Source organism: Rhodococcus sp. OS5, from assembly GCF_056837585.1.
Genome location: NZ_CM166368.1, coordinates 2100099 through 2156266 on the forward strand (window position 1 = coordinate 2100099; position 56168 = coordinate 2156266).

The following is a 56168-nucleotide window of genomic DNA, read 5'->3' on the forward strand; positions in this document are numbered from 1 at the left end:
CGCGCTCGAGCAGTTCCGCCGGCCGGATCCGCAGTGGTGGGATCGGTTGCCGCTCATCGAGGCTGACATGTTGTTCCTGCGTGGAGGTCTGGGCGGGATGGTGGATCCTGTTCGCCTCGACGCTGTTGCAGCCACCGTCGCACGCTGCGAATTGGTCTCTTTCCGTACCGGCCACAGTGTCCACCGCGACGGTCATCGCCAATTCGAATCCGTTGTGTTGCCGTTCATTTCCTGAAAGCGCAATACTTGATCGGTGATGCCACGAACCCATCCGAAACGTGTGTGGCACCGAATGTACTTCCATGCATACCAACGGCAACGACTGGTCCGCACACGAATACGTCGACGCGGTAGCACGATCCGTTCACGGTGAGACAGTTCGATGGCCGCAGGGTCCGAGCACGGATGCGGTGATCGTTCTCCCCGTTCATGCCCGAAACCATCCGGGGAAGAACGCAGTTCTGCTCTGGAATCACGACTTCGGTTGGTCGTGGGGCGTCGAGGAGGCTGATGTGCGAAGGACGATTTCGATAGTCGACACTCTCGGCATCGGCCGGACACCGGATCCGCTGCGCTGTGCGGATCGGGTAATCGAGCTGATCAGTCAGGCGGTTTGCTCGAGCATGTGTAGCGAAGAGTGATTCGGTCAACTCTGGGGCGACAACGCCTCCGAGAGGACGACGCACGTGAACCCAGAGAACGTTCCAGCCTCGCATTGTCATTCATTGCCGCGCCGGACGTTCCTCGGTGGCGTCGGTGCTCTTGTCCTCGCCGGAGTGGCAGACGTCGCAACCGGCGCGGTGAGCGCGGCGTCGGTACAAGCAGCACCCGCCGATCGGTTTCCGCAGAAACCCAACATCGTTGTCATCGTCACCGATCAGGAACGCCGGCCGATGTACTGGCCCCAAGGCTGGGCTGAACAGAATCTGCCCAACCGCAAGAGGATTGCCGATCACGGGCTGAGTTTCGACCAGGCAGTGTGCAACACCGCGATGTGCTCGCCCAGTCGCAGTACGTTCTTCACCGGCCTCTACCCCGCGCAGCACGGGGTCACCAGAACGCTCACCGAAGGTGGCACTGTCTCACCCACCGAGCCACAGTTGCAGGTCTCCGAACAGAACATGGCAAAGCTGCTGGCGTCGGCCGGCTACAACGTCCAGTACCGGGGGAAATGGCATCTGAGCAAAGGCGTCGAGGGTGGTGATCCGACAAGCGAGGACGTGGCAGGATTCGGCTTCGAGGGGTGGATTCCGCCGGACGCGGGCCAGGACACCAATCCGGATCACTTCGGTGGCGGGTGCGCAGACCATGATCGCCGTGTCGCCGAGGAAGCTGTCGAGTTTCTCTCCGGACCCGCAGTCGCATCCGGACAGCCTTGGGCGCTGATCGTCTCGTTCGTGAACCCGCACGATGTCCTCGCGTACCCCCAGACGTGGAACGCGATGAACGGCACGTGCGACAACTACGGATCGGACGCGCCGGGCGCCTTCGAGCAGGGTATCGACTTGCCGCCCACCTTCGACGAGATCCTGGCGCTCAATCACAAACCGACAGCCCAGGTTCAGTCGGAACTGCTGTTGGCAGCCGGTCTCGGGCCGCTGCTCGGACCCGATCAGGCGCGCAACTACATCAACTTCTACGCCTATATGCACAAAGTGGTCGACGAACACATCGGCAGCGTGCTCGACGCGATCGAAGCCACTCCACAGATGCTCGACGACACGGTGATCGTTCGGATGTCCGATCACGGGGAGATGGGGATGAGCCACGGAGGTTTGCGGCAGAAAGTGTTCAACGCCTACGAGGAAACGCTGCGCGTTCCACTGGTCATCAGCAACCCCTTGCTGTTTCCCGAACCCGTTCGCACCGACGCCCTGGCGTCGTTGATCGACGTGATGCCCACTCTCGCCACGCTCGCCCAAGCGCCTGCGCGTCAATCGTGGAACTTCTTGGGTACCGATCTGACACCGGTCATCGTCGACGCCGCCGCTTATCCGCAAAGTCCCAGCGCGCAGGTTCAGGACACGATTCTGTTCACCTACGACGATCAGAACTGTGCGACGCCCGACGGTCAGAACATCGTCACGCAGCCCAACCACATTCGGTGCATACGCGAGAGCCGCTGGAAGTACACGATGTACTTCGATCCTGCGGGAGTTGCTGCGCCGCAATACGAACTGTACGACTTACAAGCCGACCCCTTGGAACTGAACAATCTCGCCAATCCGCTCAACATCGGTTCGTATCGGCCGGATCTGGCAGCTCAGATGAACGCCAAGCTCTTCGCAGTGATGGAGACCAAGGGTGTTTCCCTGAAGGAATAGATCGAATTTCGTCAAAACTGATTCACGTTTCAGTTCTGCGGGCATGCTGGTGGGGCATCTGTCTTCGGTTCGGGAAGAAGGAATGTCATGACTGTCACCTCGCCGGGGCGAGAAGGTTTCAGTTCTCTTCGGTCGGGAGGGTTGAACTGGGATTCGTTCCCACTCCGATTGTTCACCAAGGGAAACGCCAAATTCTGGAACCCAACCGACCTCGATTTTTCGCAGGATGCCCGTGACTGGCAGGAGCTGACCAGCGAACAACAGCGCAGCGCCACCTTCCTGTGTGCGCAGTTCATCGCCGGTGAAGAAGCCGTCACCGAAGACATTCAACCGTTCATGAAAGCAATGTCGACCGAGGGACGATTCGGCGACGAGATGTACTTGACGCAGTTCTGTTTCGAGGAAGCCAAGCACACCCAGGTGTTTCGGCTGTGGATGGACGAAGTGGGATTGACCAGTGACCTGCATTCCTACGTCGCTGACAATCCGTACTACCGGCAACTGTTCTACGAGGAGCTGCCGTCGTCGCTACGCATTCTCGAGACAGACCCCAGCCCGGTCAACCAGGTGCGTGCCAGCGTCACGTACAACCACGTCATCGAGGGCAGTCTGGCGCTGACGGGTTACTACGCCTGGCAGAAAGTTTGTGCGACGCGCGGAATCCTCCCTGGCATGCAGCAATTGGTGCGAAAGATCGGTGACGACGAACGACGGCACATGGCTTGGGGGACGTTCACCTGCCGAAGGCACGTCGCCGCCGACGATCACAACTGGGACGTCGTCCAGCAGCGGATGGGTGAACTCATGCCCATGGCCCTCGGAATGATCAACTGGGTCAACGATCAATTCGAGGTGCAGCCGTTCGGTTTGGACAATCAGGAGTTCCTCGAGTATGCCGCAGACCGTGCACAGCGCCGACTTTCGGCGATCGAGTCTGCACGCGGGCGCGACGTCGCCGAGATCGACCTCGACTATTCGCCGGAGACCCTCGAGGAAAAGTTCGGGGCAGAAGATGCCGCTGCGATGAGTGAGGCGGCCAAATGACTGCGAATTCTATTGGGGCCAAGCCGAGTTCTGGATGACCTCGACAAAATCGATGTGCCGAAATCCCGGCACGAAATGTTCGAGTACGTCAGCGTTCACCGTCCCGAACGTGCTTTCGGGACGGTGCTTGAAGCCGTCGGTGAAGGCCTTCAAGATCTGATTCTTGAAATCCGGACGGGGGTGGGCCGCGGTGACGGCGTCGATGTCGGCCTGGTCGAGTTCGCTGTATCCGATTCCGAGTACATCGGTCTCCACACCCGCTGTCACCAAGGCGATTTCGGGCTCCAGCCGCGAGGGGACCTCGGGCGTCGTATGTAGAGCGATGCCTTCCCACACTTTGCGGATGTCGGTTTCGTCGACTTCGTAGCCGGTGAGGAATCGCCGCGCTTCGTCCGCGCTGTCCAATTCGAATCGCGCCGTACTGTCCCGGAATTTCTCGGTGAGCCCCAGGTCGTGAAACATGGCGCCGACGTAGAGCAATTCGGGGTCGGCGTGCAGTCCCAAACGCGCGCCTTGCAGCGATCCGAAGAGGAAGACGCGTCGCGAGTGGTGAAACAGTAACTCGGACGCCGTATCTCGGACGAGTTCGGTGGCGTCGGCAGCCATCTTCGAATCGGGGATTTTCACACCGGCAATGATCGTGTTCATCGGTACCTGCTCTGCTCGTCGCTGCTGCGAATTTCTCGGTCTGTCCCAGTGTCGGTCGAGCACGCACGCGAGCGCACCCTGATCTCGGCCATACTGTCCACAGATCAGGACGAAGGGGAGCGATCGTGACCGCAGTGCATCGAGTTGCCGTCCTGGTGTTCGACGGCGTCAAACTGCTCGACGTCGCAGGTCCGAGTGAGGTGTTCGCAGAGGCCAATCGCGGCGGAGCGAACTACGAGTTGGTGATCTGCTCGGTAGGTGGACACGATGTCGACTCGTCGACCGGCATGCGCATTCCGGTCGACTGTGACGTCGCAGATTCCGGTTCCTTCGACACGTTGCTGGTCATGGGTGGCGACGTGTTCCCGTCGATGCCGGTGAGTCCGGAATTGCGTGAGGCAGCGAGCGATCTGGCGAGACGTTCAGGTCGGGTTGCCTCGATCTGTACCGGGACATTCATCCTGGCGGCGAGTGGACTGCTCGATGGACGCCGCGCAACGACGCATTGGCAACACACGGCAACGCTGGCGCGCGCCTATCCGCAGATCACGGTAGTTCCCGACGCCATTTTCATCCAGGACGGCACGGTGTTCTCGTCTGCGGGTGTGACCGCCGGGATCGACCTCGCGCTCGCATTGCTCGAGCGAGATCATGGTGCAGAAATGGCCCGACGTGTCGCACAGCTTCTGGTGGTATTTCTCCAACGTCCAGGTGGGCAGTCACAGTTCTCGCCGTCGTTGAGCGGGCCGCGGCCCCGGGTGCCCGCGCTTCGCGCAGTGGTCGAGGCGGTGGCCGCCGATCCGGCGGGGGAGTACTCGGTCGACGAACTGGCTGCCCTGGCGCACCTGAGCCCACGGCATCTGACGAGGCTCTTTCGGGAAGAACTCGGTACGACGCCGGCCAAATACGTCGAGTTGATCCGTTTCGACTCCGCGAAAGCGCTCCTCGATGCCGGCCACTCGGTGACCGAAGCCGCGCAATTGGCGGGATTCGGCAGTTCGGAATCCCTACGACGAGCATTTTCCACGCATCTCGGAATCTCGCCGCAGGTGTACCGCCGTCGTTTTCAAGCTTTCGGCTGAGACTGACTTTCGTGCTTGCCTTGCGGCGGGCTCATGCCCTGCTTGTCGAGCCAGGCAAGGCTGTAGTCCGCGATCTCACGCCAGCCGTGGTCGATGGTCAGCGAGTGACCTCGATCGCCGAAGACCTTGTATTCGTTGATCGTCGGGGCCTTGGCGTACTTCTTGAACGAGCTGTCCGAACTGGCTTTCGGGACTGTGCGATCCTTGCCGCCGCCGATCATCAGGAGTGGCCCGCGGCGGGCGTTGAAATCTACTGCAGCGGGGCTGTGGGGCGCGAAGTTGGCGAGTGCTGCCTCGAACAACGGCCGACCAGGGGCGGGAATCGCATACTGCTCGAACAATGCGTCGGACTCGTCCTTGGACACGGCGCTGGCAAAGGATTTGTGGAACGACTCTCTGTTGTGTGAGTACGCCTTCCGGTAGTTCCCGGGGTTGGACAGGACCGGGAAAACACTGCCCAGTTGAACGAGGGGAAGTTTCAACACCCCTTTGGGCTGAGCCGGGTCGATGGCAATTGCCGCGGTCGCCAGCTTCTGGCCCAGAAGTTTCTGCGCGATCAAACCTCCGAACGAATGCCCCACCACGATCGGTGGTTCGTCGAGATCGGCTATCACCTTGGCGTAGTGATCCGTCACGTCCTCGATGCCGTGTCCCGCGATGTCTTCCGGGTGTTCACGCGTCTCACCCACGGTCGACGCGTCCCCTGGCCATCCCGGCGCCATTGTGGAGTACCCCTGCGCGCTGAAAACCTGCGCCCAGGGGTCCCAGGTGGTCGGGTGCATCCAAAGTCCGTGGATGAACAGAACAGTCGGGTTGGACTTGGGCGACATGCGCGCTCCCCGCTATCGGACCGATGATCGATACGGGATGCCCGCTTTTTACAACCTCATTCACATTTTCGGCGAGCTCTTCCGTCGGGCCGTTCCGTTCTGTTGTGCGAAGATGGCACGATCGTGGCATGGCACCAACTGGATCTGCGAAGGCGATGGCACTGTGGACCACCGCTTTTGTTGTCTCACAAGCGAATATTGCTCGCCTACTCGGGCCGGTGGCTCCCAAAGTATTGGAAGTGCAGACGGCGTTCTCCGCTCGCCGGTACGTCGAGATCTTGGACTCCATGGACGACGAGGCCACGGCACGATTTCGTAGTCACTACTACCCCGACTTCGTACATCCCGCGATCTACGCGATGGCTTTGCGGTCAGCGGGCACGAGGCTCGGGGAGCGGGTTCCCCTTTCCCCGGCAACTCGGCGCGCCCTTGCCGTAGTGCCGGTACTGTCGGCGGCCGGCGACTACGTCGAGAACGTGGTCGGACTCCATTTCCTCGATCATCGCGACAGGATCACCGACTCGAGGGTTCGCGCCGCTTCGACCGTCAGTATTGCCAAATGGGTGCTCGCACTCGGAACTCTCGGATATTTGTCGCAGGGTTTTGTCAGAGTATGGGTATCGCGAAAATGAGGAGCACTGATGGCAGTCGAACTCGGCACCGAATACTTCGCTGACGGAGAAGAGTTCCGTCGATGGCTGTCCGAGAACCACGAGTTGGTCCCCGGCCTTTGGCTGAAAATGGCCAAGAAGACCTCGTCGCACAGTTCGATCGACTACGACCAAGCGTTGGACGTTGCCCTGTGCTTCGGCTGGATCGACAGCCTCGCACGGCGAATCGACGACGATTTCTTCGTACAGAAGTTTTCGCGACGCACCGCGCGGAGTCCGTGGTCCAAACGCAACGTCGAGATAGTCGCCCGCCTCGACGCTGCGGGACTTCTCGAGCCTTCCGGCATCGCCGAGATCGAGAAGGCCAAGGCCGACGGTCGATGGGATCGCGCGTACGAGGGATCAGCCAAGGCCGAGGTACCGAAAGACTTTCTCGATGCGCTCGCGGAAAACCCGAAGGCTCGTGAGTTCTACGCGACGCTCAATTCCACCAACCGATTCACCATCGCGTACCGACTGCAGGAGGCAAAGCGTCCGGAGACGCGAGCCAGGCGGATCGAGAAGTTCGTGAACCAGCTTGCGGAGGGCAAGAAGTTCTATTGAGCTGCCGCGTCACTGGGCCACAGGGACTTGCGAATCGACACCCAGCGAGGCTGACACAATGGGCCTCGTGATCGAAGCCGAAACCTGTTCCGCACTGTCTGCTGTCGATGAGCCGCTGGCAGGCAGCGCTGCCGTCGTGCAGGGCTGGGTATGCCTCGAATTCAATGCCGCGTGGGGTCGTGACGTGTTGGACGGTACGGCCTTGGGGGAGGAGCTTGCCGCCGAGCTGAGCCGCCGAGCCGATGCAGCGAACGTACGAATCATGTTCGTTCGGCGACCCGGGCGCACCGATCCGATGACTGATGGACACACCGTCCTGCTTGTGCGCTCCGATCCGAGCGACTCATGGTGTGAAAGGTTGCACATCGATTCGCCGATGGAATTACTCGACGTCGATTTCTTCTTGTTGGATGGGCCGCCACCAGGACTGGGCGAGCAAGTGACCGAGCCAGTCGTATTGGTTTGCGCACACGGCAAGCGCGACCAGTGCTGCGCTGTATTCGGCAGGCCGATCGCCGCAGCGCTGATGTCGTCCTTCGGACCCCAGGTGTGGGAGTGTTCGCATACCGGCGGGCACCGATTCGCGCCGTCGATGATCCTGTTGCCGAGCGGCAATACGTACGGCCGTCTGTCGGCAAGTGAGAGTGTCACGGCCGTGGAGGTGGCTTCCCGAGATCAGGTCCATTTGCCAGGCCTGCGTGGACGGAGTTGTTGGTCTCCTGCGGGGCAGGCTTCGGAAATTGCTGTGCGACAGCAAATAACCTGCGGAATCGACGACTTGGCTGTCATCGAGCAGGCGAGTGACGGGACATGCGTCGTCGCACATGTGGACGGCCGGCAATGGGCCGTGGAGACTGCAGTCTCCGAACTCGCGCCGCGTCCACCGAGTTGCGGCGCGGCGCCCAAGCCGGTCAGGCCGGTTGTCGTCACGTCGATTCGAGACCTGTGATTTCATCGTCGGTTTTCTACGATCAGTCTCGATGAACTCGGGTGTGGGTCATCGCTACTGCAACAGGAGCGCAATGACTGCGGGCGGTAATTGACGTTGTCCGAGGAGGTTTACGCGTTGGCATCCGTCGAGTTCGACTGCCATCCGCGTGCCGCCCGATCCGTCGGGACGAAGTACGTCGATCGAAGCGATGTGATGGGCGACGAGATCGCATGGGCCTGCAGGTGGCGCGGTGGATGCAACCTCCATCAGATCAGTACTCTGCTGGCGTGACAAGCGGATTCGGGACTCGGGCAGCGGCGGTTCGGTGGAATAGCGGCACACCAGTAGTCTGCCGACGTCGGAAATCGGTGTAGCCAAAGCTGTTTCCGTCAGTGGGCGCGCGTGAGTGTCTTCGTGTTCTGCCATGCGACTCATGTCAGCTTCAGTGGTCGTCGCGAACGGTTGTCCGATCGACTCCGCGCAGGTTCCGGCGTCATCGGAGGAGATGCCGTCGACCGGATGCTGCGCGCGGCTGATCTCATGTAGTTGGCTCAGGGCTGCGTGTGGTTTCTCTTGCAGTCCGCAGGGCGCGGTCGGCCAGGTAGGGCGTATGGCTGCTCCTGCTTCGTCTACCAGCCACAAACCGGCTGGCGGGACGAGACGGTACGCGCAGTCGGCCCGGACGTTGGCAGGAAATCGACGAGACTGTTCGCGGAATGCATCGTCCACCGCGTGGATGTCCCCCTCGAGGCGTATGGAGTCGATGGTCAACCCACCGTCGGACGTTTCTCCGCGTTCGCATCGAACAACGGCAACGGGGCTGAAATCAGGAGGCGGGTAACCACTTCCCTCGGGGCGAAGTGCGATGCTGCTGTCGCGTGCCTCGGGGGCTACGAGCGCGGCGGTGATATCAGGGGCGAGGCAGTCTGCCCGATCGACCGCCGTCGCGACCGGCGGAGTGAAAGATTCATAGTCTCGAACGCCGGTCCAAACCAACGCAACGGCGACGACACTGACGACGACGATAAAGACCCCAGCTGTGAATCGTCCACTCATACATCGACACTATGTGCTTTTGCGATGGATTGAGGCGAAGTCTCGACCATTGCGGGTGCGACGTAGCATCGCTGCTATGACAGTCGATTTGGTTGCGCCTGACGAGGCCTTGTGGGTGTCCTGGTTGGAGTCGCGTGACGAGTGGGGCGGACCGCAGGCGGATCAGCCCGGCTCGGCCTTGGGAGTTGCGCAACGTCTGGATCTCGACCTTGCCTCCCGCGATGGGTTCGGGCACTGGGTGCAGGAGTTGTTGGCGCAGCCCGAGGCGTTGCCGGGGCCCGACATTGTCCCGGCAACCAACTGGTGGATCGTTCGAGACGGCAGGTATCTCGGTGCTATCCAGTTGCGGCACAGCTTGAATGAGTTCTTGGCTGATCTTGGTGGTCATATCGGCTACGGGATTCGGCCGTCGGAACGGCGGAAAGGGATAGCGTCGGCTGCTCTGCGGGAAGTGCTCACGTATGCCGGCGACCCGGTGGGGCTCAGTCGCGTCCTGATTACCTGCGACGAAACGAACGCGGGTTCGCGTAATGTTATCGAAGGGTGTGGGGGACTTCTCGATAGCGTGCGCCCAGCTGATCAGTTGTCGCGCAACCTCGGCCATTCGGGAGACACGCTTCGCTACTGGGCGGCCACGGGCCGGTCAAGCGCCAGTTGACCGTTTTTGACCGTCAACGGGAAGTCGCGGTCGCAGGGTAGGCGACACGGGACGCGATGCTTTCGCTGAGGTCGTGGATTTCTGCGGCGAGGACGTCTCGGCTCTTCGTGTCCGACTCGTGAACGAAGGTTGTCGATCCCAGTGTGGCACCGCAATATTCGATGATTCCGCGTTCGATCTGTGTCCGGAAGGCCTCGTACACGCCGTGTCGGTCGAAACTCTCGGCGTCGTCACCTGCGACTGGAATCAGGTGGACGGTGAGTCGGTCCAGTTTCTTCACGAATTCGCTTCCCGGGGTGAATTCGTACGCCCATCCGCTGACGAAGACTCGATCGATCCAACCTTTGAGTAGTGCGGGCATCGACCACCAGTACATCGGAAACACGAGAATCAGATCGTCTGCACGATCGATTCGGTCCTGCTCGGCTACAACGTCGGCCGGGGGAGTCCCTTTGCCGCGGAACAGGTTCACATCGGCTTCGGCGAATCGGGGATCGAAATTCTCGGCATGTAGGTCCGCGAAGTCGACGTCGCCGCCCAGGTCGCGGATCGCGTCGGCGGTAGAACGGGCGACATGCTGGGTAAGTGACTGGGGATCGGGGTGGGAGACTACGACGAGTGTGGTCATGAGCGTCCTTCGGTAGATGGTGCGCTTATGTACTAAGAGTAGGTTACTATTGGTATATAGCGCAAGGAGGTGTCCGATGGCACGTACGAGACTGTCGCGAGCCGGCAGGTACGAACAACTCGTGGAGGTGTCGTGGGCGTTGGTGCGAGAGGAGGGTGCGGACGCGCTGACCCTTGGTCGGTTGGCTGAACGTGCCGGCGTTGCAAAGCCAGTTGTATACAGCCATTTCGCCTCTCGCGCCGCGTTGTTGGCAGCCCTCTTCAAGGAATTCGACGATCGTCAGACGGTGATGCTCGAGGAGTATCTCGATGCCGCGGATGAGTCTCTGAACGGACGCGCGAATGCCATCGCCGACTCCTACGTCGGATGTTCGCTGGCGCAGGGGCGTGAACTGACGGGTGTGCTTGCAGCGCTAGAGGGTTCGCCCGAGCTGGAGCGGGTCAAGCGTGAATCGGAACACGCCTATTCCGAACGATGTCGGGAGGTGCTGACTCCCTTTGGTGCGGGCGGAGGACTTGCGCAACCTTCGATGACCGCAATATTCGGTGCTGCAGAGGCACTCTCGCATGCGGCGGTAGCGGGAGCGCTCTCGCCCGACGATGCTCGAAGCGAACTTGCCGCACTGATAGTCGCGGTGGTCGGCCGGACCTGAGGTCACCGGTTATCTTGGTGCCCATCCAATTCGACGCGCTCACGCATGGATTCGGATATCGCTGTCAGAGTTCTGACGAACGCGTCGATCGCGGGAGCAAATGGAGGTTTGCCGTAGGTTGCGACGGAGACAGTGCGTCGCTCGCCGGGAATGCGGTGTGCGCGGATACTCGGGTTCTGATGTGCCTGGAGGGCGAGGGCCGGAAGGGTGCTTACCCCGCTTCCGGAGGCGACCAGGGCTTGGACGGCGACGTAGTCGTCGGTCTCGAACTCGATCCGCGGAATGAATCCAGCTCGATTGCAAGCGGTGAGGAGGTGGGCTCGGCAGCTCGGGCAACCGGCAATCCAGGTCTCACCGGCGTAGTCCGTGATCTCGTTGGCGGCATCTGCATTCCGCGCAGAGGTGATCAGGTACAACGGATCTTCCAGTAAAGCCGTCTGCGCGACATGCTTGAGCCCGACTTCAGGGGTGTCCTCGTGCGCGAAGACAACAGCTACGTCGACATCGTTGTTACGGAGCAGTGCAAGTGCTTTGGGTGGTTCTGCATCAACGAGGCTGATGGACACATCGGGGTACTGGGACGTGAACGCTGCCATCGCCTGCGGAATCAAACTCGCCAGGGCTGACGGGAATGCGGCCAGTCGTACCCGCCCGGCCCTCAGTCCTGCGTACGTCTGGACTTCGGCTACCGCTGCGTCGACGTGGCCGAGGATCTCGGTGGCTCGCCGAACCAGCACTGCGCCGGCGTCCGTCAGGCGCAGTCCACGACCCGCTCGCTGGAACAGTGGAACCCCGACTTCCGATTCGAGCTGTCGAAGGTGGTGACTGATGGAGGGCTGCGCGTAACCGAGAGAATCGGCGGCGGCTGTCACCGACCCTTCCTGTGCAACAGCGACCAGGACCCTCAGTCGAATTGGATCGAGCATGCCAAAATCATAGAAGATTTCGATGCTTTGGACGAAAACACGTATTGGATCTATGAATCGGTGTTTGGCAGGGTGAATCACATGGCACCGGCATCTGATCTCACGGCATCAAACCAGCTACATCCACCCGTATGGGCAGACATCGAGCGTGCCAGTCAGGTCGTCCGTCGGCATCTACCGGTCACGCCCCTGATATCGCACCCGACCTTGGGTGCGGGCTCGTGCAGCCAATTGTTCGTCAAACACGAGAACGTGCACCCCACGGGTGCGTTCAAGGTTCGCGGCGGACTGAACCTGGTGGCAGGACTGGATGAGGCGACGCGGGCGCGGGGGATTGTCGGCTACTCGACCGGAAACCATGCTCAATCCTTGGCGTATGCCGCGGCGGGTGCGGGCGTGCGGTGTGTGATCGTCATGCCGGTTGGGGCGAATCCAGTCAAGGCTCACGCTGTCCGCATGCTCGGAGCCGAGCTCATCGAGCACGGTGTGAACTTCGACGAGGCACGTGCTCATGCCGATTTCATCAGCGAACGTGACGGCCTGCGTCTCGTGAGCGCCGCCAATGAGCCGGCAATCCTCGCCGGTGTTGCAACGGCCTACGTCGAACTCCTCGAACAACAACCTGATCTGGACGCGGTGGTGGTCCCAGTCGGTGGCGGCAGCGGTGCGGCGGCGGCGTGTCTCGTCGCCAGTGCGCTTGCACCGCACCTCGAGGTGTTCGCAGTGCAGTCTGAGGCCGCACGAGCCGCACATGACTCGTGGAGTTCCGGCACGTGCGTCGAGCGCCCGAACACCACCCGTGTCGAAGGGCTTGCGACCGGTGCGGGGTTCGCACTCACTCAACGTGTCTTGCGTGAACGCCTCGGGGGATTCCTGCTCGTCACGGACGATGACATCACCCTCGCGCAGCGGGCGTTGCTCTACGACGCTCACACTTTGAGCGAAGGCGCCGGTGCGGCCGCACTTGCTGCGGTCTATGCGCATCCGAACACCTTCGCTGGCAAGCGCGTTGCTGTTGTCTGCACGGGCGCCAATGCCTCCGAGAATGAGATCCGCAGGGTCGTCGGCTGACCGATGGCATGATCGGAACCATGGGCCAGTTTGGTAGGGCGGCACCAATTTTGCATCGCGTATGTGTGTCTGGAACAAGATTTCGCTTCCACGATTCAGCAAAGTGAACAGGGTCGCATCTCGCGACAGCAAGGCCACCGTGGAGGAGACGTGATGCTGCCGACAATCGTCGTTCGGGACGGGACTGTGCTCGATGGTAGAGGGAGCCCGCCCAGGAAAGCGGATGTTGCGATCTCCGGTGACACGATCGTGGAAGTCGGAACGATCGGTGCTGTGCCGGGGGCGATCGACATCGATGCTCGCGGTTGCATGGTGGCTCCCGGTTTTGTGAATGTGCTCAGCCATAGTTACCTCACGCTGCAGCAAGACCCACGAGGATTGTCGGACTTGTATCAGGGGGTCACAACCCAGGTCTTCGGTGAAGGCGTGTCTCTCGGACCGGTCACGGGTTCGATGACTCCGGCGATGCTCGGATTGGGCGCGATTCCAACTGGGGTGCAATCACATTGGCCGAGGTTGCATGATTTTCTCGAATCCTTGGAGACGAACGGCGTCGGTTTCAACGTGGCGAGCTTCGTCGGCGCGGCGAATCTGCGCATGGTGGTTGCGGGTGTGGACAATCGCCTGTTGAGTGAACAAGAGCTGGCCGAAGCGTGTGCCCTGCTCGACGAGGAGCTTGAAAATGGAGCTCTCGGAGTGGGTTCGGCTCTGATCTATCCACCCGGAAGCTATGCGGATTCCGGCGAGTTGCGAGCATTTTCGCAGGTGCTCGCCAGACACGATGCCGTCCATATCTGCCATCTCCGAAGCGAAGGGCAGAGGTTTCTCGAAAGCATCGAGGAACTGGTCGATATCGCTCGAACGACAGGAGCGCGCGGGGAGATCTACCACCTCAAGGTTGCTGGTAAGTCGCACTGGCACAAAATGTCCGAGGCCTTGCAATTGGTTGAGTCGGCTCGCGAGGACGGTGTGCGAATCACCGCGGACGTATATCCGTACGAGGCGGGGAACACGCTGCTCAGTGCCGCGTTGCCACCGGAGTTTCGGTGTCGTGACACGACGGCCGGGCGCACGCACCTGAACTCGACCGGTGTCCGAGAGCAGATCCGCGAGAGGATCCATCGTGAGGACGAGGACTGGGAGAATCTCTACGCTGCGTCCGGAGGCGCCGATGGGGTGACGATCTTGTCCGAGGTACCGGCACTCGGGATCCGAGCGGGGGAAGCTCTGGGATCTATTGCTCGGAGGATGGGGCATCACGACCCGGTAGACACCATACTGGCTGTTCTCGACGCTCTCCCCACAGCCGAGGCTGCCTATTTCATTGCGTCGGAGGACAACACGCGAACTGCCTTCGAGCGTCCCTGGGTTTCGGTTGGTTCCGATGCCGATGCTCAAAGCACGGAGACCCTTTTCGCGGGGCAACCCGTCCACCCCCGTTCATTCGGAACTTTCGCCCGTATTCTGAGCCGCTACACCCGCGGCATTGGCGGGCAATCAGTCGAGGAATGCGTTCGCCGAATGACCAGCCTTCCTGCTGAAAACTTCGGTTTGGCGAAGCGGGGCTACATTGCGCCAGGGGGATACGCCGATCTGGCGATCTTTGACCCCTCGCAGGTAGAGGATCTCGCGACATACGACAACCCAAGAGTGTATGCGACCGGAATGCGGCACGTTGTGGTCAATGGGCAACCGGCACTGTCGGACGGGGTGCCGACGGGGATGCTTGCAGGGCGCGCACTTCGGCGCTCGCGCAACGGGTTCGATGCAGTGAGGTGACGAGCTGGCACCGGGGTCAGCTCCGGATCGGCGAAGCGGCCACTGCCGGGAACGACCCTTCAGCGGCCACTTCGCCGGACCACGTGAGAGCCCTCAGAATTTCGCCGGGGTTTGCGGAACGATCATGGCCACCAGAGCCGCCGCAGCCGTCGCGCCGACCAGGACTCCGAACGCGGCCATGTACGAGAACTGGTCCACCATCCATCCCATCACGAGGGGGGTGATGAAACCGGCGAGCTGTCCACAACCGTTGATCAAACCCATTCCGGAACCGAGGAATTCGGCAGGCAATGCCCGCAACGGGAGGGCGAAGATCGACATCGAGCACAGTCCGCTGACGCCCATCGCGAGGGTTTGATAGAACGTGAACATCGCGACGGTATCGGTGGTAGTCATCAAGAACAGCAGAATGGCGGAGGTGGCCATGCACGGAACGAGCAGAATGCGCGCGCTGTCGTGAAAGTACTTGTCCACCAGACGTCCACCGACGACGATGGCCAATGCCGTGACGATGAACGGGATCGCCGCGAAGATTCCCGTATCGATCAGCGAGAGCCCCTTTTCGTTGAGGAGGTAGCTCGGCACCCAGGTCAACAGCCCATATCCGGCCATGTTAGCCAGGCAGAACAGAAGTGCGAACTTCCAGACCGAAACGGACTTGAATACCGCGGCGCGTGAGTGTTCACTGGCGAGCGGTTGCAGTGCGGCCTCCGGATCTTCCGTGATCTCTGTGTCCAACGGCGCCGGGAGCACCAACCAGACGACTGTGCCGATCACGGCGCCGACTATGGCCACCAGCCAAAATGCGTCCCGCCAACCGACGGCCATGAGAACTGGGGCGATGATCAATGGTGCGATGCCGGGGCCCAGGTTGTTTGCACCGATCATGAAGCCCATGGCCGTGGCGCGAGTTTTCGGACGGGTTCGCTCAGCCAGAGCTTTGAACGACGCTGCTGGGAAGAGACCCTGGCTGAGCCCGAACATCGCACGCATGACCATCAGCGAGACGAGTCCCCAGGCGAATCCTGTCAGTGCGGTGAACACCGACCACAGGATCAACGCAACGATCAACAGTGGCCGGGGTCCGAATCGGTCGGCCAGCATGCCGCCGGGGACCTGCCCGAGCATGTAAAAGATGGCGAAGATCGACACGACTCCGCCCAATTGCGTATTACTGAGGGAGAATTCGTCTCCGATCATCGGCAGTGCAAGCCCGATCATCACGCGATCTATCATGTCGATCATCCAGATCGTACTGAGCAGCCCAACAGTCATAGTCGTTGTTCGACGAATTGACTTGTTGTCCAATATGTTTTGTATCGACTTGCCGCCGCTATGCGAGGGTTCCTCAACTGTGGCGCGTTCCGACTTCATCATGCCTCCTGAATTGCGTTGTGCCGCATGGACTGATGAAGTGTGGCAGCGGACACGTAGGCCGCATTGGTCCGTTCGGCCAATAACCGACCGAATGTTTCGTCGGGCGGTACAGCGTCACTCGGGTGAGATTCCGGGTGACGATGTCACCAGAGCTTTAACTGCACAAAGCTCTGTCCACGGTGTCTACGACGTGTTGCGTGGCGGACGCAGTCGTGGGAAGAGCAGTCACCGCAAGGTTTACGGCGCGCCCGTTGTCGGTGATGCCGCCGCGGGTCTCGTAACCGACTATGTCGCCGCCATGGCCCCAGTAGACCCCGCCGCACGAGAGAGTCCTGCTGGTGAGGCCGAGGCCGTACTCGAGTCCGGTGGGCCCGCCGACGTGGACGGTGGTACGCATCTGGTCGAGTTCGGCTGCGGGGAGCAGTCGTCCGTCGAGTAGCGCGTAGAGGAACTGGTTGAGGTCCGAGGTGGTGGAGATCAGCTGCCCTGCGGCCCATCCCCACGATGGGTCCATCTCTGTGACGTCACTCAGTGGGCTGTCTGGTGCGGTGCGGTGGTATCCCTTGGGATGGGGACCCCGGATGGTCATGTCTCCCGGGGATGGGAAGTAGGTGTCGCGCAGGCCGATCGGCGCGAAGATACGTCGATTCATCTCCTCGGCGAGGGGGCGGCCGGTAACCTTCTGTACGAGTAGGCCGGCCAGAATGTAGTTGGTGTTGCTGTACCCCCAACTCGTTCCGGGCGGTGCGTCGGCGGGGTGTTGGAACGCGACGTCGAGCAAATCGTGGGGGTCGGCGTAGCGGTATCTGATCTCTTCGTCATTGACGTGTATTCCGTAATCGGGGAGTCCGCTGGTGTGTTGGAGGAGTTGGCGGATGGTGATGTTGTGGCCGTCGATCCCGTCTCCGCGGACGAGTCCGGGTAGGTAGGTCTCGATGGGGGTGTCGAGTTCGATCTTTCCTTCGGCGACCAGTTGCAGGACCACTACTGCGGTGAAGGTTTTGGTGTTGCTGCCGATTCGTATCTGGCCGTTGGGGGGTACCTCTGATCCGGTGGTCAGGTCACCGACTCCTGCGGTGTAGTTGTGGGAGTTGCCGTTTCGGTCTTGGATGCTTGCGAGGGCGGCGGGTAGTCCGTCCTCGCTCACCAGTGCGTCGAGGGAGCGTTGAACCGCGTCGGACTCGGTGGAGGAAGAACCGACGGTATCGGGACTGAGGGCGGATGACGGCGAGCAGGACGCCAGCGTCATGGCACCGAGGGCCGCCGCGGCAACGACCGAAAAGGTCCGGTGCCGTTTGCGGTCCTGCCGGCGATCTGAGGAAGGGAAGCCCTTTCGAATATTGTTACGCATCAGTAGAACTCCTGAGGATTGGTAGGTTCGGGACATCGTTCGCTCGGGAAGAATTGTTGTTCGATGTTGCGTGCGAAGTCGTGCACGAACATGTTTCCTTCACTTCTCGCACATCGCTGCGTCGACAACTCGCTGTGCTGCTACGAAGGCGTCCTCGCTCATCGGGATGTGATTGAGGGTGAGAGTCACAGCGCGTCCTGTGGTATCGACTCCGCCCGAGGTGCCGAAGCCGGGAATTCCGCCGCCGTGACCCCAGATCTCCTTCCCGCAGGAGCTGTTCACGCGGACTAGTCCGAGTCCGTAGCTGTCCTGCGGGCTCCTGTCGAACGGCACGGTGTGTTTCATCTCGGCGAGCCTGTCATTCGAGACGAGATCGCCGCGTAGCAAAGCCGTGAAGAAAGTGTTGAGGTCGGCGCCCGTTGCGACCATCGCACCTGCGGTGTCGGCCCACGACACGTCGCCATCGGTGACATCGACCTGAATGCCGTCAATCGGGTGATAGCCCTGTGCATGAGAACCGCGGATCTGTGTCTCGCGGGAGGCGGGAAAATAGGTGTCCATCAGTCCGAGCGGATCGATTATGCGGGTGGTGATCTCCTGCGCGGCAGGGCGTCCTGTGACCTTCTCGATGAGCATCCCGAGCAGAATGTAGTTCGTGTTCGAATAGACAGCCTTGTCTTTGGCTGCCGGGCCGGGTGGAAGAGACATCGCGATATCGACCAGTTCAGTGGGGGAGAGTGCTCCGGTGGTTGTGCGCTTGTCCCCACCAGCAGCTGGCCGGGCTTGATGTCTTCCGGCCGTGCTCCGCCGGCGGCGAGGTAGTCCGTCAGTCCACTGGTGTGCTGCAAGAGATCTCGAATGGTGACTCGGTTGCCGTCGTTCCCGTTGCCTACGACCGTTCCGGGCAGGTAGTGCTCGATGCTCATATCGAGGTCGAGCAGTCCGTCGTCGACGAGTTGCATGACGACGGTCGAGACGAAGGCCTTTGTGTTGCTGCCGATTCGGACCCGCGCATCATCGGGGATAGGCTCGCCGGTGGCGGTGTTTCCCATTCCTGCACGAATGATGCGAGTGCCCCGCGACGGGTCGGAGATCACGAGTTGTGCGCCGGGGATCCCCTGCTCGATGACGCCGTCGAGCGCCTGTTGCACGGCAGCGTCGCTTTGCCGAGTGGAATCAGTGGAGTCAGTGGTGTCACCACATCCGCTCACGCCCAATATGAGGGCTGCAGCGGTGACTGCCGGAAGCACGGTGAGCAGGGGGCGACGTCGAAGGGTGGTCATTGGTTGTGGTCTCCTGTTCGTCGAATCTCGTGGTGAGTTCCACATGCAGAGAACAGTATTGACGTGCGTACGCGTCCTCCATGGTGCGAAGTGCAGTCTCTCGGTGGTGCGTGCCGGAGCGTACGGGGTGTAGCCGGCTGCACCTCGGAGTCCGGCGTCTCGCGGCCGATACTGTCGGTTTCACGAGCTATTTCGGAGTAGGCGGCCTTTGGTGATTGACAGGAGGCCTCAGCGACAAAGGGCGATATCCACCGCGTGTTCGAGTTTTCTCCGGGTGGCGTCGTCGACTACTTGCATGCTGACCGCGATGTTCGCTTCGCGTCCGTCGTCGGTAGCGCCCCCGCGTGTCTCGTATCCAGGGAAACTGCCGCCGTGGCTCCAGGACAGGCCGCCACACGGTAGCGGGCGGCTGACCAATCCAAGTCCGTAGCGGGCATCGGGTCCGAAGGTTTCCTCCGCGGGGACGGTAGTGCGCATCTGGTCGAGTTGGGCTGCGGGGAGCAGTCGTCCGTCGAGGAGTGCGTGGAGAAACTGGTTGAGGTCCGAGGTGGTGGAGATCAATTGCCCTGCGGCCCATCCCCACGAGGGGTCTATCTCTGTGATGTCGACGGGAGGCGCGTCCGATGACTCCCGGTAGTAGCCGCGGGGGTGAAGTTCCGAGATCTTCTCGTCGTATGGTTCAGGAAAGTATGTGTGCTGCAGATCGATCGGCGCGAAGATTCGCCGGTTCATCTCCTCGGCGAGGGGTTTTTCAGTGATCTTCTGTACGAGTAGGCCAGCGAGGACGTAGTTGGTGTTGCTGTACTTCCAACTCGTTCCGGGGGCGAAGTCGGCAGGATGTTCGAGCGCGATGTCGAGAAGTTCGCGTGGGTCGTAGTATCGGACTTCGTCTTCCAGGTAGTTGCTGTAGTTGGGGAGTCCGCTGGTGTGTTGGAGGAGTTGGCGGATGGTGATGTTGTGGCCGTCGATCCCGTCTCCGCGGACGAGTCCGGGTAGGTAGGTCTCGATGGGGGTGTCGAGTTCGATCTTTCCTTCGGCGACCAGTTGCAGGACCACTACTGCGGTGAAGGTTTTGGTGTTGCTGCCGATTCGTATCTGGCCGTTGGGGGGTACCTCTGATCCGGTGGTCAGGTCACCGACTCCTGCGGTGTAGTTGTGGGAGTTGCCGTTTCGGTCTTGGATGCTTGCGAGGGCGGCGGGTAGTCCGTCCTCGCTCACCAGTGCGTCGAGTGAGTGTTGAACCGCATCGTGCCGCGCAGCGACGGTATCGGCGGACGACGAGCACGCACCGAGGGTGACCACGCTGAGAGTCATTGCGACGGAACAGAGGGCGCGGTGCCGTTTCCGGCTTTGTCTTTGGGGTGAGGGAGGTTGGCCCTGTCGACTGTGGCGGCGCATCAGTAGAACTCCTTGGAGAGATTGATCGGTCTGGACACGATCCTGTCTGCTGGAGGATTGGTCGCGCATCGCTCCGACGCGGGAAAACCATCTCCCTCGATCGGGGGAGGCCATCGCCGAGCGGCCCAGTCATACTTGTCGAATCATGATCACCGGACTACGACCGCTGATGCGGGGCTCTACATACTCAGCTGTACTTTTCGCCTTTTGTGGTGTGTTGGCAAGCCTGCCACTTCTGGTGGTTGCGATGTTGCCTGCTCTCGCGTGGCAATCCGCACCCGAGTTCGTCCGGGTGCTTTCGGTCCTGCTCATATGGGTGACTTTGGTAGGAGCACTCGGCCTGGTGCATCCTGTGCGACGCGCGCTCATCGTTACTGCCCGCCGACTGCTGCAGGTGTCGCTGCCGAGTCCAGCGCTCGGACACCGTACTCCTAACCTCTCGGAGATTGATCGCTGGCGGGCCCCGCTCTGGATTGTCCTGCATGTCATGGTGGGTTGGCTGGCGGCGCTCGCGACCAGCGTCCTTTTCATCATGGGGATTTCGCTCCCGGGGAACTGGCTCGGCGGCACGGCGCGAATCAGTCTGTTCGATACGTCGGTTGACGTGACGGGTGGATGGACCTGGATCGTGGCGGCCGGCTGCCTCCTGCTTGCGGTAGGAATTTGTGTCCTGGTGGCAACACTGCTGAGATGGCTGGCGCCACGACTGTTGGGGCCGTCCACGGCTGAACGGCTCGCGCTGGCGGAAGAACGTGAACTGCAACTGGCCGAACGTAATCGGGTCGCTCACGAGTTGCACGACTCGATCGGACACACGCTCACCGCCGCCACGATCCAGGCGGCGGTGGCCGGCGAGGTGCTTGCCTCCGATCCTGCCGCAGCGAGGGCCGCCATGCGTAGCATCGAGGAGTCGACACGGGCAGCGCTCGAGGACCTGGACTACGTACTGGGTGTACTTCGCGAGGAGAGGCCTGGGGCTGTACCTTCTCGGACGCTGTCGGACTTGCCCGCGTTAATTGATCGGTTGCGGCATGCGGGGGCGGTTGTGGAGGTGAACCTGTCGGGTGACCTTTCACAGATCCAGGGGACACTCTCTCGCGCGGCGTACCGGATCCTGCAAGAGGGGACGACCAATGCTCTGCGGCACGGGGACAGCGGGCCGATCGAAATCACGGTGGCAGTCGGCTCGGAGAGCGTCGAGCTCAGAGTGGTCAACAGCATCGGGGCAGTGACCGGGGGAAAGGCAGACGTAGTTCGAAGATCAGGGCGCGGCCTGGCAGGTTTGGCCGAGCGCGTGCGACTCTTGAACGGTGAGTTCAAGGCTGGACCGGACGGAGCCCAGGGCTGGCGATTGAGTGTTCAGTTGCCGGTACGGGTGGCACGATGACCGAAGCCAATTGGAGTGAGGACGCCGCCGAACCTGCAAGCATGCCAGTCACCCTGCTGATTGCGGATGACGACGACGTTACCCGCAGCGGCCTGCGTATGCTGCTCGCAGCTCAGCCCGGGATTGTGGTCGTCGGCGAGGCTTCCGACGGTATCGAAGCAGTGGAGCTTTCGCGGCAACTTCGTCCGGATGTGGTGCTGATGGACGTGCGGATGCCGCTGCGCAACGGAATAGAGGCAACTCGGCACCTCCAGGCCGAGTGCACCGAACCGCCGAAAGTCTTGGTAATCACCACTTTCGAAAACGATGGCTACGTCACGGCCGCACTCAGTGCGGGCGCGAGTGGCTTCGTGCTGAAGCGGCTCCCAGTCCCGCAGATCGCAGCGGCAGTACGTGTGGTGGCGGCGGGCGAAGTGATCCTGTTCCCTGCCGCGCTACGCCGGATGGTTACGCCCCGCCCGTTGGTCTCCGCTGAGGCGTTCCCGAATGCAGCGCTGACAGCAAAGGAGGAAGAGGTATTGCGGTTGATGGCCACCGGGCTGTGCAACTCGGATATTGCTCAGGTTCTGGTTGTGAGCCTGGAGACAGTGAAAACGCATGTCGGGAACGTGCTGGCAAAGCTCGGTGCTCAGAATCGGACGCACGCTGTCGTCATCGCCTACGAGTCTGGTCTGGTGGTCCCGGGGTCAGGCACCGATACGGAACCCTGTGCAACTGGCGGTTGATTGCTTTTGTCAGCGTGACCCGGTGAGGATTCGCCGACTGAACCTACAGATCCGTTCCTCTTGCCGAAACGCTCCGAGGCGAAGTCACACCACCGGTCACCAGTGCGTACCGGGCACGAGTCGGGCGGCACGACGGCCGAGTTTGCGGATGCGCGAGCGCGAGTGGTGCTGTCGCGTCGGTGTTGCCGGAGCGTCTGCCGGAGTTTCCTTGTCTACCTGACCCTTTGCCGCCGGAGAATCGGGGAAGGCCTGGTACATCTGGTTGAGAATTCGGTCCTTGGTGTGCGGTGCGAACAGGGTTCCCAGATCACCCAGGGTTCCGAGTGGTACGTCGATGCGTTTGGGGCGGTCGATCAGCGCGCGGATTACCATTGCCGCAGCCTTTTCCGGGCTGGTGATCGGGCCGTTGTTGTATTCGCCGGTCGGAGCGATCATCGGTGTTTCGACCAGGGGCATGTGGATGGTCGTGAAAGTGATTCCGTCCGCCAGGGTTTCAGAGGCGGCTACGTCCGAGAAACCGTCGAGGGCGGCCTTGCTCGCCACGTAGGCCGAGAATCTAGGCGTTGCCGCCTGGACTCCCGCGCTGCTGATGTTCACGATGTGGCCGAAGCGGCGAGAACGCATGGTCGGTAACAAGGCGAGCACCAATCGCACAGCGCCGAAGTAGTTCACGGCCATCGTTCGTTCGTAGTCGTGGAAACGATCAGTGGAGTGGTAAATGCCGCGCCGGATGGATCGGCCGGCGTTGTTTACCAACATGTCTACGTGATCGTGTTCTGTCAGAATGCTTTTGATCGTGTGCTGGACCGACTCGTCGTCGGTGATGTCGCAGGGGTAACCGAACGCCTTGCCTCCGGCTGATCGAATCTCCTGTACTGCGGCATCGAGTTCGTCGGTGCGGCGTGCGATCAGGAGAACGGTGGCGCCCTTCTGAGCAGCGGCAATGGCCGATGCCTTGCCGATTCCGGAAGAGCCTCCGGTGATCAGAACGATCCGACCGACGAGTGGTCCTTCGGGACTGTTACGTCGTGCGCGATTGGGATCGAGGTTTGCGCGCCAGTACTTCCACAACACAGTGGAGTACGACCCGAACTCGGGGACCGCCAGTCCTGATCCGGCCAGGGCGGCAACGGTTCTCGCGGAGGTGAATTTCGGCGCCATCGTCATGTTGTCGAGTAATGCTGCAGGCATGCCGATGCGATCGAGGAAGGCCTTCCGCGCCGATTCTGCCGAATCCATCGGCAATGGCGAGACAAAGGGTTTGGCGATCACGCCCGGCAGGCTGAGTGCGGGCCGGGGCGCTCCGGCGGCCTTGGCGAGTCCGGCATAGATTTCGCGTACCGGTTGAGGTTTCGGATTCACGAGATGGAATGCTTCGCCGTCGTGGCCGGGCGCGTGCATCAATTCGACGAGGGCGGCGGCTACGTAATCGACGGGCACCACATTGGTTGCGCCGAGGTTGGGGATCGGGACGGGGAGTGCTGCAGGTAGTTTCGCGAGTAGCGCCAGTCCTGGAAACAAGTAGTACGGACCGTCGATCTTGTCCATCTCCCCGGTGACGGAGTTGCCGACCACGGCAGACGGCCGATAAACACGCCAGGTGAGGCCTTCTCGTTCTCGAACGAGCTTCTCGGCCTCGAACTTGGTTCGGTGGTAGGGCGTCGGAAAGCCTTGGCCGCAATCGAAATCGGTCTCGCTGAACGTGCCCGGATAGTCGCCTGCGACTGCGACCGATGACACGTGATGAAGGGTGGCTCCCAGTTTCGCAGCAAGTTCGACCACGGAGCGTGTGCCGTCGACATTCGTCGAAGCCTGCTCGTCTCCGGCCGTGATGTCGTAGATCGCGCCGAGGTGAAGGACGTGGTCGGCAGGTGGGGGAGAATCGATGCCCAGCCCAGGCTCGGTCAGATCTCCAATGAGCGGATGCACGCGATCGCCGCCGGGAATTGCCGACACCTGTTCTTCGAGTTTGGCGACAGAACCGGCTCTGACCAGCACATGGATCTGAGCAGTTTGATCACGCTCGAGCAGGAGTGGCAGTGCAGCTCGTCCGAGAAATCCGGTACCGCCAGTGACGATGTATGTGGCCATAGTCGGTAACTTACTCCAAAGTAAGATCAGCGGCTAGAGGGAAACGAACATCAATGCGTCATGACCCCGTCCTCGGCGTCGAAGTCGATGCCCGCGGAGATGATTCCGGAGAACAAGAACGCGACGGCAAGCGCAAGAGCGGGGATTGCAAGGATCCATTCGAAAATTGTCATGCTCCAAGTCTGACGAAATCAGCTTCGGAGAACATCGCCCTGCGGAGCGATTTAGACGATCGGGCAGTCATCCTCGAGGACGACTGCCCGATCAGGGAAATCCACTAGGTCTGTTGCTGAAGAGTTTCGGGCGCAGTGGGGTGCGCGCTCGTCCTTGCGTCGCGTGACCTGATTTCGGATGAGATGTGGGCGGCCGTTGTTCCGAGGGTGTGAAGGCCATGCGCCGTCCGCCAGTAGACCGGCGCACCATCGTCGAGGCGATGGAGTGGCCAGGCCGGCAAACCCTAGGCCGGTTCAGCGCCCGACAAGTCCTCGACCGCATACGGGGTCGTTCCTTCGAACAGAACACCGATCCCGAAAGGATCGGCCATCTCGAGCCTTGACTCAGCGAACCGCAGCAGCCAGGTTCCGTCAGCCCAGATCACCGCCTCAGGTTCGCCGAACAGTGACTCCGTGGCGTCCAACTCCACGAGTTCGGAGTGGCGGAGGCCGAACTGTGGCCCACGCAGCTGTTGACGCAGGTAATCGGCGGCGACTTCGGCAAACTCACCGAACCGGGCCATCACGGTCGCAGCGAGCGCACACACCGCAGACTCCGGCACGGTGGCCGGCTCGATAACCAGACTCACCGGCCTGGAGTCACCGACCCCCTGGACATCGATGATCGATGTCCAGCACGCCAACGAATCGTCCGAGTCGACACGCGAAAACACTGCTGAGCCGACCACAACACTCTCAGGTAAGTCATCCACGACCCCTAGTCAAACACGGCTCTCCGCAGGATCCCAGGCACTCTTCAGCGACATGATCCAGTCGCGATCAGTGGCCGATGCCGACCTTCGCGTGAACCTTTTTCATCCACACAGGAGCCCACCAGTTCGCTTCGCCCATCAACTTCACGAGCGAGGGCACGAGCAACATGCGGATGATGGTCGCGTCGACGATCAGCGCGACGATCATGCCGACGCCCAGGAACTTCATCACTGACAGCCCTGACATTGCGAAGGCCCCCGTCACCACTATCAGGAGTAAGGCGGCAGCCGTCACGATGCGGCCGGTGCGCTCGGTTCCGAACTTGACCGCTTCCTCTGTCGTCGCTCCCGCGTTCTTGGCCTCGACCATCCGTGACATCAGGAAAACCTCGTAGTCCGTGGACAATCCGAAGACCACCGCCAGGATGAGCACGACAAACGTCGCCTCCAGCGGAGTTTGACTGACCCCGAGGAGTTCGACGCCGTGTCCGTCCTGGAAGACGAAGGTGAGGACACCGAAGGTGGTCGCGAGGCTCAGGGCTGCCATCAGCACCGCCTTGATCGGCAGCACCACCGAACCGAACGCGAGGAACAACAGGATCAGGGTGGATCCGACCATGATGAGGATCATCACCGGTAGCCAGTGCAGGACGGCGTTGTTGCCGTCGTCGACCATGGCTTGACCGCCGCCGACAAGCAGCACCGTTCCGTCGGGAGCGGAGATCGCACGCAGATCTGTCACTGCGGCGCTCTGTGATTGGGGTGTAGAGCCCTCGCTGTAGAGAGCCTGAACCGCGACGAGTTGATTGGTGCTCGCGACGACGATCGCCTGACCGATGCCCTCGACTTGACCGGCGGACTCGGCGATCGCTGCACCTTCGGCCGGGGTGAGAGTGTTCCCGTCCTCGGCCTGAAGGATCATCGTTGCGCCATTTCCGGTTTGCGGGAAGTCGTTGACCAACGTGTCCATTGCGACGCGAGCGGGGTCGTTGTCCGGTAGTGCGGTGTACGAGAGTTCTCCCAGCCGGGCGCCGAGCAGCGGCGAGGCCATCACGAGCAGCACAGCCACGATCGTCACCGAGACTGCGACCGGACGCTTCATCACCCACGTGACGACGCGGCCCCAGAACTTGCGCGAGCGTTCCTCGCCGCGTTGCGCCGCATCCTTGCGCCACGTCAGGGCGTTGATGCGATGCCCCAGAATGGCAAGCAGCGCAGGCACAGCGGTCAGCGACAGGACGGCCGCGCTCAATACTGCGGCGATCGCGCCGAAGCCCAGAGACCGGATGACGGCCTGGGGGAATACGAGCATGCCGCTGAACGCACAGATCAGCAGTAGACCTGAGAACATGACGGTGCGACCCGCCGTCAGAACTGTCCGCTGAGCAGCCGCTCCCGGGTCCGAGCCCGAATTCAGTTCTTCACGGAACCGACCGACCACGAACAGTCCGTAGTCGATGGCAAGTCCCAACCCGAGAAGAGAAGCGACGTTGATCGAGAACGAGGACACATCGGTGATCAGCGTGAGGATTCGCAGAACGGCCAAAGCGCTCAGGACACTGAGTACACCCACGAACACGGGCACGGCAGCGGCGACGATGCCGCCGAAGATAAAGACCAACAGCACCAGAGTGATCGGAATGGCGATGGCTTCGGCGACCACCAGGTCCTTCTCGAGCTTGGTGTTGAATGCGACGCCGACGACGGTGTTACCCGCGAATTGTGCCTCGGCACCTTCGACTTCGAGCTTCGGCAGGAGATCGGCGAAAGTGGCGGGCGTGACGCCCGAGTCCGGTGCCAACGTGATCGCAACGGCCGCCATGGATCCGTCGTTCGAGAGCAGGCTGGCCTTCGCTGCGGCGTCTGTTCCCCAATACGATTTCACCGAAGCGGTCGGCACTTCGGTTTTGAATTGGTCGACGGCGGCTGTCACTGCCGGCCCGATGTCGTCCAGAGTCTTGCCGTCCGTGGGCGAGTAGATCGCGATGATGTCCGGGGTCTGCGGTCCGAGATTGTCTTCGATGATGTCGGCGACCTTCGCGGAGTCGCTGCCCGGATCGATGAAGCCGCCCTGGCTGAGCTTGCCGAACACTCCGAGTCCCCACACCCCACTGATGAGAACTATCAGAACCGCGAGGCTCAGTACCCACCATTTCCGGGCGACGACGGTTTGGGCCCAGCGTGTCATGTATCAACTCCGGTGTGTGGGGGCGTCTGGCCAGATCGACTGTAGTGGGCGTTTGGTCTTGAATCGGAAACGTCATGCATACTGCTCGAAGCACTTGCAAGCCACGCGTGTGGGGGAAGCCGGTCCGAATCCGGCGCTGACCCGCAACGGTAGGTCGATTCTCGGTAGTCACCGAGTGTCGGCAAGCCCGATTACCCGCCGCGCGGTGTGCGACATCCATTCGTCGTGGTCTACGAAAAGGAAGTCCAGCAGGAGCTCTGGCCGAGGATCAGCGTGCGGGCGGAGTTGTCTGTCGGATTCTCATTCGTGGCTCAGAGCCCTTACGAGGTCCCCGTGTCACTTCAGTTCTCCCCGTCCCGCGCCGCCGCTGTTCTCATCGCGGTCGCCTTGGTTTCGGCAGGTTGTTCCAAAGGTCAGGAATCAGAGTCGGCGTCTGCTGCGGAATCCTTCGCACAGCCGGTGTCCGTGACCAACTGCGATCGCGAGATGACCTTCGATTCGCCGCCGCAGCGCATCGTGTCTTTGAACGGACACGTCACCGAAGCCCTCATCGAGATCGGCGCGGGTGATCGGATTGTCGGGCGGGCGTACAGCGACAACCCGCCAACTGCCGAGACCGCCGATGTATTCAACAAGATTCCCAGCCTTTCCGATACGTTCCCCAGCATGGAGCAGGTCCTCGACGTCGATCCGGACTTCGTGGTCGGAGGAATGACCAGTGCCTTCAACGAGAAGCAAGGCCGTTCCCGAGACGCTTTCGGCGAGCGCGGAATCAACACCTTCCTCTTCTCGGAATACTGTGGCACCGGTTTCCCCGACATCGGATTGCTCGAGAACGACTACACGCAACTCGGTCGAGTCCTGGGCGTCGAAGATTCCGCCCGCGAGGTCGCAGAGGAGATCAGCGATGGTCTCGATTCCGTCCGCGCTTCGGTCGGAGACGCGGCGCCGGTACCGACCTTCTTCTACGACAGCGGTGACCAGGTTCCGACGACCATCGGCGGAGTCGGCGTCGGTCAATTGGTCGCGGAATACTCCGGCGTCTCGAACATCTTCGCCGAAGGGACAAAGCCCTACATCGACGCATCGTGGGAAGCTGTTGCCGAGCGTGCACCCCAGGCAATCGTGGTCATCGACTACGGCGACAAGACCGCCGAGCAGAAGATCGACTTCCTCCGTGCCCAGCCGTTGATGGCGACCACCCCTGCTGTGCAGCAGAACCGGTTCGTCGTGGTTCCTCTCGCTGACCTGTTCGAGAGTTCACGGTTGGTGCGTTCGGCACAGACCATCGCAACAGCCTTCCATCCAGGCGCTGACGCGGCGAAGTGACCCGCACGCGTTACGGGTACGGCGCCCTGCTTGTCGGCTTGGCGGTCGCCTTGGCGATCGTCCTGGGGTTGGCCGTCTCCTTGGGATCGGTTCGCATTCCCGTCGGTGACGTCTGGGCGATAGTCGGAGCCCGTTTGGCGCCAGGGACTTTCGAGACGTGGTGGACCGCGGCGCGGGAGTCGATCGTGATCGACTCCCGCCTGCCACGTGCACTCACTGCCGCGGTAGTGGGTGCTTCGTTGGCCATGGCAGGTGCAGTTGCTCAAGCTGTCACCCGTAATCCGCTTGCCGATCCGTATCTGCTCGGAGTCTCGTCGGGCGCGGGATTCATGGTGGTGCTCGTGTCGGTGCTGGGTTTCGGCGCAGGCCTCCTCGGGGTTTTCACGATTCCGGTCGCAGCATTCGTCGGGGCGATGATCCCGTTGTTTCTCGCACTGCTGATCGGCGGCCGGTATCCGCAGCCGACCGCGATCATTTTGGTGGGTGTCGCGCTCGCCCAGATATTCTCGGCGCTCATCACCTTTTGCATCCTGGTATTGGCCGATGATCGGCACGTGACGTCGGTGATGCACTGGATTGCCGGCGGATTCGGTGATGCACGATGGTCGACGCTGATCTTCCCGACGATCACACTGGCCGTCGTCGGCACAGCCCTTCTGTTCAGTTCGCGATGGATGGACGTTTTGCAGACCGGTGACGACGGGGCTGCTGCACTCGGTATGAACGTCCGACGGTTCCGTGTGTTGTCCTTGCTCGCGGTCTCCGTACTGGCGGGCGCAGCAGTCAGCGTTGCCGGTGGAATCGGTTTCATCGGTCTGCTGATCCCGCATCTGGCCGGCTTCATCGTCGGCACCAGAGCAATTCGACTGCTCCCTGCTGCAGCCCTGCTGGGCGCCGTCGCGATGGTTGCCGCGGATACCGCTGCGCGCTCGGTGGCACAATCCACTGAAGTTCCGGTCGGAGTGATCACGGCCCTCGTGGGTGCACCGATCTTCGTTTGGATGCTCTACCGGCAGTATCGGAGGCTCGAACAGTGACACAGGCCAGAACAGTGACACAGGCCAGAACAGTGACACAGGCCAGAACAGTGACACTCCCGAAAGACTCCGAAACTGCGCCCCTGCTCGAACTCGTCGAGGCCCGGGCGCGGCTCGGAAATCGCGAAGTGTTGCGCGGCATCACTTTCGCAGTCAAGTCCGGTGAAATATTGGGCTTGGTCGGGCCGAACGGCAGTGGCAAGACGACGGCGCTGCGCTGCTGCTACAACGCTTTGACGCCGACAGGTGGCGCAGTTCTGATCGATCAAGTCGACTCGACGACGCTCTCGCGTAAGGACATCGCCCGAACTGTCTCGGCAAGTGTTCAGGAACCCACTGTCTCGGCAGGACTGTCGGTTCGTGAATCGATCGCGCTCGGACGAACTCCGCACCGCAGCTGGTTGGACCGAAGCACGGAGCGCGATACCGCCATCGTGGACCGGTGCATCGAGCAGGTCGGTTTGGTCGAGCTTGCCGGACGAGACGTATCGACCCTGTCGGGTGGTGAGCGGCAACGTGTCTCGATAGCTCGCGCATTGGCTCAGGAGCCCAAGGTTCTGTTGTTGGACGAGCCGACCAATCATCTCGATCTTCGTCACCAGTTGATCGTGATGGAACTGCTTACCGAACTTGCGTCGGCGGGGCTCGCAGTTGTGGTCACGATGCACGATCTACGGTTGGCAGTCGAGTACTGCGACAACCTTGCCGTGCTCACCGAAGGTGAACTCCGCGCGTGTGGGTCTACGGTCGAGGTGTTGGACGAGCCGTTGTTGGCCGAGGTTTTCGGCATCAGGGCGCGAGTCGAACGCGGAGTACGTCCGCGGATGGAGATATTGGGGCTGGCATGACGGAATCGGTGGCCGGGATCTACGCCCGTATGGCAGTAGCTGTGCCGTTCTTCGACAACCTGAGCGCGTATCCGGATACGGTGCCCGCGGTGTTGATGACCGACCCCCAGTGGTTGGCAGGACGTGTCGCCGATACGGCAGAGCGATGGGGGAGTGCGGACAGTCGAGTGAACGGCACGTTGTGGTGGTACTCGGCCAGCTCGACGCTGACCGGCATTCCGATCGGAACCGGGATGGTCACCGGGTTCGCGGCCGATCCATCGTTGGACGGTGGGCGGATCTTCTTGCGTGACAACGGCTATCTGGGCGGTTTTGCTGCCGGATCGGTCATTCCGATCTCGCGGAGTGTGGCGGAGTTGGGCCACGCGATGTTCCGCTCGCTCAATCCCGTGATCGAGGTACTCGCCGAGGTGTCCGGCGTTCGGCAGCAGGCGCTGTGGGCGATCACGACGGACTCCATCGCCAATCGCAGCCTCGATGCCGCCGGTAATGCGCTGGAGCGCGGAAGTGCATTTGCGACCGGTCTGATCGAAGTTCTCCGCGGTGAGAACCCGGGCATTCCGGTCCCGCGTTTCGTGGACGTGGATCGCAGAGAATCTGCTGTGCGCGTAGGTAATCCATTGACGCCGGTGGCATTCGGGCGACGCAGATTCACGCAGCGGGCGTCGTGCTGCCTGATCTACGAGGTACCCGGTGAAGGCAAATGCACCAGTTGCCCGAAGCGCGCACCCGAAGATCGGGTGCGCGCCTTGGCCGCTCTGGTGTGACTGTGGGTGGGCGGATTCAGGTGTTATCGGATCAGTGAGCTGCGACCTTGGAACGGTCGAGTCCCAGCGCGTCGGTCATCGTGAAGAACAGGTCGGTCTGGTCCGTGAGACCGCTGACGTTGGCCGCATGCGGGCCGAAAGCTGCTACGCGCAACTGAGTTCCGGTGTGTCCTTCGGACTCGACGGCCGGATCCTCGGACGTTCCGTAGCTGATCGTCATCTCCGAGCCGTCCTTGGTGGTCAGCTTGCGGGTCAGTCCGGGGTAGACGATTTCCTGGGCGCGCTCGACCGGGATGTTCTGGTCCTTGGCGATGGTGGCGATGTCGTCGGCGCTGACATTGGTGACGATCTGGCTGGTGTGAGCGTGGTCGGCTGTGACGATGACCAGGGTTTCTCCGTCGGTCTTCGCGAATTCGAGTGCCTTCTGCACAGCTTCGTCGAGGTCGACGGTTTCACCGATCTGACCGCACGCGTTGGCTGCGTGATCCTGCTTGTCGATCGAGGCACCTTCGACCTGGAGGAAGAATCCGTTGTCGTTGACCTTCAGTAGGTCGATGGCCTTCTGAGTCATGTCCGCGAGCTTGGGCACGTCGGAGGTTCGCTTGGGGTTGTCGACGCAGGTTTCGGCGGGTTGCAGGTAACCGTCACGGGTGGCGACAGAGCCTTCCCAGCGGACGGGCATGTTGCCGTCGGCGAACAAGCCGAGCACGGGTGCATCCTGATCGGCCTTGCCGACCTCGTTCATCTCGGCGGCGTTCTTCACCAGCTGGTAGCCACGGGCGGCGGCCTGCTCATTGAGTGTCTTGCCCTGCCAGTCACCGGCTTTCGCAGTCTCGGCGAAGGACTTGGCGCCGCCGGCAAAGGTGACGTCGGCGCGGGTGTCGAGGAGTTGTTCGCTGATCGATCCCTTGCCGCCGTTCTCGAGGGCGTTCTCCGGGCAGGACTTGGACGTCGCCTCCGGTCCGTAGCACTTGCGGCCACTGACGTGCGCGACCTGCACTGCGGGGGTGGCGTCCTGCACCTCGGCGGTGGAGACGTTGCCGGTGGCCTTGCCGTTCGCCTTGGCGATCTCGAGGACGGTCGACTGGGCCTGACCCTTGATGTCGACCGAAATCGCGCCGTTGTAGGTCTTGGTGCCGGTGGACCATGCAGATCCGCTGGCTGCGGAGTCGGTGACGTAGTCGGGCTTGCCGTCCTTGGTCAGTGCGTAGTGCGTGTACTGGCCGGTGATCGGCAGGGCGTCGAGACCGGGGAAGCTGCCGGCAGCGCCCTCGGCGTAGTTGCGCGCGGCGGTGATCTCCGAGTCGCCCATGCCGTCCCCGATCAGGAGGATGACGTTCTTCGCGCCGGAGGCATTGACGGCGTCGCGCACTGCGGCCGACTGATCACCGTCGATGCGACGAGCGCCACCGTTCGAGGACAGTTCGCCGGTCGCGGCGCGATCGACGGTCGCGCCGTTCGAGCCGGTGGCCTCGTCGGCGCTGCTGCTGCAGCCGGCAGCGGCCAGAACGGCGACGGCGCCGGCGACGGCCGTCAACCTACGTGTGTTGCGCGAGAACGACATACGAGTAGTACTCCTGGAAACAGTGTGGATGGAGATGATGAACGCCGCTAATGATCTGGGGCGAAAGTGAACGGAGTGCAGACATGCGTACATCTGAATGTGACGAGACGGTGAGGGTTGAGATTCGCTCTGTTGACTGTGGGTGAGTGACCTGTCAGACTGAATCAGCATCGAACATCAGTTCGATGCATGTGGTGCGTCTTCCCTTTCGGCATCCTCGAGCAGTCGGTCGTCCCTGACGGCCGACTCGATCAGGTGCGAGGTCAGTGTGGGTTGGGGAAATGGGCCGCCGACGTGGTCCGAGATGGAACGGGTGCTTTCCGGACGACCCGGCCGTGTGGAACATGAGGATTTGTTTCCGGGCGATGGAAGCGACAGCCCCGCCTGGTCAAGAAAGCGCGGCGAATACCACGCGGGCGAGCTCACCCGTGGTGCCGGTGTAATTCCTTACGCAGAACTGCACGCTCACTCGGCCTTCAGTTTCCTCGACGGTGCATCACCGCCGGAAGAGCTGGTCGAGGAAGCAGTGCGTCTCGGGCTCGAAGCTATCGCCGTCACCGATCACGACGGCTTCTACGGCGTGGTGAGGTTTGCGGAAGCCGCACGTGAATGGGGAATGCGCACCGTGTTCGGGGCTGAGTTGTCTCTGGATTCGGTACCCAGAACCGGCACGGCAGATCCCGGTGGAACGCACCTCCTGGTACTTGCCCGTGGGCAGGAAGGGTATCGCCGGCTCTCGCGGGAGATCGCTGCCGCGCATCTGGCGGGCGGCGAGAAGGGCAAACTGCAGTACAACTACGACGTGCTGACCGAAGCGGCCGGTGGCCACTGGCAGATCCTGACCGGGTGCCGGAAAGGTCATGTGCGGCAAGCCTTGACGTCGGGTGGTCGCGAAGCAGCGGCGGATGCCTTGGGGGATCTGGTCGAGCGTTTCGGGGCGGAGCGAGTGTCGGTGGAACTCACTCATCATGGGTTGGCGGAGGACGACGAGCGCAATGCCGTTCTGGCCGAATTGGCGAGAGAGCATGGACTACGTACGGTGGCGACCACCGCCGCGCACTTCGCCGCTCCTCCGCGTCGACGCCTCGCCATGGCAATGGCGGCTGTGCGGTCGCGTCAAAGCTTGGACGAGGCAGCAGGATGGTTGGCCCCTACCGGCGGAGCGCACCTGCGGTCCGGCGCGGAGATGGCGGCACTGTTCTCGCTCTATCCCGAGGCTGTCAGTGGTGCCGCCGATCTTGGTCGTGAGTGCGCTTTCGATCTCAAGCTCATCGCGCCCAAATTGCCACCGTTCGACGTGCCAGCCGGGCATACCGAGGCGTCGTGGTTGCGTGAGCTCACCATGGTGGGGGCGCTGGAACGCTACGGACCGCCGGAAGGTGCACCGAAGGCATACGAACAGCTCGAACATGAACTTGCCATCATCGAGGGATTGAACTTTCCCGGATATTTCCTGGTGGTGCATGACATCGTGTCGTTCTGCAAGAACAACGACATCCTCTGTCAGGGAAGAGGTTCCGCTGCGAACTCGGCGGTGTGTTACGCGATCGGCATCACCAATGTCGATCCGGTTCGCAACAAACTGCTGTTCGAGAGGTTTCTTGCGCCTGAACGTGACGGCCCGCCGGACATCGACGTGGACATCGAGTCCGACCGCCGGGAAGAGGCGATCCAGCACGTGTACGCGAAGTACGGGCGTACGTATGCCGCGCAGGTAGCCAATGTCATCACCTATCGAGGAAAGTCGTCGGTGCGGGACATGGCTCGGGCGCTGGGCTTTTCGCAGGGACAGCAAGATGCGTGGAGTAAGCAGGTCGGCCGGTGGGGTGGTATCGACAAGAATGCGGATACCGATATTCCGCGTCCGGTACTCGAACTGGCGGCGCAGATCGAAGGCTATCCGCGGCACCTCGGTATCCACTCAGGCGGCATGGTCATCTGCGATCGTCCCATCGCCGACGTCTGCCCGGTGGAGTGGGCGCGGATGGCCAATCGCAGTGTCCTGCAATGGGACAAGGACGATTGCGCTGCCGCTGGGCTGGTCAAGTTCGATCTGCTCGGCCTCGGCATGCTCTCAGCTTTGCACTACATGATGGACCTGGTAGCCGAACACAAAGGCATCACAGTCGATCTGGCGCAACTCGATCTGTCGGAAACAGCGGTGTACGAGATGTTGCAGCGGGCAGATTCGGTGGGTGTGTTCCAAGTGGAATCACGTGCGCAGATGGCGACACTGCCGCGTCTGAAGCCTCGAAACTTCTACGACCTGGTAGTCGAGGTCGCGCTCATCCGTCCGGGGCCGATCCAAGGCGGATCAGTGCATCCGTACATTCGTCGGCGCAACAAACTCGAACCTGTGTCCTACGACCATCCGTCGCTCGAGAAGGCACTCGAACGCACGTTGGGGGTTCCGCTGTTCCAGGAACAGTTGATGCAGATGGCCGTCGACGTTGCGGGCTTCACGCCGTCCGAGGCCGATCAATTGCGTCGGGCAATGGGATCGAAACGCTCCACCGAGAAGATGGAACAACTGCGCGCGAGGTTCTATCAGGGCATGCGAGACCTACACGGCATCGGTGACGAGGTTGCCGACCGGATCTACGAAAAGCTGTATGCATTCGCTAATTTCGGTTTCCCGGAAAGCCATTCACAGAGTTTTGCCGCGCTGGTCTTCTACTCCTCGTGGTTCAAACTTCATCATCCCGCTGCGTTCTGCGCCGGACTTCTGCGCGCGCAGCCCATGGGTTTCTACTCGCCGCAGTCCTTGGTCGCCGATGCGCGCCGGCACGGAGTGCAGGTACACGGTGCAGACATCAATGTCAGCCTCGCGCATGCCACCGTCGAGGCAGGTGGATTCGAGGTTCGGCTGGGGCTGGGGGAAGTGCGCAACATCGGCGATGCACTCGCCGAGAAAATTGTCGAACAGCGCGACCTCGGTGGACCGTTCACGTCGTTTCTCGATCTGACGGGGCGGGTGGAACTGACTACCGCACAAGCTGAATCGCTGGCGACCGCCGGTGCGCTAGCCAGCTTCGGTATCTCGCGTAGAGAAGCGCTGTGGGCAGCGGGCGCTGCGGCGGGGGAGCGCCCCGACCGCTTGCCCGGTATCGGTGCGTCGGTCACAGCTCCCACCCTGCCCGGCATGAGCGACGTCGAATTAGCGGCGGCGGATGTCTGGGCGACAGGAGTATCTCCCGACACGTACCCGACACAATTCCTCCGCCCACAGCTCGACGCGCTCGGCGTGGTGCCGGCGTCGAGACTTCTCGACATCCCGGACGGTGACCGTGTGCTGGTGGGGGGAGCAGTCACACACCGGCAGCGTCCGGCCACAGCTGCGGGCGTCACGTTCATCAACCTCGAGGACGAAACCGGCATGGTCAACGTCGTGTGTTCGGTGGGGTTGTGGGCAAAGTACCGAAAATTGGCAAATACGGCGCCGGCGTTGCTTATTCGAGGGAAGGTGCAGAATGCAGAAGGCGCTGTCACCGTCGTGGCAGACCGGATGCAGCTGATGGATCTGCGAGTTACGGCCAAATCGCGAGACTTCCGTTAACGCCTGATTCTGGCCACCGTGTTAGTGCCGAGAGACAGTTTTGTGCCGAGAGGACAAATGTGGAGCTCAACTCTGACCTCCGAGCATATGGTGCGGGTCACATTTGCTCCCTAGGGTTGTCGCTTGAGCGCGATCGATTCACCACACGCAGCCGCGGTCAGTTGCCTTGCGCGTGAATATCGTCGCCTTCCAAACGCGCTGAACCAAAAGCACTTCGAGTCGAAGAGGAACTTCATGAGCACAGCGATTCTCGTCGCACACGTACACCCCGCCGATCCGTCTTCGGAGGATGCGTTCAACCGCTGGTACGACGACGTGCATATTCCGCAGGTCGTCGAACGAGTGCCCGGAGTTGTCTCCGCCTCCAGATTCTTCCTGGCGGATGTGCAGTTGCTGCCCGAGGATGCATTGCCCGCGCGCCGCTACCTGAGCATCTATCAACTCGACACGGAAGATCTCGCGGGCACCGCGCAGGCGTTGGGAAGTGCTTTGGGCGACGGAACTCTCGACATGTCCGAGGCCATCGCGACCACCGGTGACACCGGACCCGAATTGCTTTTCTACGTCCCGACCGAGAACTGAAGGGGAACGCTGACATGTCCGATCTTCTCGCGAACAAAGTTGCAATTGTCACCGGCGCAGGTGCCGGAATCGGCGCCGCCATTGCCCGGGCATTCGGGGCGGAGGGCGCGAGGGTCGTGGTCTCCGACATCAACGGTGGCGGAGCACAGGCAGTGGCGGACTCGATCGACGGAGCTATCGCTGTCACCACTGATGTCACCGACGAACAGCAGGTCAAGGATCTCGTCGCCAGAGCGGTCGAAGAGTTCGGCGGACTGAACGTCGTAGTACCCAACGCCGGTATCGCCACCACGACCCCGCTGATCGAGACCTCGTTCGAGGACTGGCGGAAAGTGATGTCGGTCAACCTCGATGGAGTGTTCTTGACAGTGCGTCATTCGCTGCCCGCTCTCGTCGCATCCGGTGGCGGTTCGATCGTGAACATCTCGTCGATCTCGTCGACCACCGGCTCGCCTTTGATCGGCAGCTATGCCGCAGCCAAAGCAGCAGTTCGCAATCTCACCGAAACCCTGTCAGCCGAACTTCGCTTCCACGGAATCCGCGCGAATGCATTGCTGCCCGGATTCATCGATACCGACCTGGTCAAGAGTCACCAGCAGGATTTCGAGAATGCCCTCGGCCTCGAGTCCGGGGGATTCGACGACCTGATGGTCACGAAGCAGACGCGCTATGGCCGGACCGAGGAAGTTGCCGCCGCCGCAGTGTTCTTTGCGAGCGACCAGTCGTCGTGGTGCAACGGCAGCAGCCTGGTTCTCGACGGAGGGTTCACCGCTTCTCTCCTCTGAGCAGCAGAACCCTTTCCGAACGTCACCCGATCACCATTCGTGCGAGGATCCACACCATGACCAACCGCGCCGTGTACGTACTCCCGCCTGGAGGATTGAACAACCTCGAATCGAGGACGATCGAGACCCCGGGCCCGGGTGCGGGTGAGGTGACGATCGCGATCCACGCGAATTCGCTCAACCACCATGACTACCTCGTGGCGACCGGAGAGATAGCGACCGACGGTCCGCGGATCCTGTTGTCCGATGCTGCCGGGGAGGTCGTTGCGGTCGGAGACGGCGTAACGCAGTTCAGCGTCGGAGATCGCGTGATGAGCACCTATTTGCCGCATTGGCGGAGCGGCACACCGGATTTCGACGGATTCGGAAATTCGCCGGGTGACGGTGTCGACGGGTTCGCCCGCGACACCGTCACCGTGCCGGTATCTGCTGTGACAGTGATGCCGCGAAACTACACCTACGAGGAAGCCGCTACCTTGCCCACCGCGGGATTGTCAGCGTGGCGCGCACTATTTGCCGGAGTCCCGATCATCCCAGGGTCGTCGGTGTTGATCCCTGGGACCAGCACGGTAGCGTTGTTTGCCGTCCAGCTGGCCAAAGCTGTTGGAGCCCAGGTGATCGCAACCTCGTCGGCCCCCGACAAGATGGCTCGATTGACCGAACTCGGTGCCGATCACGTGGTCAACTACCGTGAGCGCCCGGACTGGGGTTCGGAAGCGATGCGGCTCAGCGGCGGGATCGACCTCGTCCTCGACGTCGGCGGGCCGTCCACCCTCGGCCAATCTCTGGCGGCAGTCCGACCCGGCGGGCGAATCTGCGCGCTGGGCATCATGAACGGCCCCTCGTCGTCGATCGACCTGACTTCGCTACTGACCAAACAGGTCACCATCGAAGGTGTTCTGGTGGGCAGTCGTGCACATCAGGAGGAGATGGTCGCCGGGCTGGAGAGCCTGGCGCTTCGTCCCGTCATAGATTCTTCCTACAGCCTCGACCGCCTCGCTGACGCTTTCGAGCAGCAGAAATCCGGGCAGGCCTACGGCAAGATCGTCATCACAAACCCTTGATCGCTTGCCGGTCCCAACGGGGATCGGTGAGGATTTCCGCCGAGTCGCCGACAAATGCACGTGCGGCAGTCTGGTCGCCGCTCAGGGTGAATCTCAGCCACGCGGTGAGGTAGCCCCGGAATCCTTCGCCATCTGCGGCCCAATTGTGGCCGACGCCAAGCAGTCTGCCGCGGACCGCCGGTCCGGCGGTTTTGTCGAAGTACTCAGCTTGCGGATCGGCGGTGGAGACCGGGTCGTCGGCGCCGGTCATGAAGAACGTCGGTCCGGTCAACTGGGCCACGTCGATCACGTCGACAGGTCGCGAGGCCCACCACGGGTCAGGCAAATCGAGTACCGCCGTGGCGGTGATCAGATTCGCGGACTGGGTTGCCGCGTTGATCGCGCCACCGGCGCCCTGGGAGTGTCCGACCGAGGCAATGTTGTCGGTGTCGATCCGCTGGTGAAAAATGCTCTCAGCGTTGGTGTTCTGATCGACGACGTACTGGGCAGCCCCCAAGATCTCCGTCCCGTCGCCGGTGACGCTGCTGTCGGCCACCACAACGACAAAACCCCAAGAAGCGAGATGCTGCAGGAGCGCTTCGTACTCTTCGTAAGTCGCATAGCTGCCGTTGCCGAAGGTGACGACGGGATGCCGATTGCCATCAGACGACAAGCCGGCTGGGTAGAACAGTTGGTACCCGGGAACTGAATCGGCAGCCACTTCATGCGCGCCCTTGGCTGCATACAGATCGCTGATCGATTCCGACGCGATGGATTCGGTGGTCGCGACTTCGGGAGTTGTCGGAACCCCCGCGGTGGCATGAGTGACGGCACCGGAGAGTGCCAGCAGACACGATGCAGTCACGACGGCGAACGAGTACGTGGTTCGAGAAGGCATGGGCACAAGTATGTCTTGTACGGTCGCGGTCGGTCAGGCCGAGACGGGTGTGTGCCGATCTTCGCCGATTCGATCTCGAATGAGGAAGACGGCGGTCACCCCGAAGACGACCAAGAGGACCGTCAGTAGAGAGGTGATGGCGGCGGCGCCGCTCACTTCCGTGGTCACCGAAGTGTCCAGCCCGCCGGTCGAGAGAATTGTGGTGGGGTCGGTGAGGCCGTGTAACACGATTGCGGCCCAGATCGTGCCCGTCACACGCATTGTCAGGTACATGCACATACCGAAACCGAAGGTGTAGACCACGGTGACCAGAACGGTTGACGCCTTCATCCCGGCGATGAGGTTGACGGTGTGCATGAGTGCAAACACCAGTGAAGACACGACGGCGACAAAGCGTTCCCGGTGGCCGGCGTCGCGCAACATCTTCACTGCCAGGCCACGGGTGGCCAATTCCTCGGTCAGGCCGACGCACGCACCGAGCACCAGCAGGGCGATTACCTCGCCGGTGGTCCAGGCGCTCCAATCGGTTCCCGCCAGATGCGCAACAATGGCGGCGACCACGATGATCGGACCGATCCACATCCAACCCCGCCCACGAATGGGTTGTGGGCCGAAGACGCCGCGCAGCCAGCCGACCTTTGTCGTGAAAACCAGCAGGGCGATCCCGCCGATCGCGATGGGCAATGCGACGCCGAGGAGGATGCTGGAGGCGCTTGCCACGACATTGTCCGTGTCGATCTGGTCTGCAAAAACCCTGGAGGTAACCTGCCCGACAGCAAGATAGAACGCCAGGTAGACGACGATCAGCAGGAGCACTTTCCACACGGTGGGGCGACTCCAAAAACCGGACTTTTCGGGAACCGTATTGGTCATTGTCAGATCGTAAAGGGAGCTGCACGAAAACGCCCGGGTACCGTCTATTCGGACAGCAGCGAACACGAAGGCAGGCGCAGAAGAAATGTTGGAAGTCGATTTGAATGCACTGGACACGGCTTTGGCAGCGGGTGAGCCGTTGATCGACGTCCGTGAGGCCGACGAGTTCGCTCAGGTCCGAGTTCCCGGTGCGACGCTCATTCCGCTCAGCGAATTCGTCTCTCGCGTGGGTGAAATTCCGGACGCGGAAACGGTGTACATCATCTGCGCCGTCGGTGGTCGGAGCTTGCAAGCCGCTGAGTATCTGCAGGCTCGCGGCATCAATGCCGTTTCGGTGGCCGGTGGAACGATGGCGTGGTACCAGTCGGGGCGCCAGGTCGAGACCGGCGAATAGTGCGTAACTGTTGGGGCAGCTCCCGTTTACGGAGCTGCCCCAACACGTCACTTCCGCCAGAACAGGTGGTGCGTCACGCCGCTCGGGCTCGGCACAACGTCGAGGTTGAAGCGGTCGAGTAACTCGTCAGGTGTCTCCCACAGTCGTAGACCGGATCCGAATTCGATCGGGGAGACAGCGATGTGCATCGTGTCGACCAGATCGGCGTCGAGGAATTCACGGATAGTGCTGACTCCGCCGCCGAGTCGAACGTCCTTGCCCTGCGCTGCCTCACGTGCCTGCGCGAGGGCCGTCGCGGGGTCGGCGTCGACGAAGTGGAATGTCGTGTCCGATAGCGTGAACGACGGCCGCACGTGGTGGGTCAAGACAAAAACCGGGGTGTGGAACGGTGGCTCGTCGCCCCACCAGCCCTGCCACTCGAGATTCTCCCAAGGGCCGCGGTAGGGTGAGAATTTGTTGCGGCCCATGATTTCGGCGCCGATGTTGTTGGAGAAGTCCCGCGTGAAATAGTCGTCGAGGCCTCGGCTGCCGCCGGGATCGGTGCGATTGGGCCAGCTGGCCGTAGCTCCTGCCCACGCAAACATTTCACCGTGGTCCAGGCCGAACGGGCTCTCGAAGCTCTGGTCCGGACCGCAGGCTATTCCGTCACTCGAAACGCCGAAATTCTGCACTCGCAATAACTGACTCACCGTGTACTCCTGCTCTCGACAATGGTCTACGTGAGTACAGACCGTACGGCGAGCCAAAACTCATCGGTGCGAATTCATGCAGCCGCCGGTAGAACTCCACTGCGGATCGACCGGACGGTCCTGACCGCGACGGTTGCCCAGATGGGGATCAGTACGGTCAGCAGGGCAAGTGCGATTCCCAGGATCAGGGTGGAACCGGTGGCGACTCCGAAGGCATTCGCTCCGACGGCACATGCTCCGATGGGGAAGGTGAAGCTCCACCAGCCGAGCGAGAAGTCCAAGCCGCGGCGCAGTGCGTGGATGGTGACGACGGTGACGGTGACAAACGCGATCACGCCGATGATTCCGACGACGGTTCCGTAGGCGATCCCGAATTCGTGCAGGGTGTCGGCATGCTCGGGGCTGAGTGCATGCCGTGAGGCGGCGGCCAACAGGTTGGATGCCGCGATCGACTGTCCGATCACGCCCAACGGAATCCACAGTGAGGGAATGGCATTGAACGGGATCACGTCGACGCCGGCCGAACGGTTGCGTGCGAACTGCCTGGCGACGGCTACCAGAATGCCGATGGCGGCGGTCAGCGCCAGAGCGAACAGGATATAGCAGAAAACCAGTACCGCGATGCGTGGAGCGCCTTCGGGCATGTGGGTGCTGACCGCTGCGCCGGTGGTGGCCGAGACCATCGGAGGTACGACGGGCAGGAGCCAGAACGGCATTGCCGTCGCCATCCCGGCATCTCGAACGAGTCGAATCATCATCACGACGTAGGTGACCAGGCCGAGTGCCGTGCCGAGTGTCCACAGTGTCAGCGACACGGTGATCGCCACGTCGTGGCCGAGGAAGTCCGGGCCGGTGATGCCGGTTGCGGATCCCACGGTCAGCAGTGCCATTGCGACGGCGCCGTAGAAGGGGAACATCGCGGGGCTGTGCAGGTAGGCGAGGGCCTGACATCGATGTTGTGACCAATGGGTGGCAAATGCTCCGATCAAGGCGCACAGTACGAGAACCGCCAGAACCCAGAAGATCTCGGAGACCAGTTTCAAGCCCTCGATCTCCGGTTCGAGCGAAGCGGCGGCCACCGACACGATTCCCGTTCCCATCGCTGCCGCGAACCAGTTCGGAGTGATGTGGGCGAAGGTGGAACTCGTTGTGGTGGTCATGTATTTCACTGTCGTCTCATCCGGTCCGTACCGGTAGACCGGTTGTTCTTGAATGCCCACAAACTCGCCTTGTGGGTCTAATCTTGGGACTATGTCGTTGTCTCCTCGGGTGCCGGAACTCAGTGCCCTCGACGTCCTCCTTTCCGTAGGGCGTCTGGGCAGCATGGGTGCTGCCGGCCGGGAGCACGGACTCAGTCAGCAGGCGGTCAGCGCCCGGGTGCGTTCGGTCGAACGCCAACTCGGAATCAAGGTGTTCGATCGAGCGGCGACCGGTGTTCGTCCCACCGCCGAGGGCGGTCTGATTCTCGAGTGGGCAAGTCACATCCTCGTCAGTGCCGAGGAAATGGCATCGGGAGTTGCCGCACTTCGCGGTGAACGTGATGCTGCCGTCACGGTTGCCGCCAGCATGACCATCGCCGAGTATCTGGTTCCCGGATGGACGGTCGCGATGCGGCACAAGTTCCCCAACGTCGTGGCGTCGGTGAGCTTGCACAATTCCTCGGACGTCTCTGCTCAAGTTCAGGCCGGCCAGGCCGATATCGGATTTGTCGAAGGGCCGGATGTGCCGTCGGCGCTCGCGTCGTGCGAAGTAGCGCGTGATCACCTCGTCGTGGTTGTGCCGCCGGGACACGACTGGGCGAATGGTGTGCCCGTTCCGGTCGAGGAACTCGCACGCACACCGCTGATTCAGCGAGAATCAGGGTCCGGTACGCGCCTGACGCTCGAGAATGCTGTTCCCGATTGTGTGCCGCCGCTGCTCGAGCTCACCTCGTGTACCGCTGTCAAGGCTGCGGTGGTGGCAGGCAACGCCCCGGCTGTTCTGTCGTCGCTGGCAGTTGCCGCCGACCTGACGGACGGCCGACTGGTCGCGGTCAACGTCGACGGCTTGCGGATGCCGCGTCGACTCCAAGCCGTCTGGGATCCCGATCGCGGATTGCGCGGTGCGGCAAGAGATTTCCTCGATATAGCGCTCGGATCCAACACCGCTGTTCATTCACGCTGACGGCTACGGCCGCTATCGGACGGTGTCGATCCCCGCGAGGATGAGGTTGATGCCTGCCAGAAACTGTTCTCGGTCGTCGTGGTCGCGCAACTGCGCCGTCACCTGATTGAGGAACGGGTACTTCGCAGAGTCGAGTTCTTCCCATCGCGTGGCGACGCCCGCGAGGAAAGCGGACCGATCTGTCTCACGGGGGAGCAGACGGGCGCCCGCGGCGTACTGTCCGGCGAGACCGAGCACGTAGTTCAGGAGCGCGGACGCGCAGTCGAACTGTGCCGATTCGGGAACGCCGAGCGCCTGGAGTTGCTCGCCGAGACTTTCGAAGATCTGCATCACCGCTGATTGCCACGGTTCACGTGAGAGTTGGGTGCCGACCCAGGGGTGGGCGTCGATCGCGTCGAACACGCCGAGGGTGATGGTCCGGATCGCCTCCCGTGGGGCTGCGCCTTCGGTTGCACCGGTTGTCACGCGGGCGATGACGTCGTCGGTCGCCGCGGCGAGCAGTTCGCTCTTGTTGGCAACGTGCCAGTAAATCGCCCCGCTACCTGTTGCCAGGCGTGCGGAGAGTGCGCGAAATGTCAGCGCGGCTTCGCCCTCGTCGTCGAGGATCTCGATCGCAGCCTCGACGATTCGCTCCTTCGAGAGCGCATCCGTACGTCGTTCGGTCCGCTGATTCCTGGTCGCCATGCGAACCATCTTGACATATCTGGAACGCCGTTCCAAGATGTCATTGGAACGACGTTCCAATCGAAGCCTGAAAGGAAACAAACATGAGCAACTCGATAACGATCATCGGGGCGGGCCTCGGCGGTCTGACCCTCGCGCGTGTCCTTCACGTTCATGGAATTCGGTCGAAGATCTACGAGGCGGAACTGTCGGCAGAAGCTCGCACGCAGGGCGGTCAACTCGACATCCACGAACACAACGGTCAGGCCGCGCTCGACGCTGCCGGCCTAACCGACGAGTTCCGCGCGATCATCCACGCGGGCGGCGCCGCGTCGCGCGTACTCGATCAACACGCCGCCGTGCTCCTCGACGAACCCGACGACGGCACGGGAGCACGTCCCGAGGTGCTGCGCGGCGACCTCCGTCGAATCCTGATTGATTCCCTTCCGGACTACACGATCGAATGGGGACGCAAAGTCGACACTGTGCGCTCGCTCGGAGATGATCGCCACGAGTTGACCTTCGTCGACGGTTCGACAGTGACCACCGACTTTCTCGTCGGTGCAGACGGTGCCTGGTCGAAGGTCCGGCCGCTGCTCTCCGATGCGAAGCCGGAATACGTCGGCACCACGTTCGTCGAGACCTACCTCTACGACGTCGACGAGAAGCATTCGGCTGCAGCCGAAGCCGTCGGGGACGGGGCGATGTACGCGCCCGCACCAGGAAATGCGATCGCCGCGCATCGAGAGGCGGGAGACATCGTGCACACCTACGTTCAGCTGAACCGTCCGGCGGAGTGGTTTGCCGGTATCGATTTCACCGACGCCGCCGCTGCGACAGCGCGGGTCGCGGCCGAGTTCGACGGTTGGGCACCGGAACTCACGGCGCTGATCACCGATGGCGAAACCGCTCCGATTCCGCGCGCGATCCATGCACTTCCCGACGAGCACCGATGGGATCGCGTGCCTGGGGTGACGCTCCTCGGTGACGCGGCGCACCTGATGTCCCCGTCCGGTGAGGGTGCGAACTTGGCGATGTTCGACGGCGCCGAACTGGGAAAGGCGATCGCCACGCACCCCGACGACATCGAAGGGGCACTCGCCGAGTACGAAGAAGCGATGTTCGTGCGCAGCGCATCCGAGGCCGCGGACTCGCACGTGATCCTTGATCTCTGCCTCGGTGAAGGCACACCGTATTCACTGGTCGATTTCTTCACCGGCGCTGCTTCCATATCCGGATAATGGGCGAATGCCTGTTGATTCCACTCCTTGGTCTGCCGCGATTGCGCACGTGAGCGGTCTCTCGAAGGGCGGCCCGTTGGATCGAAATCACCGGGTGACGTTGCACTTTCATCCGGACCTCCCGTCTGAACGTGGTCTGACACTGGCCTCGATCGCACGTCAAGGCACCTATGTGACCCAGTTCGAGACTCGAACGAGCAACGGCGGACTGACGGCGCATCACGGCGGCGATCGTTGGCGTTGGGAGAGTCGGATATTCGGCGGAGCTTACGACGAGCGAGAGCCCTCGGAACGGGCGAAGTACGGATCGTTGAACTTCTCCGCCGATCCCTACGGGGCATCCCCTCGGTTCGGCTCGTCCTACTTCCGGCTTGCCGAGCACACACTCGACCGCACCACCTTCTGCTTTCCCGACAGCGTCTTCGAGCCTGATCTCTTCGGAACGGCCGAAGCGATGAGCTTGGTCGACGCCGCACGGGCTGCCGAGCTCGACGATCCGCTCGACCACTACATCGAGGCGCACGTCCACGGCGCCGTCGACATCGGAACGGACGTCGAGGCGCTCGTTCTGGATCCGAGTTACCGGGGCACACTGATCGAAGAGATCGCCCACTCGCTCACGTGCCCGGTGCTGTGGCACGAGGGATACGCGGTCGATGTCGACGAGATAGCCGAACATCCCGAATACCGGGGAGCGGCCGTGATCGACCTTGCCCGAGAAATTGCGCACGGCAGGCGGCTGACGCCTGCCGTACTGGGGCTCGCACGGGGTGCATCCTTCGATCCGCAGGACGTCAAGAAGGTTTGGCACTACATCGCTCGATTCGGCGGCAGAGCGTAGAACTGGGCATTCGCGTACAGCTGCCCGTCGACGACCGCCGGTCCCGGGACCGCACATCGGTCCGAAGGGCGCGGTGAGGAAAGAGTGATTGATACGCAACATCGAGCATGAACTCCCGAAACAACTGCATCCGAAGATAGAAGTCGACCTTGATCCTCGGTCGAAGGGATGCATGAATCGATGGGCGCTCAACTCACCACCACCAGTGTCGACACACTCTGCGCGTACTGCGGGGTCGGCTGTGGTCTTGTCCTCGACATCATCACCGATCCGGAGACGGGACGTCGGAAGGCTGCGAAGTCTTCCGGTCTGAAGACACATCCCACCAACTTCGGGCGTCTGTGCACCAAAGGCACCACGACCGCAGACATGCTCGCAGGCCCGGGGCGCATGGAATCTGCATATCGCCGTCCGCGCCGAGGTGATGCGATCGAAGCGGCGGACATGGCCGCAGTCATCACTGACACCGCCCAGCGCCTGCGGGCAATCATCGACGAGCACGGTCCCGACGCGTTTGCGTTGTACGTGTCCGGGCAGATGTCACTCGAAGCTCAGTACCTGTCGAACAAACTGGCCAAGGGCTTCATCGGGACCAATCAGATCGAATCGAATTCCCGACTGTGCATGGCAAGTGCCGGCACCGGATACAAGCAATCGCTCGGGGCCGACGGACCGCCCGGTTCCTATCAGGACTTCGAACATGCCGACGTGTTCTTCGTGACCGGCGCGAACATGGCGGACTGCCATCCGATCCTCTTCCTTCGAATGCAGGAGCGGGTCAAGGCGGGCGCGAAGTTGATCGTCGTCGATCCTCGACGCACCGCCACCGCCGACAAGGCGAACTTGTTCCTGCAGATCGCTCCCGGCACCGATCTCGCGCTACTCAACGGACTACTCCACCTGCTCGTCGTAAACGGCCACACCGATCCGGACTTCATCGCCGACTTCACCGAAGGCTGGGAGGTCATGCCCAGTTTCCTCGCGGAGTACACGCCTGCGAAGGTCAGCGAGATCACCGGTATCTCCGAAGCCGACATCCACACGGCAGCGCAGTGGATCGGTGAGGCCGCCAACTGGATGAGCTGTTGGACAATGGGTTTGAACCAGAGCACCCACGGCACGTGGAACACCAACGCCATCTGCAACCTTCACCTCGCGACCGGTGCGATCTGCAAGCCCGGCAGCGGTCCGTTCTCGTTGACCGGTCAGCCGAACGCCATGGGTGGGCGTGAAATGGGCTACATGGGGCCAGGTTTGCCAGGTCAGCGCGCCGTGATGGTCGACGCCGATCGCGACTTCGTCGAGGACCGATGGGGGATCCCGCAGGGCTCGCTGCGCACCGACATCGGCGGTGGCACCATCGACATGTTCTCCCGAATGGCGGCGGGCGACATCAAAGCGTGCTGGATCATCTGCACCAATCCCGTTGCGACGGTAGCCAACCGCAAGACCGTCATCGACGGCTTGGAGAAGGCCGACCTCGTCATCACCCAGGATGCTTTCCTGGGCACCGAGACCAACGAATACGCCGATGTTCTGCTGCCTGCTTCGCTGTGGACAGAGTCCGACGGAGTGATGATCAATTCCGAACGCAACCTGACGCTCTTTCAGCAGGCACTGGATCCGGTTGGGCAGGCGCTGCCTGATTGGCAGATCATCGCCCGGATCGCCTGCGAGATGGGGTACGCCGAAGCGTTCACCTACACCTGTGCCGAAGAGGTGTTCGAAGAGATCAAGCAGTTCTGGAATCCGAAGACCGGCTACGACTTACGCGGCGTCACCTACGAGCGCCTCCGCAAGACATCGATTCAGTGGCCATGCCCGCCAGACAGTGATCAGGACCGTCATCCCATCCGATACGTCAATGACGGTGTCAGTCAAAGGCTCCTGATCCGCGAGGACGGCAGCACTCCGCGGCTCGCATTTCCCACCGCCACTGGCCGTGCGATGTTCTTCGCACGGCCGCACATGCTTCCCGCCGAAATGCCCGACGACGACTACCCCTTCCTGCTCAACACCGGTCGTCTCGCGCACCAGTGGCACACCATGACCAAGACCGGCAAGGTGGCCAAGTTGAACAAGCTCAACCCAGGTCCCTTCGTCGAGATCCATCCCGACGACGCCGCCAGGCTCGGCATCGTCGACCAGGATGCGATCGAGGTTGCCTCACGCCGCGGTCGCGCTGTGCTTCCGGCTGTTGTCACCGACCGAGTGCGTCCGGGGAACTGCTTTGCCCCATTTCACTGGAACGACGCCTTCGGCGAATATCTGTCCATCAACGCCGTCACCAACGACGCCATCGACCCTGCCTCGCAGCAACCGGAGTTCAAAGCCTGCGCTGTCACTATGACGAAGGTCGCCGTGAACACACCTGAAACAGTGCTCGCCGAGGCGGCGCTGCTGGCTCCCGCGCCAGCTGATCGGGCGTTGTCGCGAACCGATGTCCTCGCAGATGTCCTCGGTCAAACAGGAACACCTGCAGTGGTATTCGATGCGCTCCAGCAGAGCTACCTGGCCGGCCTTCTCGCAGCGTTGCGTGCGGACGCCGATCGCACTGCCGGGGTACCTACCTTGCCGTCGACGGCACCCTTCGATGCCGAAAAGCGGATGTGGGTCGACGGTGTTCTGGCCGGCCTGTACTCGCGGATCTCACTTCCTGACACCGACGGGCCTGCGTTGTCATCGAGTCCGAGTATTGGATCCGAGCGCGCGCCGATCGTGGTGCTCTGGGCATCGCAGACCGGAAACGCGGAAGAATTCGCTGCTGAGTGCGCCACTCGTCTCGGGGGAATCGGCTTACCCGTGGTGATGCACGCGATGGACGAATTCCCGGCCGCCGACCTGGCAGCTACCAGAGAGGTCCTGCTGATCACCAGTACCTCCGGTGACGGCGAATCCCCGGACAACGGCAGCGGTTTCTGGGATGCGTTGTCTGCTGACACGGCGCCCCGCATGTCCGAGACACGTTATGCAGTCATCGCTTTCGGCGACTCGAACTATGCCGACTTCTGTGGACACGGACGAAAGCTCGACGCCCGCCTTGCCGAACTGGGAGCCAGTCGTATCGTCGATCGCGCCGACTGCGAGCCCGATTTCGAGGACACCGCTGCTGGATGGCTGGAGGCGGTCACGGCTGAGCTTCGGAGCTCGGTGGCCGGCGAGACGACCGACGTCCTCGTTGCAAAGAAGAATTCTGGGACAACCGTTGCAGCCGCGCCGATTTCACCGGCGATGTCGCCGCCGCTGCGATACAACAAGAAGGCGCCGCTGACCACAGCCTTGACGCGCAATGTCGTGCTCAACCGTCCGGGTTCTTCCAAAGACGTGCGGCAGTTGGGCTTTCACCTTCCAGGTGACACGGTCAGTTACGAAGCCGGCGACGCTCTCGGAGTCTGGCCCCGAAACAGCTCTCCGTTTGTCGACGAGTGGCTCACCCTTGCCGGCCTCGACGGTGACGAGACCGTCGAACTGGGGCAGTACGGGGAAATGACGCTGCGTACCGCGCTCACCGAGCGCTTGGAGATCACTCGAATCTCGACCGACATGATTCGATTCGTGCATCAACGAACCCGCGATTCGGACCTGGCCGAGTTGTTGAAGCCGGAGAATGTCTCCACGTTCAAAGACTGGTCGTGGGGACGACAGTCCGTCGACATTCTCGCGCAGTCGCCCGTTCGTGCCTCGACAGACGAATGGCTCTCGCTGCTCAAACCGATTCAGCCGCGGCTGTATTCGATTTCTTCCAGCCCGAAAGAGAACCCACGCGAAGTGCAGTTGACGGTGTCCGCGGTGCGATACAACGTTGCGGGTGTCCCACGGCGTGGAGTGTGCTCGACTTACCTCGCCGACCACGCTCACGATGACGACATCGGTATCTACGTGCAGAAGTCGACCCACTTCCGGCCACCTTCCGATCCCGAAACCCCGATGATCATGGTCGGTCCGGGGACCGGCATTGCACCGTTCCGTGCCTTCCTGCATGAGCGGCGGGCATTGGGGCACACGGGTCCGAACTGGCTGTTCTTCGGAGAACAGCACGCCGCGACCGACTTCTATTACCGCGAAGAAATCGAAGAATTGCGGAAAGACGGATTCCTCACCGAACTCGACCTCGCGTTTTCCCGGGATCAAGCCGACAAGGTCTACGTGCAGGACCGGATGCGTGAGCGGGGTGCGCTGCTGTGGGAGTGGTTGCAGAAAGGAGCGCACTTCTACGTCTGCGGCGATGCCAACCGGATGGCCAAGGACGTCGACAGTGCCCTCAACGGGGTGGTCGCTCAACACGGAAAACTGGCTCCTCGCAGTGCCGAGGCATACGTGAAGGCTCTTTCGGCGGAGAAGCGCTATGTCCGGGACGTCTACTGACGTCGATCAGACAGCGCCCTTGAACCCGTGCTGACGCCAGGCCTCGTACGTCACGAGGGCGGCAGCGTTGGACAGGTTGAGGGACCGGCGTCCGGGCAGCATCGGGATACGCAGGCGCTCGGTGACGTGTTCGTCCGCCAATACTTCTTCGGACAGTCCGGTGGGTTCGGGTCCGAACAGCAGGACGTCGCCGGGTTGGTAGGCGATATCGGCATACGACGTGGTCGCGTGCGCGGTGAAGGCGAATACGCGAGCGGGGGTGACGGCTTCCCAGGCAGCGGTCAGGTTTTCGTGGACCGTGACAGTCGCCAGGTCGTGGTAGTCCAAGCCTGCGCGCTTGAGCTTCGGCTCCGACAAGTCGAACCCGAGAGGGCCGACCAGGTGGAGTTCGCAACCGGTGCCCGCGACCATGCGGATCGCGTTTCCGGTGTTGGGTGGGATGCGGGGCTCGTGGAACATCACTCGGAACACTCGAGGAACTGTACCGGGCGACGTATCGGTGCCCACGTCCGTGAGAAGACCGGTCGGGAAGTGTGGGCGAATTGGTAACAAACCGGCCAGTCCGTGCGAATCTATTTCCGGCACTCTTCGCAGAACGGACATTTGATGAACCCTCCCGCCGGTTGGAACCCCGACCCCTTCGACCCCACGATCGACCGTTACTGGGACGGTCAGCAGTGGACCGCGCAGACACGGCCCAAGGGCGTCGACGCACCCACTCAGGTTTTCGGCACTCCCACGCAGGTCTTCGGCGCACCCGGATCGGCGGCGCCGGACACTAACGCCGAGGAAGGCAAGACGCGGCGTAAGTGGCCGTGGATCGCCGGCGCGGCAGTCGTGGGGCTGGTTGCCATCGCCGCGGCGACGGGAGCGGGCAAGTCGGAAGAATCGACGACGCCTGCTGCGACCTCTTCGGCGACAGCTGCAGCGACGACAACCAAGAGCACTGTCCCGTCGACGACAAAGACCACAACGTCGTCCGCCCCGCCGACCACGACTACCGCGACGACGCTGCCGACCACGACAACCACCGTGGCAATCGTGCCGCTGGTGCCTCAGGTTCCGGAGACCACGACAACGCCGTACGTTCCGCCCGCTCCGGCGTACACGCCCCCGAAGACAACGGAACCCGCCTACGTTCCGCCGCCGGCCAAGGTGCCTGACGCGGGGGTGTATTACGCCAACTGTGCAGCCGTGCGAGCGGCCGGTGCTGCCCCGATCTACCGCGGCGATCCCGGCTATTCGTCCAAGCTTGATCGTGACGGTGACGGCGTGGCCTGCGAGACCTAGGCGATCGAACCGGTGTCGGTGCGGCGGGGCAGTATGGACGGCATGCTCCCCGAAGAATCCGACGATGTCGTCGGCGAAGACTATTCAGACGCGCGGCTGGCCGGGCAGAAGTGGCGTCAGCGCACTTTCACCAACTGCAATTTCCGAGACGCCGACCTCACCGGACTCACGACGGAGTCGGTGGTGTTCACGGATTGTGATTTCACCGGCACCGATCTGGGGGAGTCCGTGCACACGGGAACTGCGTTCCGCTCGTGCAATTTTGCCCGGACCAGCCTGTGGCACAGCACGTTCCGAAACTGCAGTCTGCTCGGGTCGACGTTCGACGGTTGCCGCATCCGGCCGTTGACGCTCGACGAAGTCGACTTCTCGTTGACCTCACTCGGCGGGGCGGACCTGAGAAAGATCGACTTCACCTCATGCCGCTTCCGTGAAGCGAACCTGGTTCGGGCCGACATGCGGGGCGCGGTGCTGGCGTCGGCGGATCTGTCCGGTGCTCGTACGGGTGGACTCAAACTCGAAGGTGCAGACCTGCGCGGTGCACGGATCGATCCGAGCCTGTGGACGTCCGCGTCCGTCGGAAACGCGCAGATCGAGTTGATGCAGGCGGTGGCGTACGCGTCGGCGCACGGTCTTGTCGTCGACATGAAGTAGCAGCGCCTAGCTCTCCAAGCGCTCCTCGAGGCGCACCGTCACCAGCTCGCCGGTCTCCTTGCCGATGGCTTTGCGAAGATCGGCTTTGACCGGCAGCTTGTGGTTACCGTCTCCCAACGCCATGAACGAACTCTGGAACGGATGTCCGTCGATCGTCCCGCGTACCTTGACCAGGCCGCGGGTGCCGAAGAACTCGGCGGACTCCGGCCAGATCACATAAGTCCACCCGCCCTTGGCGTCGCTCTTCTGCAGGGTGGCCGTGAATTCCTTGTCCAGCAACATGATGTCGGTCCTTTCGAACTCGTCCCAGTCGATCAGCGGATGAATTCCCGTGCGAGCAGATCCATCAGCAGTCCGTCCTTCCACACACCATGGCGATCTCGCGAATACTCGCGCATCACCCCGACGTCTTTGAACCCCACCGATCGGTAGCACGCGATGGCGACGGAGTTGTCGACCTCCGGGTCGATGACCAGACGGTGGAATGCGAGGTCGTCGATCAGGTGGGCACACAGCACGCGAATCGATTCGCGACCGAACCCTCGGCCGTGGAAGTCGGGATCGAGGAACAAGTCGAGCCCGGCGTGGCGGAAGTCGGGGTTGTCTTCCGCTTCGTACCACTGGATGAAGCCGATCAGTTGGTCGCCGTGGAAGATGCTGTAGTGCGTGGTTCCGGCTTCTGGCGCCGCAGGCCAGTCGTCGTCGGGATTTTGCCACCACTGCACGACGTCCGGGTGCAGGTGAATTGCCCGCAGACGGGCGTGATGATCGGGCGCGACGGGGGAGAGGAGCACCCTCGGGCCGCGTAGTTCCGGAGCCGTTGTCACTCATCGACCCTAACCTGGAACAATGGTCGCCGTGACTGCAACGATCCTCGACGGCAAAGCTACCCGCGACGAAATCTTCGAAGACCTGAAGGTGCGGGTGAGCGCTCTGAAGGCAGAGGGCATCACACCCGGCTTGGGTACCATCCTGGTGGGCGACGACCCCGGATCCGCGGCTTACGTGCGCGGCAAGCACAACGACTGCGCCAAGGTCGGCATCAATTCTTTGCGACGCGACCTGCCTGCCGACATCACGCAGGAGCAGCTCAACGCGACGATCGACGAGCTCAATGCCAATCCCGAGTGCACCGGCTACATCGTGCAGTTGCCGCTTCCCAAGCACCTTGACGAGAACGCAGCCCTCGAGCGCATCGACCCCGACAAGGACGCCGACGGCTTGCACCCGGTCAACCTCGGTCGACTGGTGTTGGGCAAGGAAGCCCCGCTGCCGTGCACCCCGCGTGGAATCCTGCATCTCCTGCGCCGCTACGAGGTCCCTATTGCCGGCGCACACGTGGTGGTAGTCGGACGAGGCGTCACAGTCGGTCGCCCGATCGGATTGCTGCTGACGCGTCGTAGCGAGAACGCGACGGTCACGCTCTGCCACACCGGTACCCGCGATCTCGCGGCCGAGGTTCGCCGCGCCGACATCATCGTCGCTGCCGCCGGCGTTCCCGGCCTCATCACCGCAGACATGGTCAAGCCCGGGGCAGCGGTCCTCGACGTCGGCGTCAGTCGCACCGACGACGGCCTGCGCGGCGACGTCGCAGCCGACGTCAACGAGGTCGCCGGCTTCGTCTCACCCAACCCCGGTGGTGTCGGACCGCTGACCCGCGCGTTCCTGATCACCAACGTGGTCGAGCGCGCCGAGCGGGTTCTGGCCGGAGTCTGAGTCCGATGTCCTCACTGGTCGGCCTCGCGAAGAAGAATCTGCCCATGCTCGCGGTCCTCGCCGTGATCGCGGCGGCCGTGGTTCTCGTGCTGGCCGACCGGTGGCGCCGCGGCGCCCTCGTCTTCGGTGTTGCCGTCATCATCGGAGCTGCCGCTCGGTGGTTCGTTCCCGAGAACCGTGTGGGGTTGCTCGCGGTGCGTGGAAGGGTCTTCGACACTGCGGCGATGGGCGTTATGGGTGTGCTGATCGCGACGCTCGCCCTGACCATCGATCCGCTCGGTACCGACTGAGAAGATCAGTCCCCGTAGAACGAGCGAATGTCGATATCACTCAAAGGGATCCACTCCGGTGAATGTGCGGATGTCGACTTCTTTCCAGCCTTGACCGTTGCACTCCGTAACGTCACCGCAAGTGCAGGTTCCTCGTCGATTCGCCCGGCGAGGGCGTAGATCGCGGCGAGATGGTGAACGCACGGCGAGCGTCTACCTGAGCAGTCGCAGCTGGCAGTGCACTCCGAAAGATCAACGGCTACTGCGATATTTCGAGCCTGCAGTTCGGTGACGATGCTGTCCGGCAGTTCGCCGGTGGAGACGGATCTGTTCGCCTTTCCAGCCGAACGGAGAAGGCTCTTCACTGCAGCGATCTCGGATTTGGTCCAGAGCGGGACACCAATCGTCACTGACGAAGTTTTTGCCTTGGTGCTCACCTCGGCGACGACGGTCCCCGACGAGACGACGGTGAACTCCACGGAACCGTTGCGTGCCAGGGTGCGAGCCGTCGGCAGGGACGGGTTCGGACCGGACGCCGCGGTCCGCTCCACCGTGCGCAGCCACGCTCGACCCCAAGCGGTGACGCCGAATTCGTTGGCCATCAGATGATCACCGCGCCGTCGAGTTCGAGAAGTTCACGCAGTTCGGTGTCGGGGAGATCGGCCAGCGCGGCCTCGACGTTCCCGGAGACAGCATCGGCCACAACTCGTTTGGACTCGTGCATCGCTGCTATGTGATCCTCCACGGTACCGCCCGTCACCAAGGTGTGGACGTTGACGGTGCGTTTCTGGCCGATGCGGTGTGCCCGGTCGGTTGCTTGATCCTCGACGGCTGGGTTCCACCACCGGTCGTAGTGCACGACATGACTTGCGCGCGTGAGGTTGAGGCCGAAGCCGGCGGCGCGCAAGCTCAGAATCAGAACCGGTGGTGAATCCGTCTCGTTCTGGAACGCGTCGACCATCGCGTCTCGTTTGTCGGTGTTCAGGCCGCCGTGGAGGAAAGGCACGGCGCCGATTCCCAGTTCGGCTCCCAG

General features: G+C 62.1%; 55 protein-coding genes, 1 pseudogene and 1 riboswitch (2 of these 57 cut by a window edge). Of the genes and pseudogenes, 31 read left to right on the forward strand and 25 right to left on the reverse strand.

Annotation, left to right across the window (positions count from 1 at the left end; translation table 11 throughout):
* The 4 genes from ACVZUB_RS09705 to ACVZUB_RS09720 all read left to right on the forward strand — a co-directional run.
* Nucleotides 1-235: the 3' portion of an alpha/beta fold hydrolase gene (locus tag ACVZUB_RS09705; RefSeq protein WP_030535116.1), read on the forward strand. Its footprint begins 521 nt before the window's first position; the window shows 235 of its 756 coding nt (coding positions 522-756); the start codon falls outside the window, past its left edge; the stop codon is at nt 233-235.
* A 67-nt stretch (nt 236-302) separates the two neighbouring features.
* A complete protein-coding gene (locus ACVZUB_RS09710; RefSeq protein WP_064443375.1) occupies nt 303-641 on the forward strand; it encodes a DUF6292 family protein in 339 nt (112 codons plus the stop codon).
* Nucleotides 642-686: 45 nt separating this feature from the next.
* Nucleotides 687-2324, forward strand: coding sequence for a sulfatase family protein (locus tag ACVZUB_RS09715; protein WP_064443376.1), 1638 nt, complete (start codon nt 687-689; stop codon nt 2322-2324).
* An 87-nt stretch (nt 2325-2411) separates the two neighbouring features.
* Nucleotides 2412-3368, forward strand: a complete 957-nt coding sequence (locus ACVZUB_RS09720; RefSeq protein WP_003940790.1) for a R2-like ligand-binding oxidase — start codon at nt 2412-2414, stop codon at nt 3366-3368.
* 9 nt (nt 3369-3377) lie between these two features.
* On the opposite strand, the gene ACVZUB_RS09725 is transcribed toward ACVZUB_RS09720, so the two are convergent.
* A complete protein-coding gene (locus ACVZUB_RS09725; RefSeq protein WP_007727481.1) occupies nt 3378-4016 on the reverse strand; it encodes an HD domain-containing protein in 639 nt (212 codons plus the stop codon).
* Nucleotides 4017-4141: 125 nt separating this feature from the next.
* On the opposite strand from ACVZUB_RS09725, the gene ACVZUB_RS09730 reads away from it, so the two are divergent.
* The gene (locus ACVZUB_RS09730) at nt 4142-5098 is read left to right on the forward strand and encodes a GlxA family transcriptional regulator (RefSeq protein WP_007727480.1); all 957 of its coding nucleotides are present in this window, start codon (nt 4142-4144) and stop codon (nt 5096-5098) included.
* On the opposite strand, the gene ACVZUB_RS09735 is transcribed toward ACVZUB_RS09730, so the two are convergent.
* On the reverse strand, nt 5083-5928 hold the full coding sequence (locus ACVZUB_RS09735; protein WP_003940761.1) for an alpha/beta hydrolase: 846 nt from the start codon (nt 5926-5928) through the stop codon (nt 5083-5085). The genes ACVZUB_RS09730 and ACVZUB_RS09735 overlap by 16 nt on opposite strands.
* 128 nt (nt 5929-6056) lie before the next feature.
* On the opposite strand from ACVZUB_RS09735, the gene ACVZUB_RS09740 reads away from it, so the two are divergent.
* From ACVZUB_RS09740 to ACVZUB_RS09750, 3 genes are read left to right on the forward strand one after another with little or no spacing between them, the layout of a single operon-like run.
* Complete coding sequence (locus ACVZUB_RS09740; RefSeq protein ID WP_042449832.1) at nt 6057-6560, forward strand: hypothetical protein; 504 nt, start codon at nt 6057-6059, stop codon at nt 6558-6560.
* A 9-nt stretch (nt 6561-6569) separates the two neighbouring features.
* On the forward strand, nt 6570-7142 hold the full coding sequence (locus tag ACVZUB_RS09745) for a YdeI/OmpD-associated family protein (protein WP_042923448.1): 573 nt from the start codon (nt 6570-6572) through the stop codon (nt 7140-7142).
* 58 nt (nt 7143-7200) lie between these two features.
* Complete coding sequence (locus tag ACVZUB_RS09750; RefSeq protein ID WP_058226415.1) at nt 7201-8091, forward strand: sucrase ferredoxin; 891 nt, start codon at nt 7201-7203, stop codon at nt 8089-8091.
* A 54-nt stretch (nt 8092-8145) separates the two neighbouring features.
* On the opposite strand, the gene ACVZUB_RS09755 is transcribed toward ACVZUB_RS09750, so the two are convergent.
* Nucleotides 8146-9129: a hypothetical protein gene (locus tag ACVZUB_RS09755; RefSeq protein WP_003940911.1), complete on the reverse strand. Its 984-nt coding sequence runs from the start codon at nt 9127-9129 to the stop codon at nt 8146-8148.
* 76 nt (nt 9130-9205) lie between these two features.
* Between ACVZUB_RS09755 and ACVZUB_RS09760 the strand changes: the two genes are divergently transcribed.
* Complete coding sequence (locus ACVZUB_RS09760; RefSeq protein WP_065352190.1) at nt 9206-9787, forward strand: GNAT family N-acetyltransferase; 582 nt, start codon at nt 9206-9208, stop codon at nt 9785-9787.
* Between the two features lie 13 nt (nt 9788-9800).
* On the opposite strand, the gene ACVZUB_RS09765 is transcribed toward ACVZUB_RS09760, so the two are convergent.
* Complete coding sequence (locus tag ACVZUB_RS09765; RefSeq protein WP_003940783.1) at nt 9801-10415, reverse strand: NAD(P)H-dependent oxidoreductase; 615 nt, start codon at nt 10413-10415, stop codon at nt 9801-9803.
* Nucleotides 10416-10491: 76 nt separating this feature from the next.
* Here ACVZUB_RS09765 and ACVZUB_RS09770 point away from each other — a divergent pair, with 76 nt between their 5' ends.
* The gene (locus ACVZUB_RS09770) at nt 10492-11067 is read left to right on the forward strand and encodes a TetR/AcrR family transcriptional regulator (protein WP_042449699.1); all 576 of its coding nucleotides are present in this window, start codon (nt 10492-10494) and stop codon (nt 11065-11067) included.
* A 2-nt stretch (nt 11068-11069) separates the two neighbouring features.
* Here ACVZUB_RS09770 and ACVZUB_RS09775 read toward each other — a convergent pair whose 3' ends face one another.
* On the reverse strand, nt 11070-11993 hold the full coding sequence (locus ACVZUB_RS09775; protein WP_283551822.1) for a LysR family transcriptional regulator: 924 nt from the start codon (nt 11991-11993) through the stop codon (nt 11070-11072).
* Nucleotides 11994-12074: 81 nt separating this feature from the next.
* On the opposite strand from ACVZUB_RS09775, the gene ACVZUB_RS09780 reads away from it, so the two are divergent.
* Nucleotides 12075-13064: a threonine ammonia-lyase gene (locus ACVZUB_RS09780; RefSeq protein ID WP_050656871.1), complete on the forward strand. Its 990-nt coding sequence runs from the start codon at nt 12075-12077 to the stop codon at nt 13062-13064.
* A 153-nt stretch (nt 13065-13217) separates the two neighbouring features.
* Nucleotides 13218-14843 carry an N-acyl-D-amino-acid deacylase family protein gene (locus tag ACVZUB_RS09785; RefSeq protein ID WP_007727452.1) on the forward strand — a complete coding sequence of 542 codons (1626 nt, stop codon included), beginning with the start codon at nt 13218-13220 and terminating at the stop codon, nt 14841-14843.
* A gap of 93 nt (nt 14844-14936) precedes the next feature.
* On the opposite strand, the gene ACVZUB_RS09790 is transcribed toward ACVZUB_RS09785, so the two are convergent.
* The 5 genes and pseudogenes from ACVZUB_RS09790 to ACVZUB_RS09810 form a co-directional block, all read right to left on the reverse strand.
* A complete protein-coding gene (locus tag ACVZUB_RS09790; RefSeq protein ID WP_230691667.1) occupies nt 14937-16079 on the reverse strand; it encodes an MFS transporter in 1143 nt (380 codons plus the stop codon).
* 295 nt (nt 16080-16374) lie between these two features.
* On the reverse strand, nt 16375-17571 hold the full coding sequence (locus tag ACVZUB_RS09795) for a serine hydrolase domain-containing protein (RefSeq protein ID WP_230359677.1): 1197 nt from the start codon (nt 17569-17571) through the stop codon (nt 16375-16377).
* Between the two features lie 99 nt (nt 17572-17670).
* Nucleotides 17671-18279, reverse strand: a complete 609-nt coding sequence (locus ACVZUB_RS09800) for a serine hydrolase domain-containing protein (RefSeq protein ID WP_245361423.1) — start codon at nt 18277-18279, stop codon at nt 17671-17673.
* Nucleotides 18280-18350: 71 nt separating this feature from the next.
* Nucleotides 18351-18899 (reverse strand): annotated as a pseudogene (locus ACVZUB_RS09805) (serine hydrolase); the annotation flags it as partial.
* A gap of 183 nt (nt 18900-19082) precedes the next feature.
* A complete protein-coding gene (locus ACVZUB_RS09810) occupies nt 19083-20168 on the reverse strand; it encodes a serine hydrolase domain-containing protein (protein WP_230359678.1) in 1086 nt (361 codons plus the stop codon).
* Between the two features lie 298 nt (nt 20169-20466).
* Between ACVZUB_RS09810 and ACVZUB_RS09815 the strand changes: the two genes are divergently transcribed.
* The gene (locus ACVZUB_RS09815; protein ID WP_231917257.1) at nt 20467-21639 is read left to right on the forward strand and encodes a sensor histidine kinase; all 1173 of its coding nucleotides are present in this window, start codon (nt 20467-20469) and stop codon (nt 21637-21639) included.
* Nucleotides 21636-22364, forward strand: coding sequence for a response regulator transcription factor (locus ACVZUB_RS09820; protein WP_073512447.1), 729 nt, complete (start codon nt 21636-21638; stop codon nt 22362-22364). Before ACVZUB_RS09815 ends, ACVZUB_RS09820 begins: the two co-directional genes overlap by 4 nt.
* Before the next feature lie 96 nt (nt 22365-22460).
* On the opposite strand, the gene ACVZUB_RS09825 is transcribed toward ACVZUB_RS09820, so the two are convergent.
* The 4 genes from ACVZUB_RS09825 to ACVZUB_RS09840 form a co-directional block, all read right to left on the reverse strand.
* On the reverse strand, nt 22461-24455 hold the full coding sequence (locus tag ACVZUB_RS09825) for an SDR family oxidoreductase (protein ID WP_081557628.1): 1995 nt from the start codon (nt 24453-24455) through the stop codon (nt 22461-22463).
* Nucleotides 24456-24505: 50 nt separating this feature from the next.
* On the reverse strand, nt 24506-24628 hold the full coding sequence (locus tag ACVZUB_RS09830) for a hypothetical protein (RefSeq protein WP_003940840.1): 123 nt from the start codon (nt 24626-24628) through the stop codon (nt 24506-24508).
* A 284-nt stretch (nt 24629-24912) separates the two neighbouring features.
* Entirely contained in the window at nt 24913-25380 is a 468-nt protein-coding gene (locus ACVZUB_RS09835) for a hypothetical protein (protein WP_231917264.1), read from the reverse strand.
* A gap of 67 nt (nt 25381-25447) precedes the next feature.
* A complete protein-coding gene (locus ACVZUB_RS09840; RefSeq protein WP_482628311.1) occupies nt 25448-27568 on the reverse strand; it encodes an MMPL family transporter in 2121 nt (706 codons plus the stop codon).
* 71 nt (nt 27569-27639) lie between these two features.
* A riboswitch (cobalamin riboswitch) is annotated at nt 27640-27785 on the forward strand.
* A 116-nt stretch (nt 27786-27901) separates the two neighbouring features.
* Here ACVZUB_RS09840 and ACVZUB_RS09845 point away from each other — a divergent pair.
* The 4 genes from ACVZUB_RS09845 to ACVZUB_RS09860 are packed head-to-tail and all read left to right on the forward strand — an operon-like array spanning nt 27902 to nt 31549.
* Nucleotides 27902-28897 carry an ABC transporter substrate-binding protein gene (locus tag ACVZUB_RS09845; protein ID WP_029254958.1) on the forward strand — a complete coding sequence of 332 codons (996 nt, stop codon included), beginning with the start codon at nt 27902-27904 and terminating at the stop codon, nt 28895-28897.
* A complete protein-coding gene (locus ACVZUB_RS09850) occupies nt 28894-29934 on the forward strand; it encodes a FecCD family ABC transporter permease (RefSeq protein WP_116056951.1) in 1041 nt (346 codons plus the stop codon). The genes ACVZUB_RS09845 and ACVZUB_RS09850 overlap by 4 nt, the downstream gene beginning before the upstream one ends.
* A gap of 50 nt (nt 29935-29984) precedes the next feature.
* Complete coding sequence (locus ACVZUB_RS09855) at nt 29985-30782, forward strand: ABC transporter ATP-binding protein (RefSeq protein ID WP_482628312.1); 798 nt, start codon at nt 29985-29987, stop codon at nt 30780-30782.
* Nucleotides 30779-31549 (forward strand): (2Fe-2S)-binding protein, encoded by a 771-nt coding sequence (locus ACVZUB_RS09860; protein WP_482628313.1) that lies wholly within the window; start codon nt 30779-30781, stop codon nt 31547-31549. Before ACVZUB_RS09855 ends, ACVZUB_RS09860 begins: the two co-directional genes overlap by 4 nt.
* A 31-nt stretch (nt 31550-31580) precedes the next feature.
* Here the strand turns inward: ACVZUB_RS09860 and phoA are convergent, their stop codons facing one another.
* The gene (gene phoA, locus ACVZUB_RS09865) at nt 31581-33113 is read right to left on the reverse strand and encodes an alkaline phosphatase (RefSeq protein ID WP_003940796.1); all 1533 of its coding nucleotides are present in this window, start codon (nt 33111-33113) and stop codon (nt 31581-31583) included.
* A gap of 268 nt (nt 33114-33381) precedes the next feature.
* Between phoA and ACVZUB_RS09870 the strand changes: the two genes are divergently transcribed.
* The 4 genes from ACVZUB_RS09870 (at nt 33382) to ACVZUB_RS09885 (ending at nt 39100) form a co-directional block, all read left to right on the forward strand.
* Complete coding sequence (locus tag ACVZUB_RS09870; RefSeq protein WP_482628314.1) at nt 33382-36669, forward strand: error-prone DNA polymerase; 3288 nt, start codon at nt 33382-33384, stop codon at nt 36667-36669.
* Between the two features lie 234 nt (nt 36670-36903).
* The gene (locus tag ACVZUB_RS09875) at nt 36904-37251 is read left to right on the forward strand and encodes a hypothetical protein (RefSeq protein ID WP_007727425.1); all 348 of its coding nucleotides are present in this window, start codon (nt 36904-36906) and stop codon (nt 37249-37251) included.
* A gap of 14 nt (nt 37252-37265) precedes the next feature.
* The gene (locus ACVZUB_RS09880; RefSeq protein WP_030535097.1) at nt 37266-38036 is read left to right on the forward strand and encodes a glucose 1-dehydrogenase; all 771 of its coding nucleotides are present in this window, start codon (nt 37266-37268) and stop codon (nt 38034-38036) included.
* Nucleotides 38037-38092: 56 nt separating this feature from the next.
* On the forward strand, nt 38093-39100 hold the full coding sequence (locus ACVZUB_RS09885) for a zinc-dependent alcohol dehydrogenase family protein (RefSeq protein ID WP_042449681.1): 1008 nt from the start codon (nt 38093-38095) through the stop codon (nt 39098-39100).
* Here ACVZUB_RS09885 and ACVZUB_RS09890 read toward each other — a convergent pair.
* Nucleotides 39087-39977 carry a dienelactone hydrolase family protein gene (locus ACVZUB_RS09890; protein WP_007727417.1) on the reverse strand — a complete coding sequence of 297 codons (891 nt, stop codon included), beginning with the start codon at nt 39975-39977 and terminating at the stop codon, nt 39087-39089. The two genes, ACVZUB_RS09885 and ACVZUB_RS09890, sit on opposite strands and share 14 nt — an antisense overlap.
* Nucleotides 39978-40010: 33 nt before the next feature.
* Nucleotides 40011-40850, reverse strand: coding sequence for a CPBP family intramembrane glutamic endopeptidase (locus ACVZUB_RS09895; protein WP_482628315.1), 840 nt, complete (start codon nt 40848-40850; stop codon nt 40011-40013).
* Nucleotides 40851-40935: 85 nt separating this feature from the next.
* On the opposite strand from ACVZUB_RS09895, the gene ACVZUB_RS09900 reads away from it, so the two are divergent.
* Nucleotides 40936-41244 carry a rhodanese-like domain-containing protein gene (locus tag ACVZUB_RS09900; RefSeq protein ID WP_003940684.1) on the forward strand — a complete coding sequence of 103 codons (309 nt, stop codon included), beginning with the start codon at nt 40936-40938 and terminating at the stop codon, nt 41242-41244.
* Nucleotides 41245-41291: 47 nt separating this feature from the next.
* On the opposite strand, the gene ACVZUB_RS09905 is transcribed toward ACVZUB_RS09900, so the two are convergent.
* Nucleotides 41292-41933 (reverse strand): dihydrofolate reductase family protein, encoded by a 642-nt coding sequence (locus tag ACVZUB_RS09905; protein WP_003940771.1) that lies wholly within the window; start codon nt 41931-41933, stop codon nt 41292-41294.
* 74 nt (nt 41934-42007) lie between these two features.
* Nucleotides 42008-43093 carry a TDT family transporter gene (locus tag ACVZUB_RS09910; protein WP_482628316.1) on the reverse strand — a complete coding sequence of 362 codons (1086 nt, stop codon included), beginning with the start codon at nt 43091-43093 and terminating at the stop codon, nt 42008-42010.
* 91 nt (nt 43094-43184) lie between these two features.
* Between ACVZUB_RS09910 and ACVZUB_RS09915 the strand changes: the two genes are divergently transcribed.
* Complete coding sequence (locus ACVZUB_RS09915) at nt 43185-44096, forward strand: LysR family transcriptional regulator (protein ID WP_030535095.1); 912 nt, start codon at nt 43185-43187, stop codon at nt 44094-44096.
* Nucleotides 44097-44108: 12 nt separating this feature from the next.
* On the opposite strand, the gene ACVZUB_RS09920 is transcribed toward ACVZUB_RS09915, so the two are convergent.
* Nucleotides 44109-44789 (reverse strand): TetR/AcrR family transcriptional regulator, encoded by a 681-nt coding sequence (locus tag ACVZUB_RS09920; RefSeq protein WP_063316756.1) that lies wholly within the window; start codon nt 44787-44789, stop codon nt 44109-44111.
* A 74-nt stretch (nt 44790-44863) separates the two neighbouring features.
* Between ACVZUB_RS09920 and ACVZUB_RS09925 the strand changes: the two genes are divergently transcribed.
* The 3 genes from ACVZUB_RS09925 to ACVZUB_RS09935 all read left to right on the forward strand — a co-directional run bounded on the left by ACVZUB_RS09925 (nt 44864) and on the right by ACVZUB_RS09935 (nt 51206).
* Nucleotides 44864-46000 (forward strand): FAD-dependent oxidoreductase, encoded by a 1137-nt coding sequence (locus tag ACVZUB_RS09925; protein ID WP_063316679.1) that lies wholly within the window; start codon nt 44864-44866, stop codon nt 45998-46000.
* 7 nt (nt 46001-46007) lie between these two features.
* Nucleotides 46008-46841: a DUF3626 domain-containing protein gene (locus tag ACVZUB_RS09930; protein WP_063316678.1), complete on the forward strand. Its 834-nt coding sequence runs from the start codon at nt 46008-46010 to the stop codon at nt 46839-46841.
* A 180-nt stretch (nt 46842-47021) separates the two neighbouring features.
* Nucleotides 47022-51206: a bifunctional nitrate reductase/sulfite reductase flavoprotein subunit alpha gene (locus ACVZUB_RS09935; protein WP_482628317.1), complete on the forward strand. Its 4185-nt coding sequence runs from the start codon at nt 47022-47024 to the stop codon at nt 51204-51206.
* A gap of 6 nt (nt 51207-51212) precedes the next feature.
* Here the strand turns inward: ACVZUB_RS09935 and ACVZUB_RS09940 are convergent, their stop codons facing one another.
* On the reverse strand, nt 51213-51677 hold the full coding sequence (locus ACVZUB_RS09940; RefSeq protein ID WP_007727408.1) for a tRNA (cytidine(34)-2'-O)-methyltransferase: 465 nt from the start codon (nt 51675-51677) through the stop codon (nt 51213-51215).
* A gap of 135 nt (nt 51678-51812) precedes the next feature.
* On the opposite strand from ACVZUB_RS09940, the gene ACVZUB_RS09945 reads away from it, so the two are divergent.
* Nucleotides 51813-52496: an excalibur calcium-binding domain-containing protein gene (locus ACVZUB_RS09945; protein ID WP_063316676.1), complete on the forward strand. Its 684-nt coding sequence runs from the start codon at nt 51813-51815 to the stop codon at nt 52494-52496.
* Nucleotides 52497-52529: 33 nt separating this feature from the next.
* On the forward strand, nt 52530-53150 hold the full coding sequence (locus tag ACVZUB_RS09950; RefSeq protein ID WP_003940770.1) for a pentapeptide repeat-containing protein: 621 nt from the start codon (nt 52530-52532) through the stop codon (nt 53148-53150).
* 6 nt (nt 53151-53156) lie between these two features.
* Here ACVZUB_RS09950 and ACVZUB_RS09955 read toward each other — a convergent pair whose 3' ends face one another.
* Entirely contained in the window at nt 53157-53432 is a 276-nt protein-coding gene (locus tag ACVZUB_RS09955) for a DUF1905 domain-containing protein (RefSeq protein WP_007727403.1), read from the reverse strand.
* Nucleotides 53433-53464: 32 nt separating this feature from the next.
* Complete coding sequence (locus ACVZUB_RS09960) at nt 53465-53977, reverse strand: GNAT family N-acetyltransferase (protein ID WP_233405679.1); 513 nt, start codon at nt 53975-53977, stop codon at nt 53465-53467.
* Between the two features lie 31 nt (nt 53978-54008).
* Here ACVZUB_RS09960 and ACVZUB_RS09965 point away from each other — a divergent pair, with 31 nt between their 5' ends.
* Both ACVZUB_RS09965 and ACVZUB_RS09970 read left to right on the forward strand, forming a co-directional pair.
* A complete protein-coding gene (locus tag ACVZUB_RS09965; protein ID WP_007727401.1) occupies nt 54009-54866 on the forward strand; it encodes a bifunctional methylenetetrahydrofolate dehydrogenase/methenyltetrahydrofolate cyclohydrolase in 858 nt (285 codons plus the stop codon).
* Between the two features lie 5 nt (nt 54867-54871).
* Nucleotides 54872-55156, forward strand: coding sequence for a DUF3017 domain-containing protein (locus ACVZUB_RS09970; protein WP_003940740.1), 285 nt, complete (start codon nt 54872-54874; stop codon nt 55154-55156).
* Nucleotides 55157-55161: 5 nt separating this feature from the next.
* Here ACVZUB_RS09970 and ACVZUB_RS09975 read toward each other — a convergent pair whose 3' ends face one another.
* The gene (locus tag ACVZUB_RS09975; RefSeq protein WP_063316674.1) at nt 55162-55737 is read right to left on the reverse strand and encodes an SWIM zinc finger family protein; all 576 of its coding nucleotides are present in this window, start codon (nt 55735-55737) and stop codon (nt 55162-55164) included.
* Nucleotides 55737-56168 carry the end of a DEAD/DEAH box helicase gene (locus ACVZUB_RS09980; protein ID WP_482628318.1) on the reverse strand. The gene runs 1398 nt beyond the window's last position, so 432 of the gene's 1830 nt are visible here — the last part of the coding sequence; the start codon falls outside the window, past its right edge; the stop codon is at nt 55737-55739. The genes ACVZUB_RS09975 and ACVZUB_RS09980 overlap by 1 nt, the downstream gene beginning before the upstream one ends.

Excerpts from the sequence above, each read along its gene's own strand:
- ACVZUB_RS09820 (WP_073512447.1), top strand. The coding sequence starts at position 21,636 with ATGACCGAAGCCAATTGGAGTGAGGACGCCGCCGAACCTGCAAGCATG.
- ACVZUB_RS09750 (WP_058226415.1), top strand. The coding sequence starts at position 7,201 with ATGGGCCTCGTGATCGAAGCCGAAACCTGTTCCGCACTGTCTGCTGTC.
- ACVZUB_RS09890 (WP_007727417.1), bottom strand. The coding sequence starts at position 39,977 with ATGCCTTCTCGAACCACGTACTCGTTCGCCGTCGTGACTGCATCGTGT.
- ACVZUB_RS09740 (WP_042449832.1), top strand. The coding sequence starts at position 6,057 with ATGGCACCAACTGGATCTGCGAAGGCGATGGCACTGTGGACCACCGCT.
- ACVZUB_RS09915 (WP_030535095.1), top strand. The coding sequence starts at position 43,185 with ATGTCGTTGTCTCCTCGGGTGCCGGAACTCAGTGCCCTCGACGTCCTC.
- phoA (WP_003940796.1), bottom strand. The coding sequence starts at position 33,113 with ATGTCGTTCTCGCGCAACACACGTAGGTTGACGGCCGTCGCCGGCGCC.
- ACVZUB_RS09945 (WP_063316676.1), top strand. The coding sequence starts at position 51,813 with ATGAACCCTCCCGCCGGTTGGAACCCCGACCCCTTCGACCCCACGATC.
- ACVZUB_RS09910 (WP_482628316.1), bottom strand. The coding sequence starts at position 43,093 with ATGACCACCACAACGAGTTCCACCTTCGCCCACATCACTCCGAACTGG.
- ACVZUB_RS09840 (WP_482628311.1), bottom strand. The coding sequence starts at position 27,568 with ATGACACGCTGGGCCCAAACCGTCGTCGCCCGGAAATGGTGGGTACTG.
- ACVZUB_RS09810 (WP_230359678.1), bottom strand. The coding sequence starts at position 20,168 with ATGACTCTCAGCGTGGTCACCCTCGGTGCGTGCTCGTCGTCCGCCGAT.
- ACVZUB_RS09790 (WP_230691667.1), bottom strand. The coding sequence starts at position 16,079 with ATGATAGATCGCGTGATGATCGGGCTTGCACTGCCGATGATCGGAGAC.
- ACVZUB_RS09710 (WP_064443375.1), top strand. The coding sequence starts at position 303 with ATGCATACCAACGGCAACGACTGGTCCGCACACGAATACGTCGACGCG.
- ACVZUB_RS09795 (WP_230359677.1), bottom strand. The coding sequence starts at position 17,571 with ATGCGTAACAATATTCGAAAGGGCTTCCCTTCCTCAGATCGCCGGCAG.
- ACVZUB_RS09825 (WP_081557628.1), bottom strand. The coding sequence starts at position 24,455 with ATGGCCACATACATCGTCACTGGCGGTACCGGATTTCTCGGACGAGCT.
- ACVZUB_RS09900 (WP_003940684.1), top strand. The coding sequence starts at position 40,936 with ATGTTGGAAGTCGATTTGAATGCACTGGACACGGCTTTGGCAGCGGGT.
- ACVZUB_RS09785 (WP_007727452.1), top strand. The coding sequence starts at position 13,218 with ATGCTGCCGACAATCGTCGTTCGGGACGGGACTGTGCTCGATGGTAGA.
- ACVZUB_RS09970 (WP_003940740.1), top strand. The coding sequence starts at position 54,872 with ATGTCCTCACTGGTCGGCCTCGCGAAGAAGAATCTGCCCATGCTCGCG.
- ACVZUB_RS09920 (WP_063316756.1), bottom strand. The coding sequence starts at position 44,789 with ATGGTTCGCATGGCGACCAGGAATCAGCGGACCGAACGACGTACGGAT.
- ACVZUB_RS09780 (WP_050656871.1), top strand. The coding sequence starts at position 12,075 with ATGGCACCGGCATCTGATCTCACGGCATCAAACCAGCTACATCCACCC.
- ACVZUB_RS09860 (WP_482628313.1), top strand. The coding sequence starts at position 30,779 with ATGACGGAATCGGTGGCCGGGATCTACGCCCGTATGGCAGTAGCTGTG.
- ACVZUB_RS09935 (WP_482628317.1), top strand. The coding sequence starts at position 47,022 with ATGGGCGCTCAACTCACCACCACCAGTGTCGACACACTCTGCGCGTAC.
- ACVZUB_RS09885 (WP_042449681.1), top strand. The coding sequence starts at position 38,093 with ATGACCAACCGCGCCGTGTACGTACTCCCGCCTGGAGGATTGAACAAC.
- ACVZUB_RS09775 (WP_283551822.1), bottom strand. The coding sequence starts at position 11,993 with ATGCTCGATCCAATTCGACTGAGGGTCCTGGTCGCTGTTGCACAGGAA.
- ACVZUB_RS09895 (WP_482628315.1), bottom strand. The coding sequence starts at position 40,850 with ATGACCAATACGGTTCCCGAAAAGTCCGGTTTTTGGAGTCGCCCCACC.
- ACVZUB_RS09930 (WP_063316678.1), top strand. The coding sequence starts at position 46,008 with ATGCCTGTTGATTCCACTCCTTGGTCTGCCGCGATTGCGCACGTGAGC.
- ACVZUB_RS09735 (WP_003940761.1), bottom strand. The coding sequence starts at position 5,928 with ATGTCGCCCAAGTCCAACCCGACTGTTCTGTTCATCCACGGACTTTGG.
- ACVZUB_RS09745 (WP_042923448.1), top strand. The coding sequence starts at position 6,570 with ATGGCAGTCGAACTCGGCACCGAATACTTCGCTGACGGAGAAGAGTTC.
- ACVZUB_RS09875 (WP_007727425.1), top strand. The coding sequence starts at position 36,904 with ATGAGCACAGCGATTCTCGTCGCACACGTACACCCCGCCGATCCGTCT.
- ACVZUB_RS09720 (WP_003940790.1), top strand. The coding sequence starts at position 2,412 with ATGACTGTCACCTCGCCGGGGCGAGAAGGTTTCAGTTCTCTTCGGTCG.
- ACVZUB_RS09950 (WP_003940770.1), top strand. The coding sequence starts at position 52,530 with ATGGACGGCATGCTCCCCGAAGAATCCGACGATGTCGTCGGCGAAGAC.
- ACVZUB_RS09725 (WP_007727481.1), bottom strand. The coding sequence starts at position 4,016 with ATGAACACGATCATTGCCGGTGTGAAAATCCCCGATTCGAAGATGGCT.
- ACVZUB_RS09765 (WP_003940783.1), bottom strand. The coding sequence starts at position 10,415 with ATGACCACACTCGTCGTAGTCTCCCACCCCGATCCCCAGTCACTTACC.
- ACVZUB_RS09800 (WP_245361423.1), bottom strand. The coding sequence starts at position 18,279 with ATGTCTCTTCCACCCGGCCCGGCAGCCAAAGACAAGGCTGTCTATTCG.
- ACVZUB_RS09955 (WP_007727403.1), bottom strand. The coding sequence starts at position 53,432 with ATGTTGCTGGACAAGGAATTCACGGCCACCCTGCAGAAGAGCGACGCC.
- ACVZUB_RS09755 (WP_003940911.1), bottom strand. The coding sequence starts at position 9,129 with ATGAGTGGACGATTCACAGCTGGGGTCTTTATCGTCGTCGTCAGTGTC.
- ACVZUB_RS09975 (WP_063316674.1), bottom strand. The coding sequence starts at position 55,737 with ATGGCCAACGAATTCGGCGTCACCGCTTGGGGTCGAGCGTGGCTGCGC.
- ACVZUB_RS09760 (WP_065352190.1), top strand. The coding sequence starts at position 9,206 with ATGACAGTCGATTTGGTTGCGCCTGACGAGGCCTTGTGGGTGTCCTGG.
- ACVZUB_RS09830 (WP_003940840.1), bottom strand. The coding sequence starts at position 24,628 with ATGACAATTTTCGAATGGATCCTTGCAATCCCCGCTCTTGCGCTTGCC.
- ACVZUB_RS09770 (WP_042449699.1), top strand. The coding sequence starts at position 10,492 with ATGGCACGTACGAGACTGTCGCGAGCCGGCAGGTACGAACAACTCGTG.
- ACVZUB_RS09925 (WP_063316679.1), top strand. The coding sequence starts at position 44,864 with ATGAGCAACTCGATAACGATCATCGGGGCGGGCCTCGGCGGTCTGACC.
- ACVZUB_RS09880 (WP_030535097.1), top strand. The coding sequence starts at position 37,266 with ATGTCCGATCTTCTCGCGAACAAAGTTGCAATTGTCACCGGCGCAGGT.